Consider the following 57,671-nt stretch of genomic DNA (forward strand, 5'->3'; position numbering starts at 1 on the left):
TCGGTTGTACAGCCTAACGTAAAGCTAGAGATTCAAGAATTAACTGCACACATGGCAGCGCTGAGGGCCGAGTTGGAAAATTTGCGCGCCGAAAATTCCCAGCATTAAAGAATCAAGAGTCTCTAACACAGCCGGAGTTTACTTGCCAACTTAATTTAACAGAACCAAACTTTAGTCATTGTCCCATTTTTCAGAACCGATCAGGTCGGCGATCCGATCGCGCAGCAAGAAGTCGCATTTTTCTAATTCGCACTCTACACAAGCCCATTCCCGGGGCGGAATGAATTGGCACAGGGTATAGATGGGCTGTTGGCGGCTGAGTACGCCCTCATGCACGAGCTGACGCGCTTCATCTTGGATCACATCTAAAGAGTATTGGATTTGGGGAATAGTGGAGTGAATCATAATGCGCCCTCAATGTTTTACTAAAAAATTTTATGGCCCTGGTAATAATATAGTCCAAACTTACGAATATGGAAGTTAAATTTTGTCCGTATACAGCTATACAATTCACTGCCGTAAATAAAAATAAATTATAGGAATCATCAGTAAGTGATGGGATCTGTCTTAGGATGTTGAGAAGCAGCACATTTTCCCGACTAGCAAGCGGATCTGCTGGAAAGCTCAATTCAGAACTTGGGAACCCGCATCGGATTCCCGGTTTCTGGATGCTTTGCCACCAAAGGCAACATTTCCGGCGAGAAACCGGGTTGATGAATTTAACTCCTAACGCAGCAAGCAGCAAAGGAAATATTTAGGAGTCCGGCAACTCAAGCATTACCAGTTCCGTCAATGCCGAATAGCACTTCAAGAACGAGAGATTGCGCTGCCGGCATTTGCCCAAAACAAAATACATAAGGAATACTCGGAGGCAAGTGTGGCAAAAATTGCTCTAAAACGTAGGGACTGCCGTAAATTAACACAGCTTGCAGTTCTCCAGTTTTTAATAATTTCTTAAACCAATCTTGAGCTGCTTCGGTCAAACCAGCACTGCCTCGGAAGCAATTGCCGCGAATGAAAATTTGCAGCAGTGTTGGAGAAAAATGCTCTGCACCTGTATTATCAGCGATCGCCCCTGTGCGATCGTCAATCAGTTGCAATTCGTAACCAAACTGTTCAGGAAGGGCGATCGCCGGAGTGTGGTTGCCCAAAAACTCACACCCCAAAACATCATCTACAACAATCAAATTCCGCAAAAGCTGGTTTTCTGCGGGTTTGGCAACCTGCAAAGGTAGATTGCCGCCAAATTTCAAAGAATCTCGCAAAATATCGGCAGCAGTTGCCCTGGCATCAGGAGTTGCCAGCAAACTTAAGTCTATCGACTTGATCGATGTTGAATCTACTGCTTTTTCCTTTTCCTTTACTAACAAACCGACTTTAGCTTTAGCCGACCAAATTCTCTTGACAGATTCCTTGATTTGTGATATTTGAAGTCGCCCTTGAGTGACAGCTTCGCAGACAGCCAGAATCGCCCCTTCCGGGTCAAGCGGCATCAGCAAAACATCAGCACCAGCCTCAGCAGCCAAAACAGCAGCTTCATTAGCGCCGTACTTATTGGCGATCGCACCCATCACCAAAGCATCCGTCACGATCAAACCTTCAAATCCCAACTCTTCTCGCAGCTTCCCGATCAAAATTTTGCGAGAAAGAGTAGCAGGACACTCCGCATCCCAAGCCGGAATCAGCAAGTGAGCACTCATCACAGCATCGACCCCAGCAGCCATCGCCTCAACAAAAGGAGGCAACTCAACCTGGGCCAATCTCGCTGGGGAATGCGGCAAAACCGGCAATTCCAAGTGAGAATCAACCGCCGTGTCCCCGTGGCCGGGAAAATGCTTAGCTGTAGTCAAAACCGGATGCTCACCTGCGCCGCGAATAAAAGCAGCGGCTAATTTCCCGACAATTTCCGGTGTCTCGCCAAAAGCGCGGACGTTAATCACAGGATTGTCGGGATTGTTGTTAACATCAACCACCGGTGCAAGAATCCAATTTAGACCGATCGCCCTAGCTTCGATCGCAGTGACAGCGCCCATTTGTTCAGCATATCGATCAGCTTTACCTGCATCGTGTCGCGCCACTTCAGCAATTGCCATCGGCGGCCCGAACCAAGTCGCCCCCGCGAACCGCTGGCCGACACCTTCCTCAATATCGGCCGCCAGCAGTAGCGGAAACTTGGCCCAAGACTGCAATTGGTGCGATCGAAGTGCCAACTCCGCAGCACTTCCCCCGACCAAAATCACCCCACCGACGCCCAAATTTTCCAGATAATAGCGGAGTTTGCTGGCAGTTGGTTCCCATTCGGGATAGCGAATTTGGTGGTCGAACAAGCAGCCAGAAGCGCGCACCACGAACATCTGTGCCACCAGTTCTGGTAAGGAAAGATTGTCAATCATGGGAAATTAGGAATTGTTGACTGTTGACTGTGGACTGTTGACAGGAAAGCTGTTGACTACCTTCAGACACTAATCCTCGTCTGCTTCTAAATCATCATCATCATCATTTTCATTGCCCTCGGCCAATTCTTCGTCATCAAACATACCCGGTTTGCGATCGGCAGAAAGCTGATTCAGCAGTATCAACATTTTATCGCCCCGTTCCAAAGAACGGTCTTCCAGAAAAATCACTTCCGGCGTCCGGCGCAGTTGCAATCGTTGGCCCAACTGGTTGCGGACGTAGCTAGTAGCAGATTTCAAACCTTCCATAGTTTCAGCCTTCGCCTCATCAGTACCGTAGATGCTGACAAAAATTTTTGTATGCTGAAGGTCTCCCGAAACAATTACATCGGTAACGCTAACCATACCGGCACCTACCCGGTCGTCCTTGATTCCATTCAGCAACATCAGGCTGACTTCCCGTTTAACCATTGAAGCTACACGCTCAATGCGACGACTTGTAGCCATAACACCTACTCCTCTACTTTCCTAATCAGCCATTTTCATCCCGATTGACAATTGTAGCGCGATCGGTCAGGGGTGTTACGGGCGATCGTCCGAGTTAGGGGTGAGAGACAGCTTAGAGGAAAAAAATGTTTGATTGCCATAGGTGAATATATAGCTAATATAGAGAGGTAGAGTGAGAGACAGCTTAGAGGAAAAAAATGTTTGATTGGATTGTCAAAACCGTAGCCGATGCTTCAGGGGTAACTAACCAGCTAAAGATAGCTGAATGGGCAAGATTGAACAGGACTAACCCTTTCGATATGGGAGCCAAAAACTACCAACGATGTATTCATGACTTAGGGTTAGGGGGAAAATATCATGAACTTGAATATAACGAAGATGGAAGCCTAAAATATCAATAATTTTGCCGTATTTCCCTTGATTATGATTCATAATTACCCCTTTTATTATCCATCCCTAATCAATCAATCAATTAAACAGAAACATTTCTTGTCGAAATTCCTTTATCGCTGTGTTTTTTTAGGAATAAAACTCATGGAAAAAGAATTTACAGTCGGTCAAAAAGTCCGAGTTGTGGCGATGCCGCCTTACGTCAAAACTGCCGAACCGATGCCGATGCTGCGGCCTGCGAATTTAATTGCGATCGGCGCTGAAGGCGTTGTGATCGATCGGCGTCCCGGCAATTATTGGGGAATTCGCTTTGAAAAAGGTGCTTTTCTGTTAGACAGTCAGTACATTGAAGCGGCCGAAACTAATGTAGAAGGTAATGGGTAATGGGGAATGGGTAATGGGAATAGGGAATTGATCTGATATCAAATTCGTTGGTATCAGAATTATTCCTCTCTGTCTTCGGGAGACTCAGCGCCCTCTACGTTCTCTGCGGTTAAATCATTCCGAAACAACAGTAAACCCTATGAGAAATTAACATTTCTCTTTTCCTTCTTCCCTCAACATCCCTCCCTTAAATCCGTTAAATCCCATTGCTTGCTCTTTGCCCAACTTCCTTCTTCAACAAGCCAGCTTAGCTTCAAAAGCCAAAGAATTAACAGGAAACTCCCCCAAAAATTCCTCTAAAAGAGGAGATGTGAAGTTACAAGGTTGAGGCTTGCCCAAATGATAACCTTGAGCATAATCTACCCCAAGTTCATTGAGTTTATCCATAATTGTTTGATTTTCAACATACTCGGCAATAGTTTTAATTCCCATGACGTGAGCGATTTTGGTAATAGCTTCCACCATTGCGACATCAATAGGATTATCGACAATATGCTTAATAAAATTGCCGTCTATTTTGAGATAATCAACCGGCAAGCTTTTCAGGTAAGCAAAGGAAGACATCCCGCTGCCGAAGTCGTCCAAGGCAAACTGGCAGCCTAGTTCCTTGAGTTGCCAAATCAAGCTAGCTGCCTTACTGAGATTACCAATGGCAACGGTTTCGGTTATTTCAAAACAAATTATTTGTGGCGGTATTTGATGGATGGAAAACTGTTCCTGAATAAACTCGATAAACTTTTCTTCGTTGAGGCTGTCCCCAGAAAGGTTGATGGAATAAAGGTTGGGATATTTGCCAAATGACGATTGCAGCTCAGAAAGAGAGCAAGCAGGGAAGGTAACTATTTTATCGCTGCCTATCCCGGGGTTTTGGACTAATAAATTTGCTGTGAAAATTTTAGATAACTGGCTAAATAAAGTGCGAATCACCCAGCGGTCGATCGCGTGCATCAAGTTGTAGCGTTCTGCAGCCGGAATAAACGCCATCGGCGACACCAACTCACCAGTTTCCAACTGGAGGCGCAGGAGGATTTCGCAGTGGGTTCCGGTGGTTGGAGAATTAAGCAAAGGTACGATCGGCTGAGAGTACAAGCAAAAGCGATTCTCTTCTAAAGCTTGATGAATTTGCACCACCCACTCGGTTTCGCCGTGCTGTTTGATTAATTCTTGGTCGCCGGCTTGATAAACCTGTACCCGGTTGCGACCTTTATTTTTAGCAGCGTAGCAGGCCATATCAACCGCGCTCAAAATCGCAGATGTCGAGGCTGTTTTGGGATTGATTGCTACCAAACCGATACTGACGCCGATCGAAAAAGTTTTGTCCTGCCACGCAAAGCGGAATGCCTGAATGCTTCGCAGCAGCGTTTCAGCAACGTTCAATCCTCGTTCGACGGGACAATGGTACAGGAGTACGGCAAATTCATCGCCACCTAGACGTGCCAAAATATCGGTTTTGCGGATATTGCTTTTAAATAGCTGGCTGACTTGGCGCAGCAGTTCGTCCCCAGCAGCATGACCGGAGGTGTCGTTAACTATTTTGAAGCGATCGAGATCCAGATAAAGCATCACGTGTTCTTGCCCGTAACCTTGAGCGCCGTGTAGGGCGTGCTCTAGCTGGTACTCAAATTCCCGGCGGTTGACTAATTGCGTCAGGGGGTCATGAGTTGCCTGCCAGGTGAGTTGCCGCGCTTGAGTTCGCACTTGCGTGACATCTCGGAACACAACGACGGCCCCGACAATTTCGCCGCTGCTAGCGTGGATGGGGGCAACGCAGTGGTCGATCGCAAATTCGGTGTTGTTGCGGTCAATCAGCAAGCTGTTGTGTCCTTGGTCAACAATCCGACCTTCGCACAAAGCGATTTCGGCGATATTTTCAGTCGGTCGCCTGGTAGTTTCGTCAACTATTCTCAGCACGCTGGCGAGGGGCAAACCCTTAGCTTCCAATGTAGACCAACCCGTGAGTGTTTCGGCAACTGGATTCAGGGTGGAAATGTAGCCGTCGGCGTCAGTAGTGATGACGCCATCGCCGATCGATTGTAGAGTAACCTGAGCGAGTTCTTTTTCTTCAAAAAATGCTTGTTCCATGCGCTTGCGATCGGTAATATCTCGCTGCACCGACACCCAGTGGGTAACGTTCCCGGAGGTGTCGGCAATCGGTACGCTGTTGAGTTCCACCCAATAAGTTGAACCGTCTTTGCGGTAGTTAATCAATTCCAGGCGTAGGGGTTCTTGGCGAGAGAAAGTACGGCGAATTTTATCGACTTGGGTGGGGTCGCTTTCTGGGCCGCGCAAGCAACTGGGGGTTTGTCCGATGATTTCTTCGGGTAGGTAGCCCGTCATTTGGGTAAAAGCTTCGTTGGCATAGATGATGGTGGGGTCGGAGATATCGCTGTCTCCCGCATCCATAATCACGATTGCGTCGTTAGCGTTCACTACAGCAGATTCTAAAAGGTGGAGTCTGGCCTCGGCCCGCACGCGGGTAGCAATTTCGCTTTCTAGTCTGGCGTTAGTCAAGCTGAGGGATGCGATCGCTTTTTCCAATTCCTTAGTTCTTTCTGCCACTGAATCGTGCAGAACATCGATCGCCCCGGACATTTCCATCGGGTCAAGTACGCGCAGTATGTTGGTTTGAGTAACTATTCCCAGGAGTTCTCCCTGTTCCCCCGTTACTACTAACCGGCGGACTAAACGCTCGTGCATTTCCTGATGAGCTACCCACAGCGAGTCTTCTTGCTTGAGGCTAAATAAGGGGGTACTCATCACAGTTTCGGCGATCGTTTGCGACAAATCTATATCTAAAGCTTGAAATTCCACAATATCCCGTTCTGTGACGATACCTACTGGAATGGGGAACGGTAAATCCATCGATAATTCTGTTGATTCGGTAATTACTACGCAGCTAACGCGGTGCTGCGCCATCAACTCAGCTAAACTCCTAACTGACGCTGAGCGAGGTGCTTGAATGACTTGTGCGGTCATTACTTCTTTGACGCGGCGCATTTTTAAGATATTTGCCGGTTTGAGCATTGCTTGGCGAATGCTTTCTGGCGTAATTACTCCTAAGAGTTGACCTTCACTATCCAATATTGGCAGATGCTTAATTCTTCGTTGCCCCAGCAGAATTAGGGCGCTGAAAATGTCTTGAGTCTCGGATTTTGTCAGAGTTGCGGCAGGCTGCCTCATCACTTCTGCGATGGTGACACCTTTTAAGTTTTTGCCCGAGGCAATCAAATCGACAAGATCCCTTTCTGTGAAGATTCCTTGCAATTGAGAATGTGGAGCACAGGGCGAGGAGAATTTTTCTAGTGATTTTTCTACGACAAAGACGCAGATACCTGTCGCGTCTCTGAATGCACTTGAGGTGGGGGAATTTGCGATTTCTGTTAGTTGCTGATAGATATCGGTTGGTGGAATGGCTGCGTTTAGAGAGCAACTTTCGCGCCGTTGGCCCATCAGGGTAATTACTTCTGCTAGTGGGGTATCGGGCGCAACTGTCAAGGGGTAGCGGTCTATTACTTGAGTTAAGGTTGGCAGATACTTGGAGGAATCGTTTTTGAGCATATTTAATTTAGTTTTGCGATCGCGTAGACTCTGCGACATTCCAAAAAAGTGCTGATGTCCAAGCACTAGGTGGCTTTTTACGGCGCTGCTGAGACCTAATTAAAATTTATTGTTAAAAATGCAGCCGAGCTTGGGCTGGGGATCAGGCCTGTGACTGCTTTTCCTCTACCTATAAAGTTATAAGCTTATCTTTATTTTAAATTAAATTTTCTGTCTCGTGACACTTTTACTAAAAACAAGGTATTTTTTGTAAGCTTTTTGCGATAAGATCGCAGCTAAAATCATCCATAGCATTGCGAATCATCTCCATCTTCAGAAAGACACATCTGTTGCCTATCCGGGCTAACCTAGAAAAGGTTACTACAAAAAGGCACTGTATTAAGTTCGGCAGTGTTAAGTTTTGCGAAATTATGTTTTGCGAGCTGGTCGAGACCATGTATGGGTTTTTAAGGGGAATCGATATCACAGCTAAGCTGTGAATTAGATCGCAACTTGCGAAAACAACCATGGTACAATTGTAGATATCAAGACAAGAACTTGAATACAGAGTCTGTGAGGAAAAGAGATTATGAAACGCAATCTATTAGCCGCTACTTTTTTAATTACTCCCCTACTGTTGGCCGGCCCGGCTCGCGCTGAAAATCCCGCTCACGTCAAACAGTTATTGTCAACCGGGCAATGTTTTAAGTGCGACTTGTCAGGAGCAGATTTAACGGGAGCTCATTTAATTGGTGCTGATTTGAGAGAAGCAAATTTACGAGGAGCAAACCTATCTAGTGCCAACCTCGAAGGTGCTGACTTGACGGGTGCTAAGTTGACGAGTGCTAACTTAACCGCAGTTTTTCTGACTAATGCCAGTTTAAATGACGCAAACCTCGATCGGGCAGATCTGACCGCGGCCATCATTAACACCGCTGACGTATCCGGCGCATCAATGGAAGATATGACGATCACAGATGCGAAAATCTACAATACCCAAATTGGCGTCGGCGGCAGCTACGACCAGTAAACTCATTAAAAGAATGGAAAACACCAATTTTGAGGTTAAAAACCCGGTTTCTCTCCAGAAACCGGGTTTTTAGTCTTTTTGTAGGCTGCCCCGGAGCCTCACCTTTTATGTCGTATTTCAAGCGAACAATCTGACGCACCCTACTACTACCGCTAAAAACCCAAATCAACCGCAATGCGGTGCGCGCAAGCAAACCCAGAAAATGCCACCGCATTTAAACCCTGTCCGGGAAACGTACTGTCACCCACACAATACAAACCAGGCATAGAAGTTCGATTAAACGGCATTCCCAGCAAACCCATTAGCTTCTGTCGCGGAATCGGCCCGTAAGTTCCATCTTCGCGCCCCAAAAAGCGGCGGTGAGAACGCGCTGTCCCCACTTCCATATAATCCAAACCGGCATCTAAACCGGGAAAAATATTTTCTAATCTTTCAATAATTCTCCCCGCAGCATCTTCCTTTTTCTCCTCATATTCCTGCGGTGAAAGTCCTTCCCACTCTTCCATCCAACTCGAAGTAAAAGCGTGAACGATGTGATATCCTGCGGGAGCTAAATCCGGGTCGAGCACGGTTGGAATTGACACCAAAACTGTTCCTTCCGGCGCTTCCATTTGGTTCCAATCTTCTAACAAAATGTGGTGGCAGGCACTACCCGCAGGGATTACGCTTGCTTCAACTCCCAAATGCAAACTCAAGAAACTGGGGGCTTTTTGATAGCGCTGCTGCCATTTCTTCTCGCTAGCGGGCATCTCTTCTGCGGGCAGCAATTTTTCAAAAGTATCCCACCGCGTGGCGTTAGAAACTATCCGCTTTGCCCGGTAAACTTCGCCGGTTGCTAGCTCGACTCCGACAGCGCGACCGTTTTCTGTAATAATTTTTTTCGCCTTAGCTTTGTATAGAATTTTCCCGCCGCATTTTTCTAAACCTTCGACTAATTTTTGGGCAATTTGACCGACTCCGCCTTTGGGATAATTGATGCCACCGTAATGTCTGTCGGAAAATACCATTCCGGCATTAATCATCGGAGTCAAGTCTGCAGGTACTACAGACCAGTAGTAGCATTCCATGTCGATAAATTTCAGCAAAGTAGGGTCTTTTATGTAGCGCCGCGCAATGTCGCCAGTATTTTGAGGCAGATATTTTACTAATCCCAAACAGGCTAAAGGATTCTGAAAAAAGACTCGGACTAGATATCCGGGTTCTTCTAGGGATAGCAATTCCATCCCGTTGAGGCAGTTAAAGACGTTCCAGCATTCGCCGTAAAATTTGTGGATTCCTTCGCGTTCGTGAGGGAACCTATCTGTTAATTCTTGCAAGTATTTATCATAAGCCTGGGGCACTTCAAGTTCCAAGCCGCTGGGTAAGTGATAGTGAAGCTGTACGGGGTCGGGAATAGTTTCTAGGGTGACGTTGACTGCTTTCAGGGCGCGCGTGAGGAGGTTGGTGGTGCCACGCTGTCCGAAGCCAAAAATCATGGAGGCGCCGACATCGAATCTGTAGCCTTCTCGATCAAAATATCCAGCGCTACCCCCCGGAATTGTATAGCTTTCGAGCACTAAAACTTTGGCTTTCTTAGCGGCTAGCTGGGTGGCTGTCACGAGTCCACCAATGCCGGAACCGATGACAATTACATCAAACTCTTGCTGTGTAGGGCGGGAGTTGGGAGAAAATAACTGGGATTGGGTAGGAGCTGACATTGGGTTAAAAATCTTAATATTTCTATGATTTTACAGTCGATCGCTCCCGAAGCAAGAAGTTCGGCAACGGATTATGTAGCGGATGTAGCGGATGTCACGGATGTCAGGAAGACCGAAGTTCGGCAATGCCCAATGCCTAATATCCAATCCCCAATGCCCGATGCCCGATGCCCAATGCCCAATGCCCCAGCTTCAAAAAAAAAAATGCGGGAACAGTCTACCATTGCCGACTGCCCCCGTCTGCCGATCCTTTGAGAGGAGAACACTAAAAATCACTATAGCCTTGTTGCTAATTAATGTCAATACTATTGGAAAAATATTTCAATAAGCTGATGGAGGTCGATCGGCGAATGGGTTCTAACGGACGGCTTGCACCATTTTCAAGAAAAGGTTTTTCGGGCCTGTGAAGCGAAGAGCGAGTTTTCTTGTGGGGAGTAGGCGTTGGGCAGAAGAACCCACCCGTGAAAGGCTTATTAAAAATGGTGCAAGATGTCAGTTCAAACCGACGGCTGGTGCTTGTTGCAATAGTCCGGCAGTCCGGCGGAGGTTTGAACCCGTGACGGCAATCTTGAAAATAGTGCAATATCTCGATTCTCAATCTCTGGCTTGTATGCGCCCTCAAGGATGTGATAAGTTGCACAGAGCGATCAATCGCCCGTTGAGGAAGCCCTCGAAGAAGATCGATCGCACCGCATAAAATCCCTCCAACCTAGCACTCTCCCCAATTTCCTCATGTCTCTGCAACTGCGCGTTTACGTTCCCCCGCATCCGTTAATTAAACACTGGCTGGCTGTCGCCCGCGACGCCGCCACCCCATCGGTGCTTTTTCGTTCTGCGATGACAGAATTGGGAAGATGGCTGGCTTACGAGGCGATTCGAGAATGGCTGCCGATAGTGGAAACCACAGTGCAGACCCCTTTGGGCGAATGTCCGGCGACTTTTATCAACCCGGAAGCTCCGTTAGTTGTGGTACCGATTTTGCGGGCGGGTTTGGCACTGCTCGAAGGAATTCAGACGGTTGTGCCGCTGGCGTCGGTTTACCACCTCGGCATGGCAAGAAATGAGGAGACGCTACAACCGACTTGTTATTTGAACAAATTGCCGGCGCAGTTTAACCCGGAAACGCGGGTGATAATTAGCGAGCCGATGCTGGCGACTGGTGGCACGATTATAGCGACAATGCAGGAATTGACGAAGCGGGGAATTGACCCGAGCTTGATTCGGATTATCTCTGTGGTGGCTGCTCCTCCGGCTTTGAAGAGGCTGAGTGCAGAGTACCCGAGTTTGATGATTTACACGGCAACGATCGACGAAATAGTCAACGAACAAGGCTTTATTGTACCTGGTTTGGGAGATGCGGGCGATCGAACTTACGGCACATGAACAAGTCCGTCAGTCAATTTGAGATTTGAGATTTGAGATTTGAGATTGACTCGACAGATAAATCTGGGGGCTTGTATCCCTTTTTGGGTGCGGTGAGTGGTTTCAGGAATCAGTTGCTGAAATATTGGGGGAAAAAGATGACCCTGGTTTGGTAAAAGCAGGCACAGAGAGAGTTAGAATCAAAAGTACAAGTCAAAAATAAATAGCTTTTAGCACTCATTGCCCGTGAAACTTGATTCTGTTCCGCCAAGCTTGTCTGCTTCTGACTCAGTAAACCTCAATTATGATTTGCCACAACAGGTACAACTACAAATAAAAGAGGTTACTGAGATTTGTGCTGCTTTAACCCCGGAGCCCGCTGAACTCTCAGTGACTGTAAATCCCGATATTTGTCAGGAACAAAAGAAACTGAAGCCCAAGCACTGGGCAATTTTTGCTTCGACTTTTGCAACTATTTTTTTAGCTGAAATTGGAGACAAAACTCAGCTCGCAATTTTGCTGATGACGGCTGAATCTCGAAATCCTTGGATCGTTTTTGCGGGTGCGGGTTCGGCTTTGATAGCAACCAGTTTGCTGGGGGTGTTGCTGGGAAGGTGGCTGGCTAGTCGGATTGCTCCGAGAACTTTGGAGAGAGCAGCCGGAGTGATTTTGCTGGCAATTTCGGCGGTTCTGCTGTGGGAAGTGCTGGGTTAATTGTCTGCCTGTCGGTAAGTCGTAGATTTCTACAACAGCTAACTAAGAAGTGAAAAAAATATGGACTGGCAACTTCTGGGAATCAGTTTTATTACAGTGTTTTTGTCAGAATTGGGAGACAAAAGTCAATTAGCTGCGATCGCCTTGGGCAGCAGTTGTAACTCGCCGCGGGCTGTATTTTTCGGCACGGCGTCGGCGCTGCTGCTGGCGAGTTTAATCGGCGTGGCGATCGGCTTCAGCACTGCAGAGGTGTTGCCGGAACGACTGGTAAAGGGGCTTGCGGCGATCGGATTTGCGGTGATGGGCTTGCGCTTGCTGTTGCCAAAAGCAGATTTACCGGAAGCATCCGAGTAGGGCGTGCCCTCAGTCGATTTGAGATTGGAGATTTGAGATTTGAGATTTACTCCACAGACGAATCTGGGAGTTTGAACAAGAGTCTAAAATTTTGAGTTCTCCACAACAGGAGTCGTTGGCAAGTATCCGTTTTTGGGCGGTCAGGAAACTTGACAGTATAGTTATCTCAAATTTGTTAGCATCGGAGATTATTCCTATCTCTATTCTCTTGATCTGCGTGAATTAGCGTCAATCCATTGTCATCTGCGGTTAACATATTCTCTTTTTTTGACCGCAGATGAGGGCAGATCAACACAGATTAACGCAGATGAATATAGAATGGCTGCAATTCAAGGCTCGTTTTCGATCGCGCTAAAATTTAAAAAATTAGCGGGGGGCGTGAATTCACGCCCCCCGCTGCTGGTTGAGTTTTTTTTCTCAACTCAACCTCTGAGCCTTGTGTCGATTAAACTTGGTTTTGGTAGCACCAGCCCAGCAGCGTACTGGCGACAGCCAACTTCAGCGCTTCCAATCCAAAATAGCCTTGGTGCAGTAGATTCATCCCGGCGGGCACTTCTGCTGCAGAATCGAACAGATTTAGCTGCATTCCCAAGGCGCTCATTTGGGGTGTCAGGGCGTAGGTGTCAATCAGGGCGATCGCCAGAAGTACCAATGATAATAAAATTGCTGTGCGGCTGCGCTTGCCGAAGTCACCGACTAAATTGCTCAAAACCATCAAACCCGTTGCCACCACGCCCGAACAGATTAACTCAACGCGGTTGAATCCCCAGAACATTAAATTGCCGGCCGTTGCAAACTCCGGAGATGTCGTCATGCCAGATACGTAGAGACTGGGCATAATTACTAGATCCAAAATCAGGCTAACGCTGAGCCAGAAAATTAGGGCAACCATGACAATTGCTTGCCAGCGCGGTTTGATTGATTCCACTCTTGATGTTGTAATAGCTGTCATATAATTAGACCCTCTAAAATTTTCTTCTGCCTTTTCTAGAGTTTAACTAACTTTTCTATAAAATCGTGTTAAGTATTTTTAAATTAATGGTAACTTTTCTGTAACAGACGCTGAAGAATTGTTAAGCTCACTTATGTTTGTCATCACCTCGGTTAACTAATACTAATTCGGAAAAAGTACGGAATAAATTAATAATTACTCACAGGACTTATGCACGGCGACCAAAGACACCTGTTTTTGACTCTGATTAAACACCGTAACGTATTTTTTATAAAAAACCAGGTTTCTGCCTCCAGAAATAACTCCTCATTCAACTGTATATGCCTAAATTTCAATTATCCTCTTGGTTGCCCCGTCTCCCCCCTCAAGTCTGGATTCTTGCCGCCGGCAGATTCCTCTCCCAAAGCGGCACCGGTTTTACTTTATTTTACGCGCCGATATTTTTTGTCGATCACGTGGGTTTATCTGCTACTGCTGTTGGGATTGGTTTGGGTAGCGGTTCAGTTTCGGGAATATTCGGCAGAATTTTGGGCGGTTCTTTTTGCGATTCCAAATTTTGGGGAAGGCGGCGAACTTTATTGCTGGCGACAATTATTTCGGCTGCCGCTTCTTTTGTATTGGCGGGGACTAATGATTTCCCAGGCTTAATTGCGGGCAATTTACTGATGGGTTTTGGTGTGGGTTTGTATTGGCCTCCAACCGAGACGATGGTGGCGGATTTAACTGAGGGTGAACAGCGACAGGAGGCTTTTGCTTTGACGCGACTTGCTGATAATTTGGGTTTGCAAGTTGGGATTATTTTGGGCGGTTTGTTGATTGAGTTAACGGGGAACTATCGATCGCTCTTTATTATTGATGGTATCTCGTTTTTAGTGCTGTTTACAGTAGTTGCGATCGCGATCGCCGAAACCTACAAACCAGCTAATCCAGCGGATAGAGGGAAAAATTTTCGGGAAAATGGTTGGATAGTGGCGCTGAGCGATCGAAGTCTTCTAGTTTATGCTTTAGTAAATACCCTGTTCACATTATATATTTCCCAAATCCAAACCACAATGCCACTGTACTTTAGCAAGTTTGTCGCGGTGGGGACTAGAACAGGTTTTTCAACAGGTACAATTACCGTTTTGTTTGCTTTTAGCACGTTTTTAACTGTGGCTTTGCAACTGCCGATTGTTAAAGCTTTGAGGCCGTTTTCCCACCCGAAAGCTTTGATGATTTCGGCGCTGCTGTGGGGAATGGGATTTATCGCGATCGGCTTGACGGGAATGGCTGCAACTGGCAATCTATTTTTAGCTGTTTTAGGTTTGAGTTTTTTGTCTGTTGCGACTGTTGCTTATACGCCTTTTGCTTCTGCTTTGGTGGTGGATTTAGCCCCAGAGTCTTTGCGGGGCGTGTATTTGGCCGTTAGTTCTCAGTGTTGGGCGATCGGCTATTTAATCGGGCCGCCGCTAGGTGGTTTGGCTTTGGATAGAGGTAAATGGGCGGCGGATCATTTTTGGTTGGGTTTGGCTTTGAGTGTGGCCGCGGCTATTTTTATTTTGCAAAAGCTCGATCGAATGTTGAAAAGTAGAATCTAATCTTGAGTTGTTTGTTTAGGACTAAGACCACAAAAAACCCGGTTTCTGCGTCAATATCTCTCGGTTCGATACCACGATTTTTCAGAGAAACCGGGTTTGTGACTCCCCCTGCGTCCAAGACTGTAGTTATTAGCATTAACAGTCAACAGTCAACAGTCAACTAACTAATTTATTTTCGTCGATCGCCCAATTTGCGGTAAACTTCTCTTAAATCAACTTGATGGTGAGCCAAAGCAACCAAAGCGTGATAAAATAAATCCGCAACTTCCCCAGCAATCCCCTCTTTGTCGTCATCTTTGCAAGCCATTACAACTTCCGCCGACTCTTCGCCAATTTTCTTGAGAATCTTGTTGTCGCCACCCTCGAACAACTTGCAAGTATAAGAACTTTCGTTAGGATGGTCGCGGCGATCGCAAATTACCGCAAATAATTGAGATAACATATCCCCTGGCGGCGGTGAAATTTCCCCATCAACTTGGTGAAAACAACTTCTTTCTCCTGTGTGACAAGCAATATCTCCAACTTGTTCGACAGTGATTAACAAAGCATCGCTATCGCAGTCGTAACGCAGCCCTTTGACATTTTGAACGTGTCCCGAAGTCGCCCCTTTGTTCCAAAATTCGGCGCGCGATCGACTCCAGAACCAAGTTTGCCCGGTAGAGATCGTTTTTTGCAGCGACTCCCGATTCATCCAGGCCATCATTAACACCGTACCGTCCAAATAATCTTGGACGATCGCAGGCACTAAACCGCGATCGTCGTAACGAATCTTTTCAATTGGGATCGATCGGCTCAAACTCGATAAATCAGTAGTAGACATAATTTTATTTCAACTTGGTAATCTAGATTAACGCTTTCCTGTCGGAGATTGTTTTTTTATTAACCGCAGAGAACGCAGAGGAGGCCGAGGAAGAGAGAAGATTAACCAAGTGATGGCTAAATTGTCAAGAACTATTTTACAAAAAATTACATTTTAGGGCGATTCCCTATGGGATAGCTTCGCTTCACGGTGCTAGTGCGACAAAGCCTAAAAAACCCAAGCTAGTATTGCTACTCATTGGTTTCTACCCTAAAATTTACTAGAATAGTTTCCTTGAATCGACCTAACCTTTATGTTGAACTGGCTATAAAATTATTCTACCAACAACAGACGTTCACTAAGGAGAAAACATTGGTTTCCACAACCTTGAAAACGACCAAATCAGAAGAAATTTTCGCCGCCGCCCAGAAGTTGATGCCAGGTGGCGTCAGTTCCCCCGTGCGCGCCTTCAAATCCGTAGGCGGACAGCCCATCGTCTTTGACAGGGTAAAAGGAGCCTACATTTGGGATGTTGACGAAAACCAATACATTGACTATGTAGGCACTTGGGGCCCAGCCATCTGTGGCCACGCCCACCCGGAAGTCATCAAAGCCCTGCACGAATCTTTAGAAAAAGGTACGAGTTTCGGCGCACCATCGCTGTTGGAAAACGTACTCGCCGAAATGGTCATCGATGCCGTTCCCAGCATTGAAATGGTGCGATTTGTCAACTCCGGTACCGAAGCCTGTATGGCCGTTTTGCGGCTGATGCGAGCTTTCACCGGACGCGATAAACTGATTAAATTTGAAGGCTGCTATCACGGGCACGCCGATATGTTCTTGGTAAAAGCCGGTTCCGGCGTTGCAACTCTGGGCCTTCCCGACTCTCCGGGCGTCCCGAAATCCACTACTGCCAATACCCTCAACGCTCCCTACAATGACTTAGAAGCAGTCAAAGCTTTATTTGCCGAAAATCCCGGCGAGATAGCAGGGGTAATTCTCGAACCAGTGGTGGGGAATGCCGGTTTTATTACCCCGGATGCAGGTTTTCTCGAAGGTTTGCGGGAAATTACTAAAGATAACGGTGCTTTGTTAGTTTTTGATGAAGTAATGACCGGTTTCCGCATCGCTTACGGCGGAGCTCAGGAAAGATTCGGTGTCACCCCGGATTTGACTACTTTGGGTAAAGTTATCGGTGGCGGTTTGCCGGTGGGAGCTTACGGGGGAAGGCGGGATATTATGGGGATGGTAGCTCCTGCTGGCCCGATGTATCAAGCGGGTACGCTTTCGGGAAATCCTTTGGCGATGACTGCTGGGATTAAGACTTTGGAATTGCTGCAAAAACCCGGCACTTACGAACAGTTGGATAAAATTACCAAAAAACTGTCTGACGGATTGCTAAAAATTGCTAAGGAAGCCGGACACGCAGTTTGGGGCGGGCAAATTAGCGGGATGTTTGGCTTGTTTTTTGCGGCTGGCCCGGTTCACAATTACGAGGATGCGAAGAAGTCGGATTTGACGAAGTTCAGCCGCTTTCACCGGGGAATGTTGGAGCACGGTATTTATCTTGCTCCTTCGCAGTTTGAGGCGGGATTTACTTCTTTGGCTCATACTGAGGAAGATATCGATCGAACTTTGGCCGCAGCGCGTGAAGTGATGGCAAGTATTTAACGTGTGTAGTAAGGATGTTCGTCCTTAAAACTCAGGAATAAATAATTAAAGTCCTTGCTGTTTGTTGACAGTAAGGACTTTAATTTTTAACTGCTTTATCAAATAAAGTCCTGAATCGTAGAGACTATTTAGGACTACCTTTTAATCAGGCTTACAGGCTTTTTTTAGTAAATTTTCACGGGTAATTCCTGTTTAATGATGTGAGCGAATTACAAATTAGTAATTATAGGAACTCTCTACTTTGCGGTAGCAATACCTAACTTAGCTCCCTTAATTCGGCGTAATCGATCCATAACTTCCACAACATTTCCGTGATAGACGCTTTTATCCGCATTCAGCACAATTAAGGCGCTCGGATTTGACCCCATGACTTGTCGCACCGTACTCTCAATCTGGTCTAAGTTGACTGACTTTTTATCAACCATGAATTTTCCCTGAGCATCAAGCGTGACGGTAATTTTAGCAGGCGAGTCCTGAACTTGAGAGGTTGATGCTTTCGGTAAATTTACGGGTAGACCCTCGGATTTGGATAAAGACAAAGAGGAAACAATGAAAAATGTCAATATGGCGAAGGTTACATCAATCAGTGGCACGATGTTGATCTGGGGAATACTATCAGGTTCATCGGGTAGGCGCATAGTTAGATTCTCTTGGTAGTTTTTCGTAGTGGTGACGGTACAATAGCTCTAGCTGACCTCCGGCTTCCTGCATAAAAGCTATCTGCTGTAAGTAAAACCCACGAAACATATTAGCAAATACGAGCGTAAAGATTGCTACCACTAACCCCATTGCCGTAGAAACGAGGGCTTCGCTAATCCCCCCAGTAACGCCCGCGGCATTGGTGCCTGCAGCATCTCCCAGTTTGAGGGAGTCAAAGGTGGTAATTAGGCCCAAAACTGTTCCGAGCAACCCAAATAGCGGGGAGAGGGTGATAATGGTGTCAAATATTGTATTGAATCGCTTCAAAACGGGGATTTCTGCCTGAGCTGCACTTTCTAAGACCAAACGAAATTCTTCGATGTTGGGCGAGTCTAATTCTAATGCTTCCAAAAAAATTCTGGCTAACGGCAAATCAGCGTTTACTTGTAACTTTTTGATGGCGGAATCCGGGTTTTGACTGTAAAGTCTTAGCACTTCCCGGACGACACGCCGCTGGCGCTGATTCACTTTAAACCAAAAGAAAAGACGTTCTAAAATCAGTGCGACTGCTGCGATTGACGAGGCAAGCAGCGGCCAAGAAACAATGCCCCCAGCGCGAAAAATGTAAATGAAATTATCCATTAGTTTGTATTCTCGTTAGCTGTGTTGAGTGAGCGCAAGCTGCCTAATGGTGCAATTAGCCCGTGAGAAGGCTGGTAGAGTTTCTGCGTCAAGTCGGCACAAGTGATTCAGACTGCGAATTGTTTCACTCAAGCACGATCGCGATCGCAAGCGCGATCACAAGCGCGATCAAACAAACGCACTACCTGTATGTGACTATCTTCGTCTGTACCCAAAATGCTCCTAATGTGATCCCGACCGAGATCGCGACAGATTGTTCTGCCAGTGCTTCTTTGCTAAATATTTGCGTTAGGACTTGACAATAATCTTCAATACTTTAAAAGATTCTCAACTAGGTTTCCACAAAATTCAGGGTTTGTCAAGTCATGATCCACATTCAAACATAAATATTACCTATTGTTTATGCGATATAGTTAATTTTCACTTATTTAAAGATTTTCATGAAAAGCTTGAGAATGTGGAATTTTGTTGGTAGATTACGGGCTAGAGTATTGCATTTAAGGCATTTTTGAACCTTCCCCTACCAGAATCAGAACATTGACAGCGCCCATAAGAGCAAGGTAGACGCCCCCAAAGGAAATGCTGATTGGTAGCGTCTAGTCGCTATCTCAAAATTAAATAATGAAAATTAATTGCAAGAGTCTTGAACAGGGTGACAGTCTTCTTATAGGATGGGTAGGTTCATCAGTGATAGCAAGCTCAACCCGCAGTTGGTAGCTTGTTTCGGGTTATGTGGGGGAGCCAGCGAGGACGTTGCCAACCCATCCATCAAGGAGATTCATAAGGCATGAGTTTTTCAAATATTTCGGCGACGCAAAGACAACAACAAGAAGAAGCTCTCAAAAAAGTTCTGGCGCTCAGTCTGTTAAGCTCAGCCTTCCTGCACGGTGTCGCGCTGCCGTTGAGCCTCAACTTGGTCAAACCTGCTGAATTTGCAGAGGAACCTATTGAAGTTGTTGTGCTTGATGAACCCAAAGTAGAGGAAATCCAGCCAGAGCCGACTATTCCCGAAAAGGTATCTCCCCCGCCTGACACTTTCAAACCAGAACCGCCACCAGAGCCAGCTCCCGCAGAGGAGCCACCGGTAGCGGCAACGCCCCCGCCGATCCCAGATGAGCAGCCGGTAGCGGTAACGCCACCGCCGATTCCAGATGAGCAGCCGGTAGCGGTAACGCCACCGCCGATTCCAGAGGAGCCACCCGTAGCGGTAACACCACCGCCGATTCCAGAGGAGCCACCCGTAGCGGTAACGCCACCACCAATTCCAGAGGAGCCACCGGTAGCGGCAACGCCACCACCAATTCCAGAGAAGCCACCCGTAGCGGTAACGCCACCACCCACTCCTCGGGAGCCTTCCCCCCCACCTAAAGAAGATTTCAATTCCCCAGAAACTCCTAAAACCCCGATCGCCAAGGAACCCGAAACCCCTTCGCCCGATCCTCCAAAAAGCGAACCACCCGTTACCGCTTCCCGCCCCAAGAGTGCTGGAAGTTCCACAGACTTTACAAAAGATGCTGGAAATCCCAACTCCTCCGACAGCCCCGAAAAAAATAACCCGCTCTCACCATCTGCTTCGGCGGGTAGCGGGGAACCTTCCTCAGAGCCATTAAATCCTTCTTCCGGGCCCATACAGCGATCGCCCGGGGCTGGCTCGCCAGTCACAGCTACTAGGCCAGGAGGCGGCGGCAATTCTGGAAATGCGATCGGAGGTTTAGGAAACCTTGCCTCTGGTGGCCCCGGAGGCGGAAGCCCTGGAGGTGGAAGCCCTGGAGGAAGTGGGTCGAACTCACCATCTGGCGCCAGCGAAAATGGCGACCTACCTTCCTCAGAGCCATTTGGGGATGGTTCGGGGCGATTGGGAAGATCGACGACGGCTGGCTTACCAGGCTCTGGAGGCGGAGGCCCTGGAGGCGGAGGCCCTGGAGGCGGAGGCTCTGGAAGCGGAGGCTCTGGAAGCGGAGGCTCTGGAAGCGGAGGCCCTGGAGGCGGAGGCCCTGGAGGCGGAGGTCGTGGAGGCGGAGGCTCTGGAAGCGGTTCGGGGTCAGGGCAAAAACCGACAAATCCAGGAAGAGGGGGGAGTCCTTCGCGCGCTCCCGGCACGCCTGGAGGCACTTGCATTAGTGGCTGCGGTAAACCTAACTATCCGAGCGCAGCCAGAGAAGAAGGGCGCCAAGGCCAAGTGGAACTCATTTGTGACATTGACCCCAACGGTAAGACAGTCAACATCAAGATCTTGACTCCTAGCAAATACAACGACTTGAATCGCGCAGCGATGAAAACAGTAGAAGAAAGGAAATATGCCCCATCAGAGAGTGGCATTCAAGGAGAAAGAATAACCATTACCTTCCTGCTCACTGACTAGGGATTTTTTTGAGAGTCTAGCAATTTGGCGGGGAATTCTATAGCACCGTCCAAGGAATAGCAAAGTTAAAAGTTGAATTTTTTGTGAATTATGAATTTGGGAATGTCGTCAACAATATTAAGTAAACTTCAGCGAGTTGGACTCGTTCTATTACTTGGTTCCAACTTGGGAATGGCTTTGTTGTTTGCCAACCCTCACAGCGCAATGGCAGGAGTAATTACTTTACCCGATGGCGGACGTTGCGAGGGAGAATTGAGTGAGGGAAAACTTAGCGGCCCCGGCAATTGTCAATATGCCAACGGCGATCGCTACGAAGGCCCATTTCTCAACGGCAAACCTCACGGTAAAGGCATCTATACCTTTAAAGAAGAAGGTCGATACCAAGGAGAATTTGCCGATGGTGAATTCAACGGTCAAGGTGTCCGCGAATTTGCTAACGGCAACCGCTACGAAGGAACTTTTAAAAACGGTGAGTTCGACGGTACAGGAACTTTTACCTCAACTAACGGCATTCGTTACGAAGGCTCTTTTACCAATGGTTCTCCCAGCGGTCGCGGGGCTTTTACGTTCAGTAACGGCACTCGTTGCGAAGGAGATATTAAAGAAGGAAAAGTTAACGGCAAAGGCGTCTGTCAATATGCTAATAAGAACCGCTACGAAGGAGAGTTGCTGAATAACTTGCCTCACGGGCAGGGAATTTATACCTTTGCTGAAGGAGGCCGTTATGAGGGGCAATTTAGTGAAGGGCAGTTTCACGGTAAAGGGGTTCGCGAATATCCGAACGGCAACCGCTATGAAGGAGAGTTTGTCAAGGGCAACACTCAAGGTCAGGGGTTGTTTACTTTTAAAGAAGGGGGACGTTATCAAGGGCCGTTTGACAATGGAGAATTTAGTGGTGAAGGTGTCCGTGAGTTCGCCAATGGAGATAGCTATAAAGGCACTTTTGTCAAGGGTAAGATGAGCGGGAAAGGAGTTTACATTTTTAAGAATGGCGATCGCTGCGAAGGCGAATTTAGCGATGGTCAGTTCAACGGCAAAGGTACCTGCATTTACGCCAATGGCGATCGCTATCAAGGTGAATTTCTCAACGGCCAGAAACACGGGCAAGGTTCCTACATTTATTCAGATGGAACGAAAGTAGAAGGAAATTGGCAACAAGGTCAAATTAAAAAATAACCTTATAACCTATCTCGCCCTTTTTGTTTACCCCCCCCTCCTCACTAATGACATTAATGCGCTTTACAGCCGACACACCGGCGTTTTATAGCGCTTTTCAAGTTGGTGAACGTAGCGGAGGGCTTTTAATTGCACATCCGATTTACACAGGGTCTTTTTTCGGATTTTCTGGATTGCTCGAAGAGGTGTTATTTTTTTAACAGCAGATGGATGCAGATAGACGTAGATAGGTTACGTTTTTGGGCATCGGATTGGGTATATAGCAATTCTAAATGAGTCGTAAACTTTTTACCCCACCCCAACCCTCCCCTTATCAAGGGGAGGGAGTAAGAAATTCACAAATGATTTAGGATTGCTATAGTTTTCTCCCTTGTTCTCCATAAAAGGGATTTAAATCCTCGGCGTTTTGTTCATGCAGCTTGTTGAAAATGCTGCAATGTCTCAGTTTAACCCTAGCCAATTAATTTCCAGTGTTTCTACAACTAAAAAAACAATGCCGGCGGATTGTCTCGTTATTAATGAGTTTTATTTTAGTTTTGCTTCTAAATGATGGGGTTCACTCCTCGCCTGAAATCGGCAATCAAATTCTTTGGGATACCTATGGAATTCCACATATTTATGGAGAGAATAGTAAAAGCCTTTTCTACGCTTTCGGGTGGGCGCAGATGCAAAGTCACGGTAATCTGATTTTGCGTCTTTACGGGCAAGCTCGCGGGCAAGCTGCCGAATTTTGGGGCGAAGATTATCTGGAATCCGATCGCTGGGTGCAAACTATGGGAATTCCTAATCGCGCTAATGCGTGGTATGAATCACAAAATCCCATTTTTCGCAACTATCTCGATGCTTTTGTTGGCGGAATGAATGCCTATGCAAAAGAACACCCAGAGGCGCTCACCGAAGAATTAAAGATAGCATTGCCCCTCAAACCGGTAGATGTATTGGCACACGCGCAACGTGTCATCAATTTTACTTTTATAGTCGAGCCAGAGCGCGTTGAAGAACTCGCTGAAAATGACACCCCCAAAGGCTCTAATGGTTGGGCGATCGCTCCTTCGCACTCTGAAAACGGCAATGCCATGCTATTGGCAAATCCTCACCTTCCTTGGTCGGATTTATATTTATGGTACGAAGCACAACTGATTGGCCCAGAAATTAACGCTTACGGAGCGACTCTCGTCGGATTTCCTGTATTAACGATCGCCTTTAATGACAACTTGGGATGGACTCATACTGTCAACACTCACGATGGCTGGGATGCCTATGAATTGCCCCTCGCTAACGATGGTTATCGCTTCGATGGCGAAGTCCGAAAATTTGACAGAGAAGAGAAGGTTTTAAAAGTCAAAGAAAAGAATGGAAATTTGCGCTCGGAATCTCTAGTAGTGCGGCGTTCTGTTCACGGGCCGATTCTCACAGAAAAACAGGGCAAAGCGATCGCCCTGCGCGTTGTCGGACTCGATAAACCAGCAGCCCTTCAGCAGTGGTGGGATATGGCACGCTCAAAGAATTTTTCTGAATTTGAAACCGCTTTAAAGCGCTTGGAAATTCCCATGTTTACCGTCATGTATGCCGATCGTGAGGGGCATATCATGCACTTGTTTAACGGTCAAGTCCCCATACGCAAAAACGGAGATTTTAAATACTGGTCAGGCACGATTCCAGGCAATACGTCAGAGACTTTGTGGACCAAAAATCATCCCTATGCGGATTTGCCGCGCGTTGTCGATCCGCCCAGCGGTTGGTTGCAAAATACCAACGATCCCCCCTGGACAACGACGTTTCCCAGCGCGATCGCACCCGATAATTATCCCGCCTACATGGCACCGCGCGGCCCGATGGATTTGCGATCGCAGCGATCGGCAAAAATGCTCTTAGAAGATGAAAAAATCTCTTTCGATGAATTGATTCAATACAAACATTCTACTCAGGTAGAACTCGCCGATCGCCTCCTCGATGATTTAATTCCCGCCGCACGGCAAGGCAGTGAAAAAGCCCGCCGCGCTGCGGAAGTTCTCGCGACTTGGGATCGGAAAGTCGATGCTGACAGTCGCGGTGCGGTGCTGTTTGCCTTTTGGAAACAAGCGATGGATGCCGATCGGTTATTCGCTAAACCTTGGAGCGAAGATGCGCCGCTAACGACGCCAGACGGGTTGGCAAATCCTGCGGAGGCCGTGCGGGTGCTGGAAGCGACAGCAGCCAAAGTTGAGGTAACTTATGGCGCGTTAGATGTGGCATGGGGGGAAGTCTTCCGATTGCCTGGGGAGGCAAATCTGCCTGCAAATGGAGCTGACGGTGCTTTAGGTGTATTTCGCTCAGTATGGTTCGCTCCTGGGAAGGACGATCGCTTTCAAGCGGTTGCGGGCGATTCTTTTGTCGCTGCGATTGAGTTCTCGAATCCGGTCAAAGCGATGGCGCTAAACAGTTACGGTAACGCCACTCAACCTGGTTCGCCCCACGCAGGCGATCAGTTGCAGCTCTTTGCTCGCAAGGAATTGCGCCCTGTATGGCGATCGCGATCGGAAATTGAAGCTCACCTGAGTTCGCGCCAGAAACTCTAGCAGAAGGAAGTTCGGCAACGGATTGTGTAACGGATGTAACGGATGTAATATCAATTCCGGTTGCACCGTCCGTGATTTTTGACTTTTGACTGTTGACTATTGACGGGCGGGTCGAAAAACTGAATGGTTGAGTGTTAACTGTTGACTCGATTTTATGATTTCGATGCAACCGGAAACGATATAACGGATGTCAGGAAAAAGGAAGAAAACCTCTTTCCGTTTCCCCTTTACGCATCGCGCAGCAGCCGGCAAGCATACCCACCGACTGCAACGAGGAATAAGCCCAGCGCGGAGATAGCGTATAACAAAGCCATGCCAGCACCGGCACCTGTCCCGATAATCCCGCCAAAAATAGCTGCTAAAAAACCTCCCGGTTGCATGGCGGGTTCAAAGACGCGATCGGCAAGGGGGCCTGCGATCAATAAACCGATCGCTGACGCCAATTGCACGATAACTGCTCTGGTAGCAAAAACACGCCCCTGTACTTCTGGTGCGACTTTCGCCAGCCAGATCGCCTCGTTGGAACTGCCGAGGATGGGGAAATTGAAAGACGAACAAAATTGAGCGGGAATCCAGATGGAAAGCGCCTGACCGAAAGCAAAGACTATTTTACTCAAGCCCGCGCCTGCCATGCCGAGCAGAAAGCCCCGGATTCGGCGTTTGGGACCGCCCCAAATACTGACGATCGATGCTCCTAAAACGCCACCGGCGCCGGCGGCTGAAAGGATCGTACCGAGGATTCTGGCATTGTTGCCGGTGCGTGCCAGTATCATCGGTGAGTAGAGGGCCGCGCCGATGTCGTGAGCAAACCAGAATAGCGAAACGGACACCAGCAAGGCCAGCAGGCTGGGACGCTCGACAATGTAGCGGAATCCGAAGCTGAGTTCTTGCAATAGGTGAAAGCGAGTCGGCTGGGGATTGGAGGCGATCGCGGGCTGGGGTATTTTGACAGATACTAAGGTGGCGATCGCTATTGTAAAAGTTGCCAGGTCGATCGTAAAAATCCCGCTCAACCCGATCGCAGAATAGAGAATCCCCGCCAGCATCGGAGCAATAATACTCGCACCGTAACTTGCCAAAAAACTTAAACTGCTAGCGCGGCTGTAATGCTTTTCTGGCATCATTGTGGCGATCGCTGCTGAGTAAGCTAACTGCTGAATTTGGTCAAAAATTCCGTTAACTGCACCCGCTACATATAAATGCCATAGTTGCAGGTTTTGGCTGATATAAAGTAATAGGATAGCGAGCGTTAACAGAGCTGAAACCGCATCACCGATCGCCATCAAAACTTTTCGATTACAGCGATCGACGAGAATGCCAGCAACCGGAGCAAGCAAGATGCGTGGCAATTGAGTAAAAAACATCAACAAAGCCAAAGCTGTCGCTTGACTGGTGGACTCCCAAATCCAAATAGTCAGCGCAAACGCGGACATAGCGCTGCCAATCATCGAAGCAGTTTGTCCGAGCCAGAGTTGAATAAATTTTTGCATGGAATAAGCGATTGATAGGATTTAAAATTCAGAGGATAGGGGTTTTTAGGCAGGAGAATGACCGAAAGCATCCAGGATACAAGCCCCCGGATTCATTCCGAAAGCAGACTCAGGACCCAGAAATAAAAAACCTGTATCCGAGAAACTTGCCCCCCGAATTTATCCGTGGGGTCAATGCTTCAATCTAAAATCTAAAATCTAAAATCTAAAATCGATTTACACCCGCATCCAACCGCAGGCCGCTCTCATTAAAACCAAGGCCATTGCTGGCTCAGTGGAGATAATTCTTCATATTGCTGTCTCGCCTCCTTGCGGTAAAATTTCGCCAAATGCCGCTGCCGCCACATCATTACACCCGTAACAAACAGTACAAACGCTGCTAATCCTGCGATCGCGTGTACAAGCCGCAAGTAAATTCCGCCATAGCTGCCAATATGTAGCGGATAAAGCGAGTTGAGAATTAGATTTGCTACAGAAGCTGAATTTACACTGTCAGCCTGCAATATTTCGCCACTGTATTGGTCGAGATAAATGGTGCTAATCCCGTTTGGGTGCGGCTCATTGGGAAATTTTTTCCGTACTTTAAAAGTTGCTTCAGGCTTCAAAGGCAGAGAAATAAAAGTGGTTTTAGCTTCCGGCCAAACGGTATTAACTTGGTGTAAGATTTCGTCAAGGTTTTGCCTCGAACTGCTAGATTGGGGATGAGAAGTCAATGCTGGCTGTGGCTTTTCATTGGTTAGCAAATACAAAGTCGATTCAACAGGCGCGTAAAAAATTATCGCTGTTCCTGTAGCGGATATGAGTATGAGAAAAGCGACCGATACAATGCCAGAAACGTTATGTAAATCAAATACAGTCCGCTGCCAGTGAGCTTTCCAATTAATAGAAAATCCGCGAGCCAAATTGCGCCAACCCGTCCACAATACCAAACCCGTAAAAGTTAGTCCTAGCATTACTAGACCGCAAATGCCGACAACAAGATGACCAAATTCTCCTCCAGCTAATTCCGCGTGTAACGTAAAAATAAAACCTGTAAAAGTTTCTTTCCAAAGGCGCCCACCCGTAATTTTTCCGCTGTAAGGATTGACATAAACGCTAACTATTTCCTCACTCTTTGACAGCATTGAAACTTGGCAAATATCCTTCGCTGAGCGTGGCAGCAAGATACTAAGAGCTTGATTTTGCGGATAAGCTTTTTCGACAATTTGCAGGACATTTTCCAGCGGTATCCGTTCGGCTTGAGGAATTACTTGCAGGAGTTGGGGATTGAAGAACCGCTCGACTTCGGGGCTGAAAACCAGCAAGCTACCGGTTAAAGCAATTACTGCTAGAAATATTCCTACCACCAACCCCAAATACAAGTGCAGTTTGAATGCGAGTTTGCGGAACTTCATCTCGAAATTTTTCTCAAAGCCGTTAACTGTTCTCATTAAGGTAAAACCGATAGTCCGACAGGGAATTCATTCCCTGTCTCAAAGCTAAAGTCCTCGCTATGAGGACTGAGAAAAACACTTTTCAACTCATTAGTCCTATGCAATAGGACTTTAGCTATTAGACAGGGGTTTCAACCCCTGGCGGACTAGCGGGTGGCCGCGAGGACTAGCGGACTAACAGCTTAAATTGACACCAATGGGTTCTTGGAGTGTCCCTACGGGGATATTGAATCTACCTCATCAACCTGCAATCTGCTGTAATTACCAGTTAAGGCGGTAATTAACACTGAGAGTTAAACCCCTCCCTGCATAATTAGAGGTGTCCGAGCCAAATCCAGCTAAGTATTGGGAGATCACGGGAAAATATTGATTATTCAATAAATTCTCGACTTTGACTTGTAGCAGCCCCGAGCCAATTTTAACCGCGCTGACGTAATCCAGTGTGAGATAGCTGCTAATCGGGCCGCCATCCGAGCCGTCTTTGAAGGCTTGATCGCGATTTCCAGAATATAATAACTGTAACCGATTGTTCCATCCCGGCAAAGTTTCGTTTTGAACATAAGCTGTTAGCTTGAGCGGTGGAATTCGGCTGCTATCGAGGGCGATGTAACTGCCTTCCTCCTTATATTCGCCTTGAATATAAGTAGCAGTCCCGCCCAGCGACCATGCTCGTCCAGGTTGCCAATCCACAGTTCCTTCTAAGCCGTAAATGCGTTCTGGGGCGCGGATGAGTTCCAGGCGGCCTGTGTTGCCAACTGGTTGAAAACTGACTCCTAGATCGGAGGTATTGTAAAAAGCGGCAAGCGACATTTGCACGGATTGCCACCCTCCTCGAATGCCAATTTCGTAGTTGTTGACTTTTTGCGGTTGAGTTACTTCTAAAGAAGATTCAATTCCGACAAAATTGTCGGGGGGTTGGCGGAGGATGCGGGCGAAATCAGGGACTGAGAAACCTTGAGAAAAGTTGCCAAATATGTTGAAGTTGTCAGTAATTTTATAGACAGCCCCTGTATTAAATAGGGTGGCGTTAAAATTGCGATCGCCTCCTTCGATCTGGCGATCGTTAAAAGTGGTATAATCATTGACGTTTAACCCGACGCGTTCGTGACGTATCCCGCCACTTAGAATGACGATATCGTCAATATTCCATTCCAATTGACCGAAAAAGCCAAGGCTGTCATAAGTGTAAGGAGGGACGAAAGGACGCTCGGAAATTTTCCGGTAAACCCGGCCACCACTTGCGTCAAATCTCTCCGGATCGTACAAGTCGAAACGCTGTTTGCTATCTTCAGTAATATAGTCAGAACCCCAAGTTAATCGAAGATTTTCGGCACGGGATAAAGGAGTGGTAATCGCCAGTCTACCTCCTATCTGTTCGCTCTCGGCTCGCGAACGAGTAACACCGACAAACGGTCCAAAGAAATCGGAGGTGCGGTAATCTGAAGGAACACCTACATTGGAATTCGTTCGATAGTAGATTTGGCTTTGAAGGCTGCTGCCAAAAAGGTTTTGGTTGGTGTAACTTAGGTTGAGCTGTGTACTTTTATTCCCCGGTGTTTCCCCGTCAATATCCAACTCCCCGGTTCGGATGGCGCGGGCTTTTTGCCGTCCTTCCTGGTCGTCAACACTAAAGTCTGGAATCACATTGGGATCTTGGGTTTCCCGATAGTGATTGACAGTTAGTTGCAGCCGCTGTTCGGTATCCAAATCTACCCCGACTTTGCCCATCACGTTGAAGAGGGTGCTGCTGTCTCCGCCGAGTTCAAAAAAGGGAATGCGATCGCCTTTGGCATCGTAAAAAGCTCCACTTCTAGAGAGCGAGACAGTACCCGTCAGATCGAAATTGCCCGTTCGGCCAGAAATCGTCTGCTGAGCGTTAAAGCCTAAAGCATCTCTTGTGTTTGTTAAAGCGCTACTGACGCCCACTTCAGTAACAGCAGTTAGCCTTTCCTCAGTTGGCCGGCGAGTAATAATATTAATCACGCCACCTGTAGCCTGAGCGCCGTAGATTGCGGTAGAACCCCGCACTACTTCAATGCGTTCGATCGCGCTGGGATCGATGTTTCTAAATTCTCTGCCAAAAGATTGAATATTGGTCGTTTGCGGCACACCGTCAATCAGAACGGAAACGTCGCGACCCCGCAAAGTTTGTCCATAAGTGGCAGTAGTTTGAGTCGGGGGCGCGAAACCGGGAACCTGATTTGCCAGAGCTTCCCCCACATTTCTCGATTGCCCTGCCTGCTGCTGAATTTCTTGTGAGTCTACCACCGTTATAGAGCGCGGCACGTTCGTCACTCTTTCTGCGGTTCGTGTTGCAGTGACGACGATTTCAATCGGGTTTCTCCCCACCTGTGGCGTTCCGGGTGGCTGTGTCGGTGTTCCAGGCGGCTGCGCTGTCGGCGGCAAGGGTTCTCCGGGCGTTCCTGGCGGCTGCGCTGTCGGCGGTAAGGGTTCTCCTGGCGTTCCTGGTGGCTGCGCTGTCGGCGGTAAGGGTTCTCCTGGCGTTCCAGGCGGCTGCGCTGTAGGTGGTAAGGGTTCTCCTGGCGTTCCAGGCGGCTGCGCTGTAGGTGGCAAGGGTTCTGCGGGTATCTCTACCTGCTGCCCGGTCGGTGGCACGGGTGCTGCGGGTGTCCCCGGCTGCTGTGTTGTAGGAGCCGGTGCAGGCGGGCGAGCAGTCATCTGCGAGGTGGGTTGTAAGCTGAGAATCAGACCCGCAGCGTTAGGAATCACCCGTGCGACTGGTTGGCCCCTCTCGCCAATGACTCGGATTCGGATGCTGTTGTTATCTAAAGGAGTAACGGTGACAGAAGCAATTCCCGCAGCCGGTTTGTCTTGACGAAACTCATTTCCCCCCGGTAGTCGCAGTTGAGCGGTGATGGCATCAATTTGTAAAGTTTCGCCAAAGGTGGTGGTGAAGACTTGCAGGGGTCTTCCATCTTCAGTGTCTAGGATGATTTCAATGCCTTCTGACGTGGGGTTGAGGCGAACGCCCGTCACCTGCGCGATGTTGGAAGCGCACGCCGACTGAGCTACTACCGCCGACACGACTCCTGCCAGCCCAAGGCTACTTAATAATTTCTGCGATATGTTCATTAGTCTTGAATCAACAATTGATAGAACTTCGGATATGTGGTTTGCGTTGTTTGCACAACATGATTTGTGGCAGCGTTGCTGCTCTTGTGGGCAGGAGTGAAACTGACCTGCGGAAGATCCGGCCCAGTTGTCGGGCGCAGTTCGATCCGATTCTCCCGTCGCTATCCGCCTTTGTCTGGCAGAAAGCGCGTGAGGGCGAACGCCTCAGTCCGGTGGCGCTCTAGACGATCGCCCACGGTGGGCACTTTCCTCGGTTAAAGGAAGTAGTCGCTGGGGGCTTAATGAGAAAGTGCCTTAATTAGATAACACAGCAGTTACATCTGTCAAGAGTTAACTAATGAAAACTAATTGCATTTTAAGATAGGGGGTTAGACCCCTCTAGCTAGTTGTGTACCACTTGCATATTATGGTTGCGGTAAGGGCTAGACAAACCAGCGCCTAAAATGCTATGGCAAGAGTTAGAAAAGATTGTCATATAGGAAACCATAGCAGTCAACAAATTTGCTGCTAGACTCTTGACAATAAATATCATCTAGCATAGGATGCTTAAAGTCGATAGCCGTAAAGCCCCTGAAGCTGATATCGAAGCTGGCTCGGACTGAAATCGCCCCGGAGCCATTGCCGAACAGCGCGATCGACAAAAAAAACTCAAAACAAGCGCTAATACCCGGATTGAAGACTCAAACACGCTGATGGGAGACTCGTAACGCCCGACAACTGTCCACAGAAAGTCTATGTGGAAAGAATTTGGCGGAACTGGTTGGCGTACTGCAAACAAGATTTATAGGTAAAAAGAATCGATGAGTGACGCAAGCATTAAGGGAAACCAACTCACCGAAAGTTGTACTTTAGTAGAACTCCTGCAAAACAGAGCATTACACCAACCAGAGCAGAAATATACATTTCTGTTAGACGGAAAAACTGAAACCGCCAGTTTGACTTATCGAGAGTTAGACGCGATCGCCCGATCGCACGCCGCGCGACTTCAGACATTGGGGCTCACTGGCGAACGAGCCTTACTGCTTTTCCCGCCAGGATTGGACTATCTCGCCGCCTTTTTTGGATGCTTGTACGCCAAAGTGATCGCAGTTCCCCTCTATCCGCCGAAGCTGAAACGGAATTTAGCGAAAATTAGTGCGATCGCCCTAGATGCAGGAGCAACAGTTGCGATCGCTCCCGCGCGACACCTGGAAAATTTAGAGCAGCTATGCGAGCAAGCGCCGGAACTCAAAGGGCTGCACTGGCTGACAGCAGAAATGCTTGCCGATGACGGGGAAAAGTGGCAGCAGCCACCCATCCATCCCGACGAAGTGGCTTATCTTCAGTACACTTCCGGCTCAACCTCCACCCCCAAAGGCGTAATGGTGAGCCACGCCAACGTTTTATACAACATCGAATACATTCACCGAGGCTTTCACCACGATGCCGAAAGCGTTGCCGTAACGTGGCTTCCCCCGTTTCACGACATGGGGTTAATTGACGGATTGCTCAAACCTTTGTATCTGGGAATTCCCTCTTACTTCATGCCGCCAGCGGCGTTTATTCAGAACCCGATGTGCTGGTTGGAAGCGATTTCGCGCTACAAAGCTACCCACAGCGGCGGGCCAAATTTTGCTTACGACTTGTGTGCTAGCAAAATAAGCAACATCTTGGGCGATGGCCAAAAAATGCTCGACTTGAGTAGTTGGCGCGTGGCTTATAACGGCGCAGAACCCATTCACAAAGAAACCCTAGAGCGATTTACCAAAGCTTTTGAACCCTGCGGTTTTCAGGCGGATGCCTTTTGTCCTGCTTACGGAATGGCAGAAACTACGCTAAAAATTGCCACGGTTCGCAGCGGAATAACACCGAGTTTCTTACCTGTTGACGCTGGGGCGCTGGAAAATAATCACATTGTAGAAGTTGTCGAAGGCGATCGTGGCGCGAGAACTTTAGTCGGCTGCGGTTTCCCTGAATTTGGCACTCTAGTTGCGATCGTCAATCCCGAATCTCTGACGCAATGCCAGCCGCACGAAGTCGGAGAAATTTGGGTAGCTGGCGAAACAGTTGCGCGAGGCTATTGGAATCGCCCAGAAGAGACAGAAAAAACTTTTCAAGCATATCTTTCAGATACCCGCGAAGGGCCATTTTTGCGAACAGGAGATTTAGGCTTTTTACGCGACGGAGAACTGTTTATTACAGGGCGACTAAAAGATCTGATTATCATTCGAGGTCGCAATCTTTACCCCCAAGATATAGAAAGAACAGCAGAGCGCAGCCATCCCAGTTTGCGGCAGGGGGCGATCGCGGCATTCTCGGTGGAAGTCGCAGGCGAAGAACAGCTCGTTATCGTGCAAGAATTACAATCTCGCAAAGCGCCGGATAATGCCGAGGAAATTATCAGCGCCATCCGCTCCAGTATTGCTCAAGAATATGAAGTGCAAGTTTATGGAGTAGTGCTGATCAAGCCCGGAAGCATTCCGAAAACTACCAGCGGTAAAATTCAACGTCGCGCCGCCTGTGCTGACTTTCTAGCTGACAATTTGGAAGTGATCGCGAGTAGCATTTTAGAGTTAGCTGATGCGGTGGAAATCGACAATGAACTCACGCGAGAAATTCTGCTGAAATCAGAGTTAGAACAACGGCAACCGCTGCTTGAAGCTTACCTTTGGCAGCAGGTAAACCGCCGGGGAATTCATTCCCCGGCTAATAGCCAAAGTCGGCTAAAACTGATATCTTGCACCATTGTCAAGAACGGGCAAGATGCCCGTTCCACAAAGAATGAGTTTTCTTGTGGAACAGGCATCTTGCCTGTTCCTAAAAAAGTAATTGAGAATGGTGCAAGATGTGAGCTAAAGCCGACTGAAGACGAATCTTCAATCCACTTCAGTGCCAGCGATAAAACACAAAATATTATCGATCGACCGCTCAGTAGCTTTGGACTAGATTCTTTAAGAATTTTTGAGTTAAAAAATCAAATTGAAAGTGATTTGGGCGTTACTGTATCGGTTGCCGATTTGTTTGAGGATAGGAGCATTGCTCGACTGGCAGTGCAAATTCTAGAGCAACTAACAGGAAATACCAAAGCAGCCGTCCCAAGGCCAGTTTCTCGATCGCGCCATCTTCCCCTGTCTTTTGCCCAAGAGCGTTTGTGGTTCTTCGACCAATTGGAACCCGGAAACCCATTCTATAACCTCTGCGGTGCAGTTCGGATTACAGGACAACTCAATGCAGAAACACTCAGGCAAAGCATTGAGAAAATTATCGAGCGACACGAGATTTTAAGAACTGCGTTTGCTGGTGGTGAAAAACAACATAGACAAGTTATTTGTGATGCGAAAAATTTCCAATTGCCGCTGATAGATTTGAGCCATTTCTCCCCGGAGGAACGCGAGAAAGCAGCGCAAAAACTGTCTACTGAAGCAGCAAAATTGCCCTTTGATTTAACTCAACCACATCTGCTCCGTGCCCAACTCCTGCGCCTATCAGAAACAGAACATACTCTGCTTTTATCCGCCCACCATATCATTTTTGATGGCTGGTCTTTGGGCGTGTTTTTACGGGAACTAGCTGCCTTTTATGAAGGTTTTACTAAGAATAATTTAGCCCCGCTTCCACCGCTGCCAATTCAGTATGCAGACTTTGCAACTTGGCAGCGCCAACAAATGCAGGGAGAAATATTAGAAACTCAACTTACTTACTGGAAGCAGCAGTTAAGTGGCAGCGCAGCGGTTCTAAATTTACCAACAGACTTTTCTCGTCCCGCCGTTCAAAGTTACAAGGGAGGTAGGCAGTTATTTGAATTGCCAGAGCACTTAACCGAGGCAATTAGGCAATTGAGTCGCCGCGAAAAAACTACTTTCTTTATGACATTGCTGGCAGCATTCAAAACACTGCTTTACCGCTACACGGGGCAAGAAGATATCCTCGTCGGTTCACCAATTGCCAGCCGCAACAGCAGCGAAACCGAATCATTAATTGGATTTTTTGTCAATACTTTAGTGCTGCGGACTGACTTAAATGGAAATCCAACTTTTCGAGAGTTGCTGAATCGAGTGCGAGAGGTTGCATTAGGCGCTTACGCGCATCAAGATGTACCGTTTGAGAAGTTGGTAGAAGAATTGCAGCCGAATCGAGATTTAAGTCACTCGCCGTTATTTCAGGTGATGTTTGCCTTTCAAAATGCCTCTGAATTCGCCTTAGAATTGCCTGATTTAAGCCTGAACTGCCAACAGATTCACAGCGGCACAGCAAATTTTGATTTAACTTTGGAATTAGAAGCCACAGCCACAGCTATTAGAGGCTGGTTTGAGTACAGCTTAGACTTATTTGAAGCGGCTACAATCGCGCGAATGGCAGGACACTTTCATAAAGTATTAGAAGGCATAGTGGCGAATCCCTCCGCGCGTCTATCAGATTTGCCCCTGCTTGCAGAAACAGAACGCCAGCAACTTCTATTTGAGTGGAATAATACTGGGATAAATTCGTTTCAAAATGAGTGCGTTCACCGTTTGTTTGAAGCGCAGGCTGCGAAAACGCCTGATGCGGTTGCGGTGCGATTTGAATGCCAAAGTTTGACTTACCAAGAATTAAATAATCGCGCGAATCAACTTGCCCATTACTTGCACCATTTCGGCGTAAAACCAGATGCCATAGTCGGCGTTTATATGGAGCGATCGCTCGATGCGATCGTCGGAATCTTAGGCGTATTAAAAGCAGGTGGCGCTTATTTACCCCTCGATCCGAACTATGCCAAAGAACGCCTGATTTTCATGTTAGAAGACGCTGGCATTCAGGTACTGCTAACGCAAACGCAATTAGCAGTAAACTTGCCAGCCCAAAATAATATTTATGTAATTTCCTTGGATGCAGAGTGGCAGACGATCGCTCAACAAAACAAGTCAAATCCTGATAGCGCCGTCCAGCCAGAAAACCTCGCTTATATCATCTATACATCCGGCTCTACTGGCAAGCCAAAAGGAGTGATGGTGCAGCATCAATCTTTGGCAAATTATACGCAGGCTGCAAGTGTAGAATATGGCATCGAACCAGGCGATCGCATTCTCCAATTTGCTTCCCTCAGCTTCGACGCCAGCGCCGAAGAAATCTATCCCTGTTTAACGCGAGGCGCCACTTTGGTACTGCGCGGAAATTCCATGTTAGACAGCATTTCTTCCTTCCTGCAAAAATGCCGGGAATGGCAAATCACCGTCTTAGATTTACCAACCGCTTACTGGCGCGAATTAACTGCCAGACTCAGCATCGAAAACGCAGAATTTCCCCCGTCAGTGCGCTTGACAATTATTGGCGGAGAAACCGCACTTTCAACATCGCTCAATCAGTGGCAAAAGTGCTTATCAGAAAAAGTGCGGCTAGTCAATACTTACGGCCCCACAGAAACAACCATTGTCGCGACGTGGTGCGACTCTTCCTCCTCTTCCTCTTCTTCTCTCCCCTCTGCGCCCTCTGCGCCCTCTGGGGTTAAAAACTCCGCAAAAACCTTGCCGATTGGTCGTCCAATTCCAAATGCCCGCACCTATGTACTCGATGCTAATTTGCAACTTGTTCCGATCGGAGTCCCCGGCGAACTTTATATCGGAGGTGCGGGGGTTGCGAGAGGATATATCAACCGTTCAGAGCTGAATAGAGAAAAATTTATTCCCGATATTTTTAGCAACGTGCAAGGCGATCGCCTTTACAAAACAGGCGATTTAGTCCGGTATCTTCCCGACGGTAATTTAGAATTTCTCGATCGCACAGATCGTCAAGTGAAAATTCGCGGTTTCCGCATTGAGTTAGGAGAAATCGAATCTGCACTCAGCCATTACCCAGACGTGCAAGAGGCAGTTCTTGTGGCGCGAGAGGAAGATTCAGGCCAAAAGCGCTTAATTGCTTACCTCGTTTTAAACTCAGGACTCAGCATTGGCAACTCTGCACTGATTAAAAATCTGCGCTCTTTTCTCCGGGAACAACTGCCAGATTATATGGTTCCTGCCAGTTTCATGTTTTTAGAAGCGATGCCATTAACGCCAAACGGCAAGGTAGATTTTAAGGCACTTCCCGCACCGGAAACCAACAAGTCAAACGCCGATTTTATCGCACCTCAAACTTTAGAGGAACAAGTATTAGCGGAGATTTGGGCGGAGGTTCTGGGTTTAAAACAGGTGGGAATCAATGACAATTTCTTTGAGTTGGGAGGTCACTCTTTGCTAGCCACTCAACTAATTGCCAAGGTGCGCGATCGCTTTCAAGTCGAGCTATCATTGCGCTGCTTGTTTCAATCCCCTACTGTCGCCAGTCTGGCAGTTGCGATCGCACAAGCTAAGAGCCAGCAGTCGCGCGAACCCCTGATTTCACTGCCCGCGATCGCCCCCGATCCTCAAAATCGCTACAAACCCTTTCCGCTCAATGAAATGCAGCAGGCGTACTGGATCGGGAGAAATAGCTTCTTTGAAATGGGCAATGTTGCCATTCACGGCTATGTAGAAATTGAGAGCGACGAGTTAGATTTAGAGCGGTTTAGCCTCGCGTGGCAGCGAGTTGTAGAGCGTCACGATATGCTGCGGGCGATCGTACTTCCGAACGGACAGCAGCAAATTCTGGAAAACGTACCCGCTTATAAAATTGAGGTTTTGGATGTGCGATCGCTCGCTCCAGAGGTTGCCGGTGAAAAACTCGAAGCAATTCGCGATCGCCTTTCGCACCAAGTGCTGCCGCTCGATCGCTGGCCGCTATTCGAGATTTGCGCTTCGCAAATAAGCGATTGCCGCATCCGGCTCCACATCAGCATTGACGCCTTGTGCATAGACGGCTGGAGTTTTCAAATTTTGTTTGGCGATTTGGTAAAGTTTTACCGCAATCCCCATACTGCGATCGCGCCCTTGCAACTGTCTTTCCGCGATTGCGTGTTAGCTGCGATCGCCTTAGAAAACTCCCCATTTTACCAGCAATCCTTAGATTACTGGCGCAATCGCCTCAAAACCCTGCCACCAGCGCCGGAATTGCCCCTCGCCAAACAGCCGAATTCCTTAACACAGCCGCGATTTAAACGCTGGAGCGATCGCCTAGACTTGCCAACCTGGCAGCGCCTCAAAACGCGCACAGCTCGCGCCAGCCTCACTCCTACGGGTTTATTGCTAGCTGCCTATGCCGAGGTTCTCTCCTTGTGGAGCAAAACGCCTCGGTTTACCCTCAACGTGCCGCGCTTTAATCGCCTTCCCCTCCATCCTCAAGTTGAGGAAATTATCGGAGAATTTGCCTCATTTACTCTGTTAGAAATAGACAACTCAAAGCCAGAAAGTTTTGAAGTACGAGCCAAGCGACTGCAAGAACAACTTTGGCAAGATTTAGAACACCAATATGTCAGCGGCGTGCGCGTTTTGCGAGAACTCGCCCAAGCGCAAGGTACAACCGCAGCGTTGATGCCAGTTGTGTTTACGATCGATCCGCAAAACGCGCCAGGGGAAGATACTTCTATCTTTTCTCTCATTCAAGAATTGGGAGAACTGGTTCATATTATCGGTCAAACGCCGCAAGTTTGGATCGACGCGCAATTTACCGAAACTGCTGACGGGCTTTCTTTTAGCTGGGATGCGGTGGAAGAACTCTTCCCGCCAAGGATGATTGACGATATGTTTGAGGCCTACTGTCGCCTATTGCAACGCCTCGCCAATGAAGAGGAAACTTGGCAGAAAACGGTGCAGTTTCAGCAAGCCTTTACTAACAGCATTGAGGCACCCATTCCCGATGTATTGCTGCACGAATTGTTTGCTGAGAAAGCCGCGTCGCGATCGCACGAACCGGCCATCATTACGCGCGATCGCACCCTCACCTACGAGGAACTATATCTGCGATCGAATCAAGTCGCTCACCGATTGCGGAAGCTGGGAGCTCGCCCCAACCAGTTGGTTGCCGTGGTTGTGGAAAAAGGATGGGAGCAAATCGTCGCTGTGCTGGGCATTCTCGCATCCGGGGCAGCTTATTTGCCCGTAGATGCGACGCTACCAAAAGAGCGGCTGTGGCATTTGCTGGAAAATGGCGAAGTTGAGATTGTTTTGACGCAATCTCAATTAAATCAGCGCTTGGAATGGCCGGAAAATGTGCGGCGAATTTGTCTCGATACCGACGAATTGGCTGCCGAAAGCAGCGAAGCTTTGGAGTCGGTGCAGGAACCGGAAGATTTAGCTTATGTGATTTATACTTCCGGCTCAACTGGCTTGCCGAAAGGCGTGGCGATCGCGCACCGAGGTGCAGTCAATGCGATCACTCAAACCAACCAAGTGTTTAATGTGGCAGAGTGCGATCGCGCGATCGCAGTCACTGCACTGCACCACGATATGTCGGTTTACGATATTTTCGGCATCCTAGCTGCTGGGGGCGCGATCGTCATTCCCGATGCCGCACAACGGTTAGACCCCGCTCACTGGACTGAATTGATGGTCAAAGAGCGCGTCACCATTTGGAACTCGGTTCCACCGATGATGGAAATGCTGCTCGATTACGCTGCCGGACGTTCTGAGGTGTTGCCAGAGTGCTTGCGCTGGGCGTTTCTCGGCGGAGATTGGATACCGATCACGCTGCCTGAGAGGTTAAGGGCGATCGTCAAAGGATGCCGAGTTGTCAGCGTCGGCGGGCCAACCGAAACCACCCTTTGGAATATTTGGTATCCGGTAGAAACGGTTGACCCTTCTTGGAAGAGCATTCCCTACGGATCGCCGATCGCCAATACACGCTATTACATTTTGAATGAAAGGCTAGAAGACTGTCCCGTCTGGGTTGCCGGCGAGATGTGCTGTGCCGGAGTTGGACTGACAAAAGGATACTGGCGAAATGAAGAAAAAACTCGCGCTAGCTTCGTCACGCACCCCGTCACGGGCGATCGCTTGTACCGAACGGGAGATTTAGGGCGCTTCCTCCCTGACGGCAACATCGAATTTTTAGGACGAGAAGATTTCCGCCTTAAAATTCGAGGATTCCGCATCGAAGCAGGAGAAATTGAAGCTGCTTTGAACGAGCACCCAGCAGTCAAAGCATCCATTGTCACCGCCTTCGGAGAAAATCACAGTCAAAAGCGCTTAGTAGCATATATCGTTCCCCAACAAAATGCTGCCCCTGCGGTTGAAGAATTGCGCCAATTTCTGAGTGAAAAACTGCCCGATTATATGGTGCCGTCTGTATTTATAATTCTGGACGCGCTGCCGCTTTCGGCGAACGGCAAAGTTAACCGCAAGGCACTGCCTGAAGCGGATGCCGCGATTCAACCAGAAAAGATTTTTGTGGCACCACGCACGCCTATTGAGGCAATGTTAGCGAGAATTTGCTGTGAGGTTCTCGGCATCGAACAGTTAAGCATAGCCGATAACTTTTTTGAACTAGGAGGAAATTCGCTGCTGGCAATTCAATTAGTAGCAAAAGTCAGAGAATATTGTCAGATAGAATTGCCTTTGTGCGATATTTTTGCAGGACGATCGCTCGCCGTACTTGCAGAAAAGATTTCTGAAGCCAAAAACAAAAATACGGCCGTTGAAGAACCCGCGATCGCGCCTGTTTCGCGATCGGCGTACCGCATGAAATTGTCCTCTTTGCGCTAAGCACAAATCAGTGATGAGTCATGGGATTGCAGCCCATAACTCATAACCAATCCCCAAATATCGGCTGCCATCTCAATTACCAACTACCAGTTACTAATCCAATGACGGTGCATTTTTCCGAAAAACCTCCAACAGATACTCGCGACTTGGCGAATGCTTCCGAAGAAGAAGTATTTGCATTTCCCACCTCTTTTGCCCAGCAAAGACTGTGGTTTATCGATCAATTGGAACCGGGAAACCCTTTTTACAACCTTCCGGCGGCTGTGTTACTAAAAGGCAGGCTAAATGTAGTAGTGCTAGAACGAAGTTTCAAGGAAATTGTGCGCCGTCACGAAGCTTTGCGGACGACATTTTCCACTGTAGACGGTCAACCCGTGCAGGTGGTTGGTCAGCAATTTAATTTCGGGCTGCAAGTTTTAGACTTGCAAAAATTGTCGGAAAGTGAGCGAGAAGAAAAAGTAAAACAACTGGCTGCAGAAGAAGCTAGTAAACCTTTTGATTTAACCAAAGGGCCGCTGTTGCGAGCTAGTTTGCTACAGTTAGATGCTGAGGAATATGTCTTGCTGTTGACGCTGCATCACATTATTTTTGATGGCTGGTCCATCGGAGTCTTTCTGCAAGAATTAGCAGCACTTTATGAAGCGTTTTTGATTGGCAAACCATCCCCACTTCCCGAACTTTCCATACAGTACGCCGATTTTGCTATTTGGCAGCGGGAATGGCTTGCGGGCGATTCCCTGCGGGATAGCTTCGCTTCACGCTTGCAAACTCAACTTAACTACTGGAAAAAGCAGCTCAGTGGCGTTCCCCCCTTGCTGGAATTGCCAGCCGATCGCCCCCGTCCCCCGGTGCAAACCTATCGGGGCGGGAAAGAATCATTTCTCATCCCGAAAACGCTAACGGAAGCCCTCAAAAAGCTCAGCCGCCAGGAAAATGTCACCCTGTTTATGATGCTGCTAGCAGCCTTTAAAACGTTGCTCTATCGCTATACAGGACAGGCAGATATCCCCGTTGGCTCTCCCATCGCCAACCGCAACCGAGCGGAAATTCAAGGGCTAATCGGGTTTTTTGTCAATACTTTGGTATTGCGAACTGATTTGTCAGGCGCTCCCACTTTTCGGCAGTTGCTCGATCGCATTCGGGAGGTGAGTTTAGAAGCTTACGCTCACCAGGATTTGCCGTTTGAGAAACTGGTTGAAGAGTTGCAACCCGATCGCAATTTGAGCTACAATCCGCTGTTCCAAGTTGCTTTTGTTTTGCAAACTGCACCTGTTGCTGCGGAATCAATCGCCGGACTCAATCTCACTCTTTTAGATGTTGACAATCAGACAGCAAAAGTTGATTTAACGCTGCATTTAGAAGAAAAGCAGGAAGAAATTAGCGGTCAGTTTGAATACAGTACCGATTTATTTGATGCGGTAACTATTAGGCGGATGGCGGGGCATTTTCTCGCGTTGCTGGAGGGCATAGCTGCCAACCCAGAGCGGCGGATTGAATATCTACCGTTGCTGGGGGAAAAAGAGCGGCATCAGTTATTAGTAGAGTGGAATGACACCCGCGCCGATTATTCGAGCGATCGCTGCATTCATCAATTATTTGAAGCGCAGGTCGAGCGAACTCCTGATGCCATTGCAGTCGTATTTGAAGACCAAAAACTCACTTACCGCGAGCTGAATGAACGAGCCAACCAACTCGCGCATTACCTGCAACACCTTGGCGTCAAGCCAGAAGTTTTGGTGGGAATTTGTGTCGAGCGATCGCTTGAGATGGCGATCGGTATTCTCGGAATTTTAAAAGCCGGGGGCGCTTACGTTCCGCTCGATCCAGCCTACCCGCGCGATCGCTTAGCTTTCACGTTAGAAGACGCTCAAATTTCCGTGCTGCTAACCCAGCAAAAATTGTTAAAAATTCTGCCAGAATGCAGCGCAAAAGTCATCGGATTGGATCGGTGGCAAGAGGAAGAGAATTTTTCGGAAAAGTCAGGTTCGGATTTTAAATTTAATCAGCAAAACCCCTCTAAGTTAGCGTATGTAATTTATACCTCAGGTTCCACGGGCAGGCCCAAAGGGGTTGCGATCGAACACCGCAGCGCCGTTGCCTTTTTGCACTGGGCAAAAGAGGTTTTTTCGCCCGAAGAACTGGGAGGAGTTCTCCTCTCGACATCCATTTGCTTTGATTTGTCAGTTTTCGAGCTATTCGCGCCTCTAAGCTGGGGCGGCACAGCCATCCTGGCAGAAAATGCCTTGCACCTGCCCACTTTAAAAACAGGGGAAAAAGTAACGCTGATTAATACCGTTCCCAGCGCGTGCGCAGAACTGCTGCGAATCAACGGCATTCCCGAAACAGTCCGCACCGTAAATTTAGCTGGCGAACCGCTGCCGAATACTTTAGCGCAGCGGCTTTACCAGCTTCCTCACATTCAGAAAGTCTTCAATCTTTACGGACCCTCAGAAGATACCACCTATTCAACCTTTGCTTTAATTGAAAAAGGTGCCGAGAGAATGCCACCCATTGGCAGCCCGATTGCAAATACGCAGATTTATTTATTAGATCGAACTCTCAATCCCGTGCCGCTGGGAGTACCGGGAGAACTGCATATCGGTGGCGCAGGATTGGCCAGAGGCTATCTGAATCGTCCCGAATTAACGGCCCAGAAATTTATTCCAAATCCTTTTAGCAACTCACCCGACGCGCGCCTATACAAAACTGGCGACTTGGCGCGTTATTTGCCAGATGGAAATATCGAATACCTGGGGCGAATTGATAGCCAAGTGAAAATCCGGGGCTATCGCATCGAATTGGGAGAAATTGAGCAAACCCTGAGACAGCACTCCGCCGTGCGGGATGCTGTGGCGATCGCCCGCGAGGACGGTTCGGGCAACAAGCGCTTAGTCGCTTATGTCGTGCTTAACCAAGACAAACTTCCAAGCATCAGCAACCTGCGCGGCTACCTGCAAGAAAAGCTGCCTGAGTATATGGTGCCTGCTGCCTTCGTGATGCTGGAATCGCTGCCACTGACACCCAATGGCAAAATCGATCGCAAGGCACTACCTGCACCGGATCGCGATCGGCCAGAACTCGAAGAAGCCTTCGCCGCGCCAACCACGGCTATTGAGAAAACCCTAGCGGAAATTTGGGCGCAAGTATTGGGGTTAGAACAAGTGGGAATTGACGACAATTTCTTTGAATTGGGCGGCGATTCTATCCTCAGCATTCAAGTAATTTCTCAAGCCAATCGAGCGGGGTTGCGACTTACACCAAAACAACTGTTTCAGCACCAAACTATTGCACAGTTAGCCACCGTCGCCGATACAACTGGAACCCAACAATCGGAACAGGGATTAATCATTGGCGAAGTTCCTCTGACACCGATTCAGCACTGGTTTTTCGAGCAAAAACTCTCCGATCCGCACCACTGGAATCAGGCGGTGCTTTTAGAGTTGCAGCAACCTCTCGAACCTGCATTAATTGAGTCAGCTTTACAAGAATTGATGAAGCACCACGACGCGCTGCGCCTGCGTTTTGTGCGAGGAGAATCTGGCTGGCTGCAGGAGCTCGCCAATCCCGACGAGGTTGCTCCGTTTACCTGCATTGATTTGTCGTCGCTACCTCCAGAGGAGCGAGAAGCCGCTTTCCAAACCGCCGCCGCTCAGTTGCAAGCGAGTTTGAATTTGTCAGAGGGGCCATTACTTCGCGCTGCCCTATTTGACTTGGGCAAACATCAGCCAAATCGCTTGTTATTGGTCATTCATCACTTAGCGGTTGATGGGGTTTCGTGGCGAATTTTAATTGAGGATTTCCAGACAGCTTATAGCCAGATTAGCCGCGACGAAACAGTGGCGCTACCGCCCAAAACAACCTCATTTAAGCAGTGGGCAGAACGCTTGCATGAGTGGGCGCGATCGCCCGAATTGCAGGGAGAGTTCGATTACTGGTTCGCCCTTTCTCACCAACCAACTTCTCGCTTGCCGGTGGATTTCCCAAACGCAACGAATTTAGTTGCATCTGAAAAGACAGTATCCGTTGCTTTGAGTGTTGAAGAAACAAAACTGCTCTTACAAGAAGTACCTGCCGCTTACCGCACTCAAATTAATGATGTATTGCTAACTGCTTTAGCTCAAGCATTTGAACGCTGGACAGGCAATAACTCACTTTTACTGGACTTAGAAGGTCACGGGCGCGAAGATATATTTGAAGGAGTAGATTTGTCGCGCACAATCGGCTGGTTTACAGCAGTTTTCCCCGTCCTGTTAACTTCAGAAAAACATTCCGATCAAGGGGCTGCCCTCAAATCAGTGAAAGAGCAATTACGATCAGTGCCAAATCGCGGTGTTGGGTGCGGTGTCCTACGATATTTAAACCCAGAAAATGCAAAAAAATTGCACAAATTGCCGCAAGCTGAGGTAAGCTTTAATTATCTCGGACAGTTTGACCAAGTGCTGCCGAAGTCTTCTTTATTAATGCTGTCTTCCAATCCTAGTGGCCCCCTTCGCAGCCCGCGCGGAAATAGGCGTTACCTGCTGGAAATTAACGGATTTATTGCCAGCAGCAAGCTGCAATTAGATTGGACGTACAGCGAAAACATTCACCGACGAGAAAGCATTGAAAATTTGGCAACGGGCTTTATAGAATCGCTGCGATCGCTAATTCAATACTGTCAGTCCCCCGAGGCCGGCGGCTGCACTCCTTCTGACTTTGCAGAGTTTAAGTGGAGCCAGTGGAACCAGGACGATTTAGACAACATTACCGCAATTTTGGGAGAGCTTTAATATGACCAAAGGCAATATCGAAGATTTTTATCCCCTCTCCCCAGCGCAGCAGGGCATTCTCTTTCATTCCCTTTACCAGGCAGAATCGGGCGTATATTTCGGGCAACTGCTGTGCGTCTTACGCGGCGATCTCAATGTTTCTGCGTTGAGAAATAGTTGGCAAAAAGTTGTAGAACGGCATCCCATTTTGCGGACTTGTTTCGTGTGGGAAAAATTGAAAGAACCCGTGCAAGCGGTGCGCAAGCAGGCTGCATTATCTTGGCAGCAGATGGACTGGCGCTCGCTCTCGGCTTCCGCACAAAAACAGCAGCTAGAAACGTTCCTAAAAGCCGATCGCGAGCAGGGCTTTGACTTGACATCAGCTCCCTTAATTCGCATTGCACTGGCGCAGTTAGAAACAGATACTTTTCAGTTTATTTTGAGCCACCACCACTTAGTTTTAGATGGGTGGTCGCTGGCGATCGTTCTTGAGGAAGTTTTTGCATTTTATCAAGCCTTCTCCCAGGGCGAGGAATTGCACCTCAAACGCCCTCGCCCTTATCGGGATTACATCGCATGGCTGCACCAGCAAGATTTATCTGCGGCTGAGTCATTTTGGCGGCAAACTCTCAAAGGTTTTGCAGTTCCAACTGCGATCGCCCGGGGCAATATTGTCGCGGGAAACCGTTTAGAAAATAGTGGCGAACAGCAGGTGATATTTTCTGCAACAGCCACCGCGGCACTGCAATCCTTAGCGCGGCAGCATCAGCTAACATTAAATACCCTCGTACAGGCAGCTTGGGCGCTACTTTTGAGCCGATACAGCGGCGAGGAAGATGTGGTTTTTGGTACGGTTGTCTCCGGGCGACCGCCAGAGTTAATTGGTGCGGAATCGGTAGTGGGGCTATTCGTAAATCCTCTGCCAGTGCGGGTAAAATTTGACCCACATGATTCTATTTTATCCTGCTTGAAAGAACTCCAAGCGCAACAAGTTGAGGCGCGGCAGTATGAGTACAGCCCCCTCATTGAGGTGCAGGGGTGGAGCGAAGTTCCTCGGAGTTTACCTCTATTTGAAAGTTTGGTCGTTTTTGAAAATTATCCTTCGGATGCTTCTTTGCAGGAGAAGATTCACAACTTAAAAGTAGAGAATATTCGCTCCTTGGAAACAACGAATTATCCTCTAACGGTGATGGCGATGCCCGGTGCGGAATTGACGCTGAAAATTATTTTCGATCGTAGCTGCTTTGAGGAAAGTGCGATCGCGCGGATGCTCGGACACCTGCAAACTTTACTGGAAGGAATGACTGCCAATCCTGAGCGGAAACTGTCAGAATTGCCCCTATTGAGCGCCGCCGAACGCCAGCAATTACTTGTCCAGTGGAACGACACCCGAGCGGATTACCCCAAAAATTCCTCAATTCACGAATTATTTGCAGCGCAAACAGAGCGAACTCCAGATGCAGTGGCTGCAATTTGCGAAAATGAACAATTGACTTACCGCGAATTGAATGCCAAAGCCAACCAAATCGCGCATTACCTGCAATTTATCGGTGTAAAACCCGAAGTTTTGGTGGGAATTTGCTTAGAGCGATCGCTGGAAATGCTGGTAGCCATTTTGGGCATTTTAAAAGTCGGTGCCGCTTACGTTCCTGTCGATCCTGCTTATCCCCAAGAACGCCGATCGTTCATGCTGGCCGACGCAAAAGTTCCGGTGCTTTTGACTCAAAAAAACCTCCTAGAAACCCTCCCCGAACACAGCGCTAAAGTCGTCTGTATCGACGCTGAATGGCAAGAAATTTCCCGCCAGAGCGATCGCAACCCCGCTGTTAAAGTGGAAGCCGATCACCTCGCTTACGTCCTCTACACTTCCGGCTCGACAGGCACTCCCAAAGGCGTACTCGGCACCCACCGAGGCACAGTCAATCGCTGTTTTTGGAACCCCTACCCTTTTATCATCGAAGAAGATATTTGCTGTCAAAAAACGTCCTTAAATTTTGTCGATTCGGTTTGGGAAATCTTTGCTCCTTTGCTGCATGGGTTGCCCACTGTGATTATTCCCGATCGAGCCGTCAAAGATATTAACCAATTCCTTCAAACCTTATCAAAGCAAAATGTAACGCGACTGGTGCTAGTTCCTTCTTTGTTGCGCGCTATCTTAGATTCCTTCCCTGATTTAGACAGGCGTTTGCCTCAATTAAAATATTGGATTTGCAGCGGAGAAACTCTGCCGGTGGAACTTTGCCAGCAATTTCGAGAGCAGATGCCCCAGCGGGTATTAATCAATCTTTATGGCTCTTCTGAAGTAGCTGCTGACGTGACGTGGTACGATGCAACTCACTGTGTCGAGAAAGTTCCAATCGGTCGCCCGATCGCCAACACGCAAATTTACCTGCTCGATCGCAATTTGCAACCCGTTCCCATAGGAATTCCCGGCGAGATTTACGTCGGCGGCGATGGATTGGCACAGGGCTACTTAAACCGCCCAGACTTAACCTCGGAGAAATTCATTTCTAACCCGTTTGGGCAAGAAAAATTACATTTTCTCGGTAATTCTCATCAAAAAGTTTTCTTCAAAACAGGCGATATCGGTTGTTACCTGCCGGATGGTAATATAGAATTTCTGGGTCGTGGCGATTGCCAAGTAAAAATTCGCGGTTTCCGCATCGAACTAGGAGAAATAGAGGCAGCACTTTCTCAACATTCTTCTGTGTCCACTGCTGCTGTTTTGCTTCAGGAAAACACACCAGGTAGTCAACGCCTAGTCGCTTACCTAGTTCCTAACTCAGGGTTCAGAAATCCGCACCCAGAAGTTATTTCCGAATTGCGTTCATTCTTGAAGCACAAACTGCCCGATTACATGGTGCCTTCAGCTTTTGTGCTATTAGATGCGCTGCCATTAACGCCCAACGGAAAAATTGACCGCCTCGCCTTATCTCAAAGGTGCGATTATGTTTCTGATGAAACAGCCTTCACTGAGCCACAAACGCCCACAGAGAAAGAAATTGCTGAGATTTGGACGGCTCTTTTAGGGCTAGAAAAAGTAGGAACAAACCAAAACTTTTTTGACCTCGGCGGTCACTCTCTGATGGCAACACAGTTAATATCGCGAGTGCGATCGTGCTTTGGGATAGAGTTAGCGCTGTGCGATTTTTTTGCCGCTCCCACCATTGAGAATTTAGCTGAACTAATCGAGGAAGAAATTCTGGCAAACGCCGATTCTAACCAGATAGATAAATTGCTCGATCTCTTAGAGAAGAGTGATGGAGAGTCAGCACAAACTGTGATGCTGACTGAATAAATATCGGGTTGGCGAAAAAAAACAAAAATCCCTTTTCTCTTTAAGGCTTCGGTGGGGAATAGGAGATTTTAAAAGTCCATTTAACAGGATGAACTCGGGATGAATAAACTAACAGTAAAAGCCAAAGAGTCTCAAGACGTAATGCAGCCATTAAAAGCCTCTGTTACCCCACTTGAAGAAAAGTTAATGGAGCTATTCAGTGCTTCAGAAAAGTCCTTTTTGGCAGAAGAAGCAATGGAGGAGCGAATTTCTGCCCTAGTTCAAGACTTTTTGTACGCAAAAACCGCTAGTACAGATATTGACTTAGAGTTAATTATTCAGGAGTTTAGGGAAAACAAAATTCCCGCCCTTCCTACAGATGTTGGCAATTATATCGATGATTTGACCCAAACCCTCGTTGCCCATTCCATTCACACCTCTTCCCCCCGATATATCGGTCACATGACTAGCGCACTTCCCTATTTTGTGCGCCCGATCGCGAAGCTGTTAACCGCGATGAATCAAAATTTAGTCAAGATGGAAACTGCCAAAGTTTTAAGCCCCTGCGAGCGCCAGACTTTGGCAATGATGCACCGATTAATTTACGATTTTTCAGAGGATTTTTATAACCAGCACATTCAAAAAAGTGACAGCACGCTCGGTATCATGACAACGGGCGGCACCCTAGCTAATATCACAGCTTTGTGGTGCGCTCGCAACGCTTCTTTAGGGCCAAAAAATAACTTTAGTGGCATTGAAAAAGAAGGCTTGTACGCAGCTTTAGAGTTTTACGGCTACAAAGGAATGGTGATAATCGGCTCCAATTTGATGCACTATTCTTTTGAAAAGGCTGCCGGTTTATTAGGCATTGGCGATCGCAATCTCCTAAAAATCCCCACCGATTCCAATCACCGCATGGATTTGGCAGCGCTGCGCCAAACTGTAGCCGAATGTCGCGATCGCAATCGGCACATTCTGGCAATTATCGGTATTGGAGGCAGCACCGATTCGGGAAGTATCGATCCGCTTCCAGAAATAGCGGCGATCGCGCAAGAAGCAAACGCTCACTTTCACGTCGATGCCGCTTGGGGTGGCCCCGTGCTTTTTTCCGAACGTCACCGACACAAATTCGCAGGCATTGAACTAGCAGATTCCGTCACCATAGATGGACACAAACAAATGTATTTGCCAATGGGAATCGGTCTGGTTTTATTCCGCAATCCCCAAACCGCCAAAGTTATTGAAAAACACGCGCCCTACACGGTGCGAAAAGACTCCATCGATCTAGGTAAGCGTTCTCTCGAAGGCTCTCGACCAGGTGCGAGTTTGTACTTGCAAGCCGCGTTAAATATCATCGGCCATCAAGGCTATGAGTTTTTGATAGATGCAGGCATCCATAAAACGCAGCACTTGGCAAATTTAATTCGGGAAAATCCAGCCTTTGAATTGCTGCTAGAACCAGAAATTAATATTCTTTTATACCGCTACATTCCAGAAACATTCAGGGAAAAAGCAGCCAAAAAACAACTAGCCGAAGCAGACAACCACTTCATGAATCAATTTAACGAGCGCCTTCAGGATGCCCAGCGGCGAGCCGGTCACACCTTCGTATCGCGAACAACCCTGCAAAACACCTGTTATGGCAAAACCATTCCCATTGTTGCTTTTCGAGTCGTCCTTGCCAACCCCCTCACCACTGAAGCAGATATCAAAATTGTATTAAACGACCAGATCAAAATAGCAGCAAAGCTTTCCTTAACTATCACAAACAGCGACCACTGCCAGGAGGTGAATTATGATGTCTACTAATCGTTCAGAACGGCTGAAAAACCTCTCGCCCCAGAAGCGAGCGCTCCTCCTCAAAGCATTGGGCAAAGAGGCAGTACAGGCTGAGCAATCTCAGCGCATTCCCAGGCGATCGCAGCAAAATTCTGCCCCCCTTTCTTTTGCCCAGCAACGGCTGTGGTTTCTCGATCGATTGTCTCCCGAAAACCCTGCCTACAACCTTCCTGCTGCTGTGCGTTTGCAAGGGCAATTGAATTTGTCGGCACTGCAACAAACACTCAATGAAATTGTCAGGCGTCACGAAGTTTTACGGACTGCTTTTGCAGAAGTGGACGGGGAACCTGTTCAACTGATTTCTCCTTCCTTGGATTTCGCTTTGTCGGTGGTAAACTTGCGACATTTACCAGAAACTGAGCAGCAAGCTGAAATACAGCAGCGTACTCTTGAAGAAGCCCAACGCCCCTTTGACTTAACGCGATCGCCCTTACTGCGTGCCACTCTGCTGCAACTGGGTTCGGCAGAATATGTGTTGCTGCTGACGATACACCACATTATTTCTGATGGTTGGTCTATGGGGGTATTGGTACGAGAAGTAGCCGCACTTTATGAAGCTTTTTCCACCGACAAACCCTCTGGGCTGCCTGAACTTCCCGTACAGTATGCCGACTTCGCCAGTTGGCAGCGGCAGCATTTCCAGGGAGAGAAATTAGAAAAACAGCTCGCTTATTGGAAACAGCAATTGGGAGGCGGTTTAGCTGTGCTGTCAACAGATAAGCAGCGCTCTCCCTTGCAAACTTTCCGAGGGTCGCAGCAATCTTTTGTGATTTATGCTTCTTTAACTGAAAGGCTGAAAACACTCGCCCAGCAACAAGATGTCACCCTCTTTATGACGTTGTTGGCAGCATTTCAATCTTTGCTATCCGGCCAAATAAAGCAGGAAAACCTCGCTATTGGCTCTCCTATTGCCAACCGCAACCTCCTTGAATTAGAGGAATTAATTGGATTTTTTGTCAATACTTTAGTGCTGCGAATTGACACGGCAGGTAATCCAACTTTCCGCGAACTACTCGGTCGAACACGCGAGGTAGCGTTAGCAGCTTACGCTCACCCCGATGTTCCTTTTGAAAAGCTTGTGGAGGAATTGCAGCCAGAGCGAAATCTCAGCTATAACCCCCTGTTTCAAGTGTGGTTTGTACTCCAGAATGCGCCCATGCCACCCCTGGAGTTAGCTGGTTTGACCTTGAGCATTCTGGAATCCGATGTCGGTATGTCGAGACACGACTTAAGCCTCACTCTCTGGGAGGTTTCAGAAGGAATTCAAGGCTTATTTGAGTACAAAACAGACTTATTTGAGCCTGCGACCATTGCCCGAATGGTGAGAGGTTTTCAAATCCTCCTCAACCAGGTAGTCATCCAGCCAGATATCAGGATCGACGACTTGGCAGAAATTCTTGCCGAAGCAGAAAGGCAGCACCAAATCGAGCAGGAAAAACAAATTCATCTTTCGGGAATTCAAAAATTAAAAATGGCTAAACGCAAAGTCATGAAAAGTTTAAAATGATGGCTCAATCTCTCAGGTTTTTTCGGGAAAAATCGCAAGAATTTCACCAAAGCAAAAGTTATGACAAATACAGAAACAAAGAATCTCAATTCCCAAAACTTAGGCTCAGTTAGGCGCAAAGCCGTCACCCTGTCCTCCGAGGAATTAGTCAAAACCGCCTACCTCCAGCCCGAAAACCTTCTACCTCTAGTTGTTGAGCCAACAGTAGAAAAATTAAATCTCGCAGGTTGGGCACAGAACAATCGCTCATCAATTGAAACACAGTTATGGAAGCATGGAGGAATACTTTTTCGAGGCTTTGAAGTCGGCGGGGTGAAGGGTTTCGAGCAGTTTATTCAAACTATTGCTGGCGACTTGTTGGAATATTCTTTTCGCTCGACTCCGCGCAGTCAGGTGAGCGGAAATATATACACTTCCACCGAGTATCCTGCCGAGCAATTCATCCCACTGCACAATGAAATGGCTTATTCTCGAAATTGGCCGCTGAAAATCGCTTTTTTCTGCGTCAAGAAAGCAGAAGAGGGAGGAGAAACTCCGATCGCTAACAGCCGCAAAGTGTTTGAAAGCCTGGATTCAAAGATTAGAGAAAAGTTGGTCCAAAAAAAGGTTATGTATGTGCGAAATTACGGCGGTGGCGTAGATTTGCCCTGGCAAAATGTCTTCAATACTGATAGCAAAATTGAGGTAGAAGAGTATTGCAAAAAAGCGGGAATTGAGTTAGAATGGAAAAGTGGCGATCGCTTAAGAACTCGGCAAATATGTCAAGCCGTCGCCCAGCACCCAAAAACTCAGGAAATGGTGTGGTTTAATCAAGCTCACCTCTTCCACATTTCCAATCTCGAACCCGCCGTTCGCAAAGAGCTTTTAACTTCTTTTAAACAGGAAGATTTACCCCGCAATGCTTATTACGGCGATGGCTCGCCCATTGAAGATTTTATATTAGACGAAATTCGTCGCTGCTACCAGCAAGAAACGATTGTTTTCCCTTGGGAAGAAGGAGATGTCTTGCTGTTAGATAATATGCTAGCCGCGCACGGACGCACGCCATTTTCTGGTTCGCGTCGGGTTGTTGTCGGTATGGCAGAAGCGTTGAGCTGTCAAGATATTTAGGCTTATTAAAGGAACTTTAGAAATGCAAAACGAAACAATCGAAGGGTTTAGAATCTCTCCACAGCAACGGCATTTGTGGGGGTTACAGCAAAATAAAAGCCAACAGACTTATCGCGTTCGAGGTGCAATTTTAATTACCGGAAATTTCGACAAAGAGATGCTTAAAAGTGCGCTGCAAAATGTCGTGAATCGGCACGAAATCCTGCGTACCAGCTTTCACTGCTTTTCTGGGATGACACTACCCCTGCAAGCGATCGCCAGCACTGGTGAAGTTCCTATCTCGGAACACAATCTCAGCGGTTTATCTCCCGAAGAACAAGAAGCTAAAATCGCAGCGCTTTTTCAGCAACTAAACCTGCTTCCTTTTGATTTTGAGCGCGGCTCACTTTGGCACATCTCTTTAGTCACTCTGGCCCAAGACAAGCACCTATTGCTGGCGAACTTCTCTGCCTTAATTGCAGATAGTGCCACCCTGAAAAATTTCACCCGCGAACTCAGTCTTTCCTACTCAGCCTATACGTGCCAAGAAGAACCAGCCGATGAGCTAATGCAATATGCCGATATTGCTGAGTGGCAAAATGAGTTACTCGAATCAGAAGAAACGGCAATCGGCCAAGAATACTGGCGAAAGCTGAACATTGAATCTTGGGATTTATTAACGCTTCCTTGGGAAAAGAAGAATGGAGAAGCGGAATTTCAGCCACAAGTAGAAAGGGTGGAAATTCGGGGTGATTTGTTAAACAGCCTGGAAGCGATCGCCCCAAAGCACAAAAGCGATATTTCTGCCTTCCTGCTGACTTGCTGGCAAATTCTCATTTGGCGGCTTACCAGAGAACCAAACCCGATAATCGGCGTAGCGATTGACGGTCGAAAATATGAAGAATTAGAACACTCTCTGGGGCTGCTGTGCAAATACTTACCCCTACGATGCCCAGTGCAAGACGAGTTAAATTTCTCACAAGCGAGGCAGCAAGTTGAGCTTAATCTCAACGAGATGTACAACTGGCAAGAATATTTTAGCTGGGAAGAAATCTTAGAAAAAGAAAAAAGCAGCAGCTTTTGGCCCGTCTGCTTTGAGTTTCAAGGAGAGCCTAAGAACTATGATAATTCAGACGTTTCATTTTCCCTTGTTCGGCAAGATGCCTGCTTAGAGCCATTCAAACTCAAGCTCTCCTGCCTTCGCCTGTGCAATTCCATAAGCGCTGAATTTCACTACGATTCCGCTTTATTTGCTGCGGGAGATATAAAGCGTTTGTCAGAACACTTTCAGGCGCTCTTAGAAAGCGTAGTCAAAAATCCCGAAGTCGCTATCAGTCAGGTAGACATACTGAGCGATCGCGATCGTCGGCAACTTCTCATTGACTTTAACCAAACTCAAAAAGATTACCCGAAAAATAAATGCGTTCATCAGCTTTTTGAAGAACAAGCAGAACGCAACCCAGACAGCATTGCCGTCGTCTTTGAAAGTGAACAAATCACCTACCGAGAACTCAACGATCGCGCCAATCAACTCGCCCATCACCTGCAAAACTTGGGAGTTGAACCAGAGGTCTTTGTTGGCATTTGCCTCGATCGCTCCTTAGAAACAATCCTAGGAATGCTGGGCGTACTCAAAGCCGGTGGCGCCTATTTACCCATCGATCCAACGACCCCAATAGAGCGCAAAGCGCTAATCCTAGAAGATGCTCAGGTAAAGGTTTTGCTCGTACAAGAGCGGCTCATCGAAAGCTTACCGAAAACTCAGGCAAATATTGTTTGCATCGATACAGAAATTCCCACTGTTTCTGCATCTTACACCGCTCGCGCCTCTTCAGACAATTTAGCTTACCTCATCTATACTTCCGGTTCCACTGGCATCCCCAAAGGAGTCGCGATCGAACACCGACAACTGCTCAATTACCTGCACAGCATTCAGGAAAAATTAAACCTACCAGCCGATGCCAGTTTTGCTACCGTTTCCACCTTCGCCGCCGACTTAGGAAACACAGCGATTTTCCCCGCCCTTTGTTTCGGCGGTTGCCTGCATATTATCTCCCAAGAACGCGCCACCGATCCAGAGGCACTGGGTGAATATTTCAGCAGCAATCCCATCGACTGCCTCAAAATAGTTCCCTCTCACCTAGCCGCCCTTTTAAATTCCTCTCAACCCAAGTCAGTTTTGCCTGGTAAACGGCTTATTTTAGGAGGTGAATCTACCAACTGGAGCTTAATTAAAACACTTCGCAATCTGGCTCCCAGTTGCTCAGTATTCAATCACTACGGACCAACAGAAACAACTGTAGGTGTCCTGACTTATCAAGTCGAATTTGATAAAATAGGGTGCGATTTTGACACAGTTCCACTCGGTCTTCCGATTGCCAACACTCAGATTTATATCTTGGATTCTTACTTGCAGCCGGTGCCGATAGGCGTATCTGGTGAACTGTACATCGGCGGTGATAATTTGGCGCGCGGATATCTTAACCGCCCTGAATTAACCGCAGAAAAATTTATTCCCAATCCATTTGACACGCAAGCAAAGACGCGACTGTACAAAACCGGCGACTTGGCTCGCTATTTGCCAGACGGAAACATCGAATTTATCGGGCGAATTGACGACCAAGTAAAAATTCGCGGTTTCCGCATTGAATTGGGAGAAATTGAGGCGGTGCTGGGGCAACATCCAGATATCGCGCAGGCTGTAGTTGTGGCGCGGGAAGACGAGATGGCACAAAAGCGCCTCGTGGCTTATTTGATTTCCGAGCAGAAACAAGCACCTACCCACAAGGAAATTCGCAATTTTTTAACGTCAAAATTGCCGGAGTACATGGTGCCTTCTGCTTTTGCGACCCTCAAAAGTTTGCCTTTAACTTCTAACGGAAAAGTAGACCGACGAGCACTGCCCGCACCTGACGAAATGCGACCGGAGTTGACAGAAAACTTTGTCGCGCCTCGCACAAATATCGAGGAAGTTTTAGCCGCTATCTGGGCGGAAGTTCTCAAAATTGAAAAAGTCGGCATTTACGACAACTTTTTTGAATTAGGAGGGCATTCCCTATTAGCAACTCAAGTAATTTCTAGAGTGCGCCAAGCATTTCAGGTAGAGTTGCCTTTGCACCGTTTATTTGAGTCGGCTACTGTCGCCGATTTTGCAGTAGCGATCGCGCAAAAGCAAGCCGAACAAACAGACAGTGAAATGCTAGCGAGGGTGTTAGCAGACCTCGATCAACTCTCAGAAGCACAAATTCAGGAAATTCTCGCCCAGCAAGGAGTCAGCAAATGAGTGATTTAATCGAACGCATCGCGGCTCTTTCTCCCCAAAAACGCGAGTTGCTGTTGCAGCGGCTCAACCATAAAAAAGAAAGCGTTTCGCTAGAAAAAATTCTGCCTCAAAGTCGAGAGTCTAACACTTTTCCTCTGTCCTTTGCTCAACAGCGGTTGTGGTTTTTTGAGCAGCTAACTCCAGGCAACTTTACCTATCACATCGTCGCCGGCGTGCGTTTGACGGGAACACTCGACGCGAGAGCCCTCGATCGCAGTCTCAACGAACTTGTCAAGCGTCATGAAGTTTTGCGAACGGCTTTTAAGACAATAAACGGGCAACCCGTTCAGGCGATCGCTTCAAACCTGGAATTGAAAATTTTAGAAATAGATTTGCGATCGCTTCCTGAAACTGAACGATCTCGCGAAGTAGAAAGGTTAATCGCCGCAGAAGCAAAACTTGCTTTCGACCTGTCACAAGCACCCTTATTGCGTGCCAAATTGCTGCACTTGAGCGATTCAAACTGGGTGCTGCTATTGAGTACGCACCACATCATTTTCGATGGCTGGTCAATGGGAATATTCATCCAGGAACTCGCCACGTTTTATCAAGCCTTTTGCACTGGCAAACCTTCTCCCCTTCCCGAACAGTCGGTACAGTACGCAGACTTTGCAAGTTGGCAGCGCCAGTGGTTGCAGGGAGAAGTTTTAGAGACGCAGCTTGCTTACTGGAAAAAACAGCTCGGAGGCAATCTCCCCGTACTAAATTTGCCAACCGATCGCCCCCGCTCGGCAGTACAAACCTTCCGAGGTGCCGTGCATAAATTCACCATTCCCAAGGCGATCGCAGAGGAAATCGCCCAATTAAGCCAGCGGGAAAAAGCTACTTTATTTATGACCCTGCTGGCAGCGTTTAAAACGTTGCTCTATCGCTACACCGGGCAAGAAGATATTTTAGTCGGCTCCCCCATTGCTAACCGCAACCGACGCGAAATCGAGGAAGTAATTGGCTTATTTGCTAACACCTTAGTTTTCCGCACCAATCTGTCGAGCAACCCGACTTTTAAAGAGTTACTAGCCCGCGTGCGAGAAGTAGCTCTCGGCGCCTACAACCACCAGGATTTGCCCTTCGAGAAACTGGTAGAAATCATACACCACGAACGAGATTTAAGTCATAATCCGCTATTTCAGGTATTGTTTTCTCTGCGAAATGTTCGGACGCCGCAGATAAAATTGCCAGGAGTGACGTTGAGCAGTTTGGAAATAGAACGGAACACGGCGAGATTTGATTTAGCGCTTGACCTGGAGGAAGGATTAGAGGGCATTAATGGAACGCTTGAGTATAGCCAAGATTTGTTTGACGCTAGCACAGCACGGCGGATAGCCGGACATTTTCTAACCTTACTAGAAAGTATAGCTGCCAATCCCGAACAGCGCATTTCAAATTTGCAAATTTTGACGAAACCTGAACAGCAGCAACTGCTGTTTGAGTGGAACAATACTCAATTGGAAATTCCGAAAAATCAGTGCGTACACGAATTATTTGAAGCGCAAGCAGAGCGGACGCCGGATGCGATCGCTGTCGTCTTTCAAAATGAATATCTGACTTACCGGGAACTGA

The 57,671-nt window shown here is 47.8% G+C and carries 32 protein-coding genes (2 of these 32 cut by a window edge); 20 read left to right on the forward strand and 12 right to left on the reverse strand.

Annotated elements, in window-relative coordinates; genetic code table 11:
• Positions 1–108, forward strand: the 3' end of a protein-coding gene (locus QUA25_RS02935) for a hypothetical protein (protein WP_333035425.1). Its footprint begins 297 nt before the window's first position; 108 of the gene's 405 nt are visible here — the last part of the coding sequence; its start codon lies beyond the left edge, outside the window; it ends in the stop codon at positions 106–108.
• Between the two features lie 63 nt (positions 109–171).
• Here the strand turns inward: QUA25_RS02935 and QUA25_RS02940 are convergent, their stop codons facing one another.
• From QUA25_RS02940 to rbfA, 3 genes are all read right to left on the reverse strand, one after another.
• On the reverse strand, positions 172–405 hold the full coding sequence (locus tag QUA25_RS02940) for a DUF4327 family protein (RefSeq protein ID WP_333035426.1): 234 nt from the start codon (positions 403–405) through the stop codon (positions 172–174).
• A 365-nt stretch (positions 406–770) separates the two neighbouring features.
• Entirely contained in the window at positions 771–2,393 is a 1,623-nt protein-coding gene (locus QUA25_RS02945; RefSeq protein WP_333035428.1) for a glycoside hydrolase family 3 N-terminal domain-containing protein, read from the reverse strand.
• Between the two features lie 69 nt (positions 2,394–2,462).
• Complete coding sequence (gene rbfA, locus QUA25_RS02950; protein WP_333035430.1) at positions 2,463–2,900, reverse strand: 30S ribosome-binding factor RbfA; 438 nt, start codon at positions 2,898–2,900, stop codon at positions 2,463–2,465.
• Between the two features lie 197 nt (positions 2,901–3,097).
• Here rbfA and QUA25_RS02955 point away from each other — a divergent pair, with 197 nt between their 5' ends.
• Both QUA25_RS02955 and sipA read left to right on the forward strand, forming a co-directional pair.
• On the forward strand, positions 3,098–3,301 hold the full coding sequence (locus QUA25_RS02955) for a hypothetical protein (protein ID WP_333035431.1): 204 nt from the start codon (positions 3,098–3,100) through the stop codon (positions 3,299–3,301).
• Between the two features lie 133 nt (positions 3,302–3,434).
• The gene (gene sipA / locus QUA25_RS02960) at positions 3,435–3,674 is read left to right on the forward strand and encodes a regulatory protein SipA (RefSeq protein ID WP_333035433.1); all 240 of its coding nucleotides are present in this window, start codon (positions 3,435–3,437) and stop codon (positions 3,672–3,674) included.
• A gap of 234 nt (positions 3,675–3,908) precedes the next feature.
• On the opposite strand, the gene QUA25_RS02965 is transcribed toward sipA, so the two are convergent.
• Positions 3,909–7,271, reverse strand: coding sequence for an EAL domain-containing protein (locus tag QUA25_RS02965; RefSeq protein WP_333035434.1), 3,363 nt, complete (start codon positions 7,269–7,271; stop codon positions 3,909–3,911).
• Positions 7,272–7,800: 529 nt separating this feature from the next.
• Here QUA25_RS02965 and QUA25_RS02970 point away from each other — a divergent pair.
• Positions 7,801–8,241, forward strand: a complete 441-nt coding sequence (locus QUA25_RS02970) for a pentapeptide repeat-containing protein (protein WP_333035436.1) — start codon at positions 7,801–7,803, stop codon at positions 8,239–8,241.
• A 152-nt stretch (positions 8,242–8,393) separates the two neighbouring features.
• Here QUA25_RS02970 and crtH read toward each other — a convergent pair whose 3' ends face one another.
• A complete protein-coding gene (gene crtH, locus QUA25_RS02975; RefSeq protein ID WP_333035438.1) occupies positions 8,394–9,938 on the reverse strand; it encodes a carotenoid isomerase in 1,545 nt (514 codons plus the stop codon).
• Positions 9,939–10,670: 732 nt separating this feature from the next.
• Here crtH and upp point away from each other — a divergent pair.
• The 3 genes from upp to QUA25_RS02990 all read left to right on the forward strand — a co-directional run bounded on the left by upp (position 10,671) and on the right by QUA25_RS02990 (position 12,368).
• The gene (gene upp, locus QUA25_RS02980) at positions 10,671–11,321 is read left to right on the forward strand and encodes a uracil phosphoribosyltransferase (RefSeq protein ID WP_333035441.1); all 651 of its coding nucleotides are present in this window, start codon (positions 10,671–10,673) and stop codon (positions 11,319–11,321) included.
• 225 nt (positions 11,322–11,546) lie between these two features.
• Positions 11,547–12,014, forward strand: a complete 468-nt coding sequence (locus QUA25_RS02985) for a TMEM165/GDT1 family protein (RefSeq protein ID WP_333035444.1) — start codon at positions 11,547–11,549, stop codon at positions 12,012–12,014.
• A 60-nt stretch (positions 12,015–12,074) separates the two neighbouring features.
• Positions 12,075–12,368, forward strand: a complete 294-nt coding sequence (locus QUA25_RS02990) for a TMEM165/GDT1 family protein (protein ID WP_333035445.1) — start codon at positions 12,075–12,077, stop codon at positions 12,366–12,368.
• A gap of 445 nt (positions 12,369–12,813) precedes the next feature.
• On the opposite strand, the gene QUA25_RS02995 is transcribed toward QUA25_RS02990, so the two are convergent.
• Positions 12,814–13,320 carry a hypothetical protein gene (locus QUA25_RS02995; RefSeq protein WP_333035447.1) on the reverse strand — a complete coding sequence of 169 codons (507 nt, stop codon included), beginning with the start codon at positions 13,318–13,320 and terminating at the stop codon, positions 12,814–12,816.
• A gap of 320 nt (positions 13,321–13,640) precedes the next feature.
• On the opposite strand from QUA25_RS02995, the gene QUA25_RS03000 reads away from it, so the two are divergent.
• Positions 13,641–14,897, forward strand: a complete 1,257-nt coding sequence (locus tag QUA25_RS03000; RefSeq protein ID WP_333035449.1) for an MFS transporter — start codon at positions 13,641–13,643, stop codon at positions 14,895–14,897.
• A gap of 169 nt (positions 14,898–15,066) precedes the next feature.
• On the opposite strand, the gene hisIE is transcribed toward QUA25_RS03000, so the two are convergent.
• Positions 15,067–15,717 carry a bifunctional phosphoribosyl-AMP cyclohydrolase/phosphoribosyl-ATP diphosphatase HisIE gene (gene hisIE, locus QUA25_RS03005; protein ID WP_333035450.1) on the reverse strand — a complete coding sequence of 217 codons (651 nt, stop codon included), beginning with the start codon at positions 15,715–15,717 and terminating at the stop codon, positions 15,067–15,069.
• A gap of 351 nt (positions 15,718–16,068) precedes the next feature.
• Here hisIE and hemL point away from each other — a divergent pair, with 351 nt between their 5' ends.
• Entirely contained in the window at positions 16,069–17,367 is a 1,299-nt protein-coding gene (gene hemL, locus QUA25_RS03010) for a glutamate-1-semialdehyde 2,1-aminomutase (protein WP_333035451.1), read from the forward strand.
• Positions 17,368–17,603: 236 nt separating this feature from the next.
• Here hemL and QUA25_RS03015 read toward each other — a convergent pair whose 3' ends face one another.
• Positions 17,604–18,005, reverse strand: coding sequence for a biopolymer transporter ExbD (locus QUA25_RS03015; protein WP_333035453.1), 402 nt, complete (start codon positions 18,003–18,005; stop codon positions 17,604–17,606).
• On the reverse strand, positions 17,989–18,648 hold the full coding sequence (locus QUA25_RS03020; protein WP_333035454.1) for a MotA/TolQ/ExbB proton channel family protein: 660 nt from the start codon (positions 18,646–18,648) through the stop codon (positions 17,989–17,991). The genes QUA25_RS03015 and QUA25_RS03020 overlap by 17 nt, the downstream gene beginning before the upstream one ends.
• A gap of 787 nt (positions 18,649–19,435) precedes the next feature.
• Here QUA25_RS03020 and QUA25_RS03025 point away from each other — a divergent pair.
• The 3 genes from QUA25_RS03025 to QUA25_RS03035 all read left to right on the forward strand — a co-directional run bounded on the left by QUA25_RS03025 (position 19,436) and on the right by QUA25_RS03035 (position 24,744).
• Positions 19,436–21,010: a TonB family protein gene (locus QUA25_RS03025; protein WP_333035455.1), complete on the forward strand. Its 1,575-nt coding sequence runs from the start codon at positions 19,436–19,438 to the stop codon at positions 21,008–21,010.
• A gap of 102 nt (positions 21,011–21,112) precedes the next feature.
• The gene (locus QUA25_RS03030) at positions 21,113–22,186 is read left to right on the forward strand and encodes a hypothetical protein (protein WP_333035456.1); all 1,074 of its coding nucleotides are present in this window, start codon (positions 21,113–21,115) and stop codon (positions 22,184–22,186) included.
• 518 nt (positions 22,187–22,704) lie between these two features.
• Complete coding sequence (locus QUA25_RS03035) at positions 22,705–24,744, forward strand: acylase (protein ID WP_333035459.1); 2,040 nt, start codon at positions 22,705–22,707, stop codon at positions 24,742–24,744.
• Positions 24,745–24,971: 227 nt separating this feature from the next.
• Here QUA25_RS03035 and QUA25_RS03040 read toward each other — a convergent pair whose 3' ends face one another.
• The 3 genes from QUA25_RS03040 to QUA25_RS03050 form a co-directional block, all read right to left on the reverse strand.
• On the reverse strand, positions 24,972–26,234 hold the full coding sequence (locus QUA25_RS03040) for an MFS transporter (RefSeq protein WP_333035461.1): 1,263 nt from the start codon (positions 26,232–26,234) through the stop codon (positions 24,972–24,974).
• 248 nt (positions 26,235–26,482) lie between these two features.
• Positions 26,483–27,664, reverse strand: coding sequence for a PepSY-associated TM helix domain-containing protein (locus tag QUA25_RS03045; RefSeq protein WP_333035463.1), 1,182 nt, complete (start codon positions 27,662–27,664; stop codon positions 26,483–26,485).
• Between the two features lie 264 nt (positions 27,665–27,928).
• Entirely contained in the window at positions 27,929–30,760 is a 2,832-nt protein-coding gene (locus QUA25_RS03050) for a TonB-dependent receptor domain-containing protein (protein WP_333035464.1), read from the reverse strand.
• 800 nt (positions 30,761–31,560) lie between these two features.
• On the opposite strand from QUA25_RS03050, the gene QUA25_RS03055 reads away from it, so the two are divergent.
• The 8 genes from QUA25_RS03055 to QUA25_RS03090 form a co-directional block, all read left to right on the forward strand.
• A complete protein-coding gene (locus QUA25_RS03055) occupies positions 31,561–40,329 on the forward strand; it encodes an amino acid adenylation domain-containing protein (RefSeq protein WP_333035465.1) in 8,769 nt (2,922 codons plus the stop codon).
• A gap of 20 nt (positions 40,330–40,349) precedes the next feature.
• Positions 40,350–45,098: an amino acid adenylation domain-containing protein gene (locus QUA25_RS03060; RefSeq protein WP_333035467.1), complete on the forward strand. Its 4,749-nt coding sequence runs from the start codon at positions 40,350–40,352 to the stop codon at positions 45,096–45,098.
• 1 nt (position 45,099) lies between these two features.
• Positions 45,100–48,375: an amino acid adenylation domain-containing protein gene (locus tag QUA25_RS03065; RefSeq protein WP_333035468.1), complete on the forward strand. Its 3,276-nt coding sequence runs from the start codon at positions 45,100–45,102 to the stop codon at positions 48,373–48,375.
• A gap of 99 nt (positions 48,376–48,474) precedes the next feature.
• Entirely contained in the window at positions 48,475–50,163 is a 1,689-nt protein-coding gene (gene panP / locus QUA25_RS03070) for a pyridoxal-dependent aspartate 1-decarboxylase PanP (protein ID WP_333035469.1), read from the forward strand.
• Positions 50,150–51,700, forward strand: a complete 1,551-nt coding sequence (locus QUA25_RS03075) for a condensation domain-containing protein (RefSeq protein WP_333035470.1) — start codon at positions 50,150–50,152, stop codon at positions 51,698–51,700. Before panP ends, QUA25_RS03075 begins: the two co-directional genes overlap by 14 nt.
• A gap of 60 nt (positions 51,701–51,760) precedes the next feature.
• Positions 51,761–52,810 carry a TauD/TfdA family dioxygenase gene (locus QUA25_RS03080; RefSeq protein WP_333035472.1) on the forward strand — a complete coding sequence of 350 codons (1,050 nt, stop codon included), beginning with the start codon at positions 51,761–51,763 and terminating at the stop codon, positions 52,808–52,810.
• 22 nt (positions 52,811–52,832) lie between these two features.
• On the forward strand, positions 52,833–56,072 hold the full coding sequence (locus tag QUA25_RS03085) for an amino acid adenylation domain-containing protein (RefSeq protein WP_333035475.1): 3,240 nt from the start codon (positions 52,833–52,835) through the stop codon (positions 56,070–56,072).
• On the forward strand, positions 56,069–57,671 hold the start of the coding sequence (locus QUA25_RS03090; protein ID WP_333035476.1) for an amino acid adenylation domain-containing protein. It continues 4,154 nt past the right edge of the window; only the first 1,603 of its 5,757 coding nucleotides appear in the window; the start codon lies at positions 56,069–56,071; the stop codon falls past the right edge of the window. The genes QUA25_RS03085 and QUA25_RS03090 overlap by 4 nt, the downstream gene beginning before the upstream one ends.

The organism is Microcoleus sp. Pol17C6 (assembly GCF_036701145.1).
Lineage (GTDB): Bacteria > Cyanobacteriota > Cyanobacteriia > Cyanobacteriales > Microcoleaceae > Microcoleus.

What these genes read in the sequence shown, in the direction of transcription:
- QUA25_RS02940 (WP_333035426.1), bottom strand. Translation starts at nt 405, where the DNA reads ATGATTCACTCCACTATTCCCCAAATCCAATACTCTTTAGATGTGATC.
- QUA25_RS02945 (WP_333035428.1), bottom strand. Translation starts at nt 2,393, where the DNA reads ATGATTGACAATCTTTCCTTACCAGAACTGGTGGCACAGATGTTCGTG.
- rbfA (WP_333035430.1), bottom strand. Translation starts at nt 2,900, where the DNA reads ATGGCTACAAGTCGTCGCATTGAGCGTGTAGCTTCAATGGTTAAACGG.
- QUA25_RS02955 (WP_333035431.1), top strand. Translation starts at nt 3,098, where the DNA reads ATGTTTGATTGGATTGTCAAAACCGTAGCCGATGCTTCAGGGGTAACT.
- sipA (WP_333035433.1), top strand. Translation starts at nt 3,435, where the DNA reads ATGGAAAAAGAATTTACAGTCGGTCAAAAAGTCCGAGTTGTGGCGATG.
- QUA25_RS02965 (WP_333035434.1), bottom strand. Translation starts at nt 7,271, where the DNA reads ATGTCGCAGAGTCTACGCGATCGCAAAACTAAATTAAATATGCTCAAA.
- QUA25_RS02970 (WP_333035436.1), top strand. Translation starts at nt 7,801, where the DNA reads ATGAAACGCAATCTATTAGCCGCTACTTTTTTAATTACTCCCCTACTG.
- crtH (WP_333035438.1), bottom strand. Translation starts at nt 9,938, where the DNA reads ATGTCAGCTCCTACCCAATCCCAGTTATTTTCTCCCAACTCCCGCCCT.
- upp (WP_333035441.1), top strand. Translation starts at nt 10,671, where the DNA reads ATGTCTCTGCAACTGCGCGTTTACGTTCCCCCGCATCCGTTAATTAAA.
- QUA25_RS02990 (WP_333035445.1), top strand. Translation starts at nt 12,075, where the DNA reads ATGGACTGGCAACTTCTGGGAATCAGTTTTATTACAGTGTTTTTGTCA.
- QUA25_RS02995 (WP_333035447.1), bottom strand. Translation starts at nt 13,320, where the DNA reads ATGACAGCTATTACAACATCAAGAGTGGAATCAATCAAACCGCGCTGG.
- QUA25_RS03000 (WP_333035449.1), top strand. Translation starts at nt 13,641, where the DNA reads ATGCCTAAATTTCAATTATCCTCTTGGTTGCCCCGTCTCCCCCCTCAA.
- hisIE (WP_333035450.1), bottom strand. Translation starts at nt 15,717, where the DNA reads ATGTCTACTACTGATTTATCGAGTTTGAGCCGATCGATCCCAATTGAA.
- QUA25_RS03015 (WP_333035453.1), bottom strand. Translation starts at nt 18,005, where the DNA reads ATGCGCCTACCCGATGAACCTGATAGTATTCCCCAGATCAACATCGTG.
- QUA25_RS03020 (WP_333035454.1), bottom strand. Translation starts at nt 18,648, where the DNA reads ATGGATAATTTCATTTACATTTTTCGCGCTGGGGGCATTGTTTCTTGG.
- QUA25_RS03025 (WP_333035455.1), top strand. Translation starts at nt 19,436, where the DNA reads ATGAGTTTTTCAAATATTTCGGCGACGCAAAGACAACAACAAGAAGAA.
- QUA25_RS03030 (WP_333035456.1), top strand. Translation starts at nt 21,113, where the DNA reads ATGTCGTCAACAATATTAAGTAAACTTCAGCGAGTTGGACTCGTTCTA.
- QUA25_RS03035 (WP_333035459.1), top strand. Translation starts at nt 22,705, where the DNA reads ATGAGTTTTATTTTAGTTTTGCTTCTAAATGATGGGGTTCACTCCTCG.
- QUA25_RS03040 (WP_333035461.1), bottom strand. Translation starts at nt 26,234, where the DNA reads ATGCAAAAATTTATTCAACTCTGGCTCGGACAAACTGCTTCGATGATT.
- QUA25_RS03045 (WP_333035463.1), bottom strand. Translation starts at nt 27,664, where the DNA reads ATGAGAACAGTTAACGGCTTTGAGAAAAATTTCGAGATGAAGTTCCGC.
- QUA25_RS03050 (WP_333035464.1), bottom strand. Translation starts at nt 30,760, where the DNA reads ATGAACATATCGCAGAAATTATTAAGTAGCCTTGGGCTGGCAGGAGTC.
- QUA25_RS03055 (WP_333035465.1), top strand. Translation starts at nt 31,561, where the DNA reads ATGAGTGACGCAAGCATTAAGGGAAACCAACTCACCGAAAGTTGTACT.
- QUA25_RS03060 (WP_333035467.1), top strand. Translation starts at nt 40,350, where the DNA reads ATGGGATTGCAGCCCATAACTCATAACCAATCCCCAAATATCGGCTGC.
- QUA25_RS03065 (WP_333035468.1), top strand. Translation starts at nt 45,100, where the DNA reads ATGACCAAAGGCAATATCGAAGATTTTTATCCCCTCTCCCCAGCGCAG.
- panP (WP_333035469.1), top strand. Translation starts at nt 48,475, where the DNA reads ATGAATAAACTAACAGTAAAAGCCAAAGAGTCTCAAGACGTAATGCAG.
- QUA25_RS03075 (WP_333035470.1), top strand. Translation starts at nt 50,150, where the DNA reads ATGATGTCTACTAATCGTTCAGAACGGCTGAAAAACCTCTCGCCCCAG.
- QUA25_RS03080 (WP_333035472.1), top strand. Translation starts at nt 51,761, where the DNA reads ATGACAAATACAGAAACAAAGAATCTCAATTCCCAAAACTTAGGCTCA.
- QUA25_RS03085 (WP_333035475.1), top strand. Translation starts at nt 52,833, where the DNA reads ATGCAAAACGAAACAATCGAAGGGTTTAGAATCTCTCCACAGCAACGG.